The organism is Curtobacterium sp. MWU13-2055 (assembly GCF_023242305.1).
In the GTDB taxonomy this organism is placed as follows: Bacteria; Actinomycetota; Actinomycetes; order Actinomycetales; family Microbacteriaceae; genus Curtobacterium.
This window is the reverse complement of record NZ_JALLIO010000006.1, coordinates 172,653-230,196: the sequence shown is the minus strand read 5'-3', so window position 1 is coordinate 230,196 and position 57,544 is coordinate 172,653. Positions and strand designations below refer to the sequence as shown.

Here is a 57,544-nt window from a genome sequence, read left to right as displayed (position 1 = left end):
ACCTACGAGGTGCAGGTCGGCGGGACGAAGTACTTCACCGGCGGCACCGAGCAGGTGTCGGTCGGCGCGACGTCGTCCGGGTACGTCGACTTCACCCCCACCGCCACGAAGGCGCTGCAGCAGGACGCCGAGCAGTACGTGACCGACCTGATCGACGACTGCGCCACGAAGACCGACCTCAGCGCGTTGAGCGGGTGCCCCTGGTACGGCCCGTACGACGCTGATGGTGCCGTGCGCTACGACGTCACGACGATGCCCGAGGTCGAGGTCGAGGCCTCCGGTTCGGGCACGGTCATGGTGCAGAGCACGAAGGACGGTGTCGTCGAGTACGACTACACCTCGTACTTCGGGGACGAAGAGCACGGCGAGGACAGCTTCGATGTGTACCAGTACCTGAAGGTCGAGGACGGGAAGCTCGTCTCCGCCTACTGACGCACCACCGAACGCGACGACGGCCGGCCTGGGATCCCCGGGCCGGCCGTCTCACTAGGCTGACGCGCATGGTCAGGACACGGGCGTGGCGGAACGGCGACGCGGCGGAACGGGACTTCCCGGTCGACCGGGTCTCGGACCTCGTCGCCGACGCGGACACCTTCGTCTGGGTCGACTACACCGACCCGGTGCACGACGACCTCGTGCAGGTCGAACAGGAGCTCGGCATCCACGCCCTCGCCGTCGAGGACGCCGTCGAGCAGGGCCAGCGCCCGAAGCTCGACCGGTACCGCGACAGCCTGTTCCTCGTGGTCTACGACGTCGGCGGTCTCGGCGAGGACGGCGAGCTCGTCACCCACGAGGTGAAGGCGTTCGTCACCGAGCACGCCCTCGTCACCATCCACGGGGCCGACGTCGACACCGCCGCGATGGAGCACCGGCTCGACGCGAACGCCGACGTGGCCGAGCACGGTGTGCCGTGGCTCGTCTGGGCGTTGCTCGACGCCGTCGTCGACCACGCCACCGAGACCGTGGAGGACATCGAGCGACGGATCGACGACCTCGAGGACGACCTGTTCGAGCGGGGCAACGCCCGCGAACAGCAGATCCAACGCCGGTCGTTCCGCCTCCGCAAGGCCCTCGGCGTGCTGCGGCGGCTCGTCGTCCCGACCCGCGACAGCGTCGCGTCGCTGCTGCACGGCGACGCGGAGACGATCTCGGACGGCATCCGGCCCTACTTCCGCGACGTCGAGGACCACCTGGTGTCGATCTCGGACTCCGTCGAGCAACTGCGCGACGCCGTCTCGAGTGTCCTCGACACGAACCTCAACCTGGCGTCGAACCGGCAGAACACCGTGATGAAGAAGGTGACGAGCTGGGCCGCGATCATCGCGATCCCCACCGCCATCACCGGCTTCTTCGGGCAGAACGTGACGTTCCCGGGCGAGGGTGCGTGGAGCGGGTTGTACGTCTCGCTCGCGCTCATCGTCGCGTCGTCGCTCGTGCTCTACCGCGTCTTCAAGGCCCGCGACTGGCTCTGACCGCGACCGCGCGTCGGAGCGCGAGCACCCCGGCGGCCACGCGCTCAGATCGCGAGCGCGAGCACCCCGGCGACCACGGTGAGCGGCGCCGCGATGCACCCGAGCAGCATGTACTTGCCCCACGACAGGTGCACGCCCTCGGCCGACAGCCGTGCGTGCCACAGCAGGGTGGCGAGCGAGGCCCACGGCGTCACCAGACACCCGGCGTTCACGCCGATGAGGAGCGCCGCGTACCGCACGGCCTCGTGACCGGCAGCGGGCTCGAGCACGAGGTACGCGGGCAGGTTGTCGATCGCGTTCGCCGCCACCGCTCCCCCGGCGCCGAGCAGCAGGAGCGGTCCGGTCCCGGTGCCGTCGCCGAGCGCCCGCACGATCGGGTCGGTGAGCCCGGTGCTGTGCAGGGTCTCGACCACGACGAAGAGCCCGGCGGCGAACAGCAGCGTCGACCACGGCACCCGCGACGGCCGGAGCTCGGCGGGCGACCGGAACGCCGCGACGACGACGAGCACGAGGGCACCGGCCACGGCCGCGATCCAGACCGTCACCCCGGCGGTGAGCGCCACGACGAGCGCTACGAGCACACCGGACGCCGCCCAGAACGACACCGGGTCGGACGGACGCCGCACCGACACCGGCGTGTAGCGCCCGAAGAGCTTGCCGCGGAACACCACGAGCAGGACGGCGCACGGCACGACGACCCCGGCGACGGCCGGCCAGGCCATCAGCCCGGCGAAGGGCAGCGGGCCGCCGAGGCCCATCCGGTCGACGGCGAGCAGGTTCGTCAGGTTCGACACCGGCAGCAGCAGGGACGCGGTGTTCGCGAGCCAGACGGTGGTGAGCGCGAACGGCATCGGCGGCAGCCCGACCCGGCGCGCCAGTGAGATCACGATCGGGGTGAGCAGTACCGCGGTCGTGTCGATCGACAGGAAGACCGTGCAGAGCACGGCGAGGACCACGACGGCGCCCCAGAGCCCGATCGTGCGTCCGCCGCCGACACGTGCCGCGACGTCGGCGAGCCGGTCGAACACCCCGGCGTCCGCAGCGAGCTCGGCGACGATCGTCAGCCCGAGGACGAACCCGAGGACGGGCAGGACCCGCTCGGCCAGGACCCCGAGGTCGCCGAGCGGCAGCAGGCCGAGCGCGACGCACACCGCGCCGATGACGAGCAGCACTGCTCCGATGACGGCCTGACGCACGGGCGCTCCTCCACGAGTGCGCCGGGCAGGGTGTCCGGCGGCGCTCCAATGTACTGACCGGTAGCGTTGGCAGCACGACGACAGGAGGCCTCTGTGCGCAAGTTCATGTTCAACGGTGCGGTGTGGAGTTCGCTCATCAGCGGCTACAGCGTGCTCCAGACCACCCGCCAGGGACCCCGCGACTGGCGGCTCGCCCTGACGTGGGTCGCGTGGATCGCGACCACGATCGTGGCGATCGGCACGGTGGTCGAGGACGACCGCGCCGTCAAGGCGCGCCAGCCGTAGGTCGCGATCGCGACCACACGACGGACGGGAGGCCCGGTGCCAGCTGGCACCGGGCCTCCCGTCCGTCCTGTGTCGGCTCCGGAGCCCGTCAGCGCTCCGCAGGCGGGATGTCGGACGTCTGGATCGGACCGGTGAAGAGCGCCGCGCGGTCCTCCTGCCCCGGCGCGAACAGCGCCGAGTCGGCAGCGGTCGACGCCGTGCGCCGCCGCGGTGCGGTCTCGTCGACCATGAGCACGCGCTGGACCGGCAGGGCGTCGGGGTGGGTGCGCTGGATCCACTCGACGAGTTCCTCGCGGATGTAGCAGCGCAGGTCGAACAGCGACGGTGCGTCGTGCGACGTCGCGAGGACCCGCACCCGCACGTACCCCTGCACGGCGTCGGTGACCTGCAGCACCTTGACGCGGCGGTCCCACAGCTCGGTGCGGTCGAGGATCCGGTCGAGCTCCTCGCGCATCTCCCCCGGACGGACCCGCCAGTCCAGGTCCATCTCGACGGCACCGAGCAGTTCGCTGTTGGTGCGCGTCCAGTTCTCGAACGGGGTGCTCGTGAAGTACGTCGACGGCAGCACGAAGCGCCGGTCGTCCCACAGGTGCACGACCACGTAGGTCAGGGTGATCTCCTCGATCCGCCCCCACTGCTGCTCGACCACGACGACGTCGTCGACGCGGATCGACCCGGAGAACGCGAGCTGCATGCCCGCGAAGACGTTGCCGAGCGTCGACTGCGCCGCCAGACCCGCGACGACCGAGATGAGTCCGGCGCTCGCGAGGACGCTCGCGCCCGCCGCCTCGACCCCGTCGAAGGTGAGCAGGATCGCGCCGACGGCGATGATGACGAGCACGGCGACGGTCAGCCGCCGGATGATGAGGACCTGCGTGCGGATGCGGCGGGCCTGGCGGTTGTCGGGGACGTCGATCCGGAACCGGTGCAGGCCGAGGTCCTCGAGGAAGATCGCGATCTGGCACGCCAGCCAGCAGCCCACCGCGATCGTGACGATGAGGAACCCGTGCACGACCTCGTCGCGCCACGGGTACGCGTCGGCGTCGCGCGGGACGCTCGAGGTGAACGCGATCCAGAGCAGGACCACGAGCAGGGTGGTGCGGAACGGGTGCTTCGCCCGGCGCGAGAGCACGCCGGCCCACCGTTCCCGTCGCGCGACCGTCCGCAGCACCAGGTGCAGGACGACCGCGGCGACGGCGGTGATGAGGAGGGCGAACCCGATCGCGACCAGGAGTCGGAGGAGGATGTCCATCCCTCCATGCAAGCAACGAAACGACAGGCGTCGTTCAGAAAACCGGCCCAGGACGCGACCGAGGCCCGGTGCGCACGACGCGCACCGGGCCTCCTGTCCGACCTGCTGACTACTTGCCGGACGTGAGCGAATCGACGAAGTCCTGGTGCTCGGAAGCCCACTTCTCCGTGATCGCGGGGTACTCGCTGGCCTTCGCGCCGCTGTTCACGAGCGCGTTCTCGAGCGAGTAGAGGGTGTCGGAGTCCATCGAGAAGTCCTCCATCCACTTCGACGCCTGCGGGAAGTCCTGCTCGAAGTCCTTCTTGGCGATCGTGTGGATCTCCTCGTTCTTGCCGAGCGCACCCTTCGGGTCCTTCAGGTCCTTGATCGGGAAGGCGTCGTACGCCCAGTGCGGACGCCACAGCGTCACGACGACGTCCTCCTTCTTCGCGATCGAGGCCTTGAGGTCGGCGAGCATCGCCGGCGTCGAACTCGTGATGAAGTCCATGCCGTCCAGGCCGTACTGCGGGATGACCTGGTCGGACACGACCTTCGTCTCACCGGCGGCCGGCTCGATGCCGATGATCTTGTTGCCGAACTCGGACGCGTGCGCCTTGAGCTCGTCGATCGAGTCGATGTCCGAGTACTTCGGCACCGCCAGTTCCAGCGACGCCTGCTCGTTCCAGGCACCGAGGTCCGTCAGGTCCTTGCCGTAGGTGTCCATGTACTCCTTGTGCGTGTTCGGCAGCCAGGTGTCGAACACGACGTCGTAGTCGCCGGATGCCAGGCCCGTGTACGCGGGTGCGACGTCGGAGTTCGTGAGCTGGACGTCGTAGCCCTTCTGCTCGAGCACGTGCTTCCAGAGGTAGCTGGCGGCGGTGTCCTCGTCCCAGCCGTTGAAGACGACGACGTGCATCGACTTCTGGTCGCCGTTGTCGACGGTGCCGGAGGCCCCGTAGTAGCCGGGCGGCATGCAGGCGGACAGGCCGACGGCGGTGGCGACGGCGAGGACGGCCGCCGCGAGGGTGCGCTTGGTTCGCTTGGTTCGCTTCATGGTCTGGTCCTTCCTCACGCGCTGGTCGTCTGCGGCTCGCGCCGGCGGTCGGCCGGGGCTGCTTCGGTGGTGGCGGCGGTCTGGGCGGTCGCCGCGTTCGGCGTCGCGGTCACGGTGGGCTTGCGCTTGCGCTTCCACGGCCGGGAGGCACCACTCGCGTCGCCGCCGAGCGCTGCGGTCAGGCGGTCCAGCAGGATCGCCAGCACCACGACCGACAGGCCGGCTTCGGCCCCGAGCCCGACGTCGATGCGGTTCAGCGAGGCGACGATCTGCTCGCCGAGGCCGCCGGCGCCGACCATGCCGGCGATGACGACCATCGACAGCGACAGCATGATGACCTGGTTGACGCCGGCCATGATGCTGGCCTTCGCCAACGGCAGCTGGATCTGACGGAGGATGCGCCACGGGCTCGACCCGAAGGCGGCACCGGCCTCGACGACCTCGCTCGGCACCCCGCGGATGCCGAGCTCGGTGAGCCGGACGCCGGGGGCCATCGCGAAGACGATCGTCGCGACGATGCCGGGGACGACGCCGACGCGGAACAGCAGCAGCGCCGGGATCAGGTAGACGAACGCCGGGGTCGTCTGCATGAAGTCCAGGACCGGTCGGATGATCCGGCTCGCGGCGTCGGACCGGGCGGCCCACACCCCGAGCGGGATGCTGAGGACGACGGCCAGGCCGGCGGCGACCACGACGAGCGCGAGGGTGTTCATCGCGTTCGTCCACTGCCCGACGCTGACGATGAACAGCAGACCGATGGCCGCGCCGAGCGCGAGCTTCCAGCCCTTCGCCAGGAACGCCAGCACGACGAGGACCGCGACGACGACCCAGAACGGCGGGGTGGACAGGAAGTACTCCATCCACGCGTCCATCCACGTGAACACGTAGCGGACGACGTCGAAGAAGCCGGACAGGTAGGTCGTGATCCAGTCGACGACCGCGGCGACCCAGGTGCCGAGGGGCAGGTGGAAGTCACCGAAGGAGTTGGTACCGGGGGTGATCATGCGTGGTCTCCTTCGGTGGCGGGCTCGCCGGTGTGGGCAGGCGTCTCGCCGGTCGCGGCGAGGGTCGAGTCCATGTCGGAGTCGGAGATGCGGGTGACCGGTTCGAGCACCGGGATCGGCATGGTCGCAGTCGGCACGTTGCCGAGTGCTGCCAGGAGCGTGACGCGGGGGACGACGCCGAGCAGGCGCTCCTCGTCGTCGACCACGGCGATCGGCAGGGGTGACTCGACGGCGAGCTCGAACAGGTCGGTCAGCGCGGTGTCGGGGGCGACCCGGGCGTACTCGGTGTTCACGATCGCGTCGAGGTTCGTGTCGCCGGCCTTCACCTGGCGCATCACGTGCCGGTCGCGGACCCAGCCCTCGAGCTTCCGGCCACGACCGGTGACGAAGAGCGCGGCGGTCTGCAGGTCGCGCATGGTGCGCAGTGCGCCACGAGGCCCCACGGTCAGCGGGACGGTGGCGCGGGCCGGTTCCATGACGCTCGCGGCGGTGAGCACGCGGGCCCGGTCGACGTCCTGCACGAACTGGGCGACGTAGTCGTTCGCCGGGTCGGTGAGGATGTCCTCCGGCGACCCGATCTGGACGATCCGGCCGTCGCGCATCACGGCGATCCGGTCGCCGAGGAACATCGCCTCGTTGAGGTCGTGCGTGATGAAGACGATGGTCTTGCCGAGCCGCTGCTGCAGGTCGACGAGCTGCTCCTGCATCTCGCGGCGGATGAGCGGGTCGAGCGCGCTGAACGCCTCGTCCATGAGCAGGACGTCGGTCTCGGCGGCGAGGGCGCGGGCGATGCCGACGCGCTGCTGCATGCCCCCCGACAGCTCGTCGGGCTTCGCGTCGGCCCAGACGTCCAGGCCGACCAGGTCGATGACCTCACGGGCCTTCGCGAGGCGCGTCGTCTTGTCGACACCGTTCACCTCGAGGCCGTACGCGACGTTCTCGAGCACGGTGCGGTGCGGCAGCAGGGCGAAGTGCTGGAAGACCATCGACACGCTGGACCGGCGGATGTCGCGGATCCCCTTCGGCGTCGCGCCGGTCACCGTGCGGCCGCCGATCTCGACGCTGCCGGCGGTGGGCTCGAGCAGGCCGTTGAGCATCCGGATGAGGGTCGACTTGCCGGAGCCGGACAGCCCCATGACGACGAAGATCTCGCCGGGCCGGACGTCGAAGGACGCGTCGATGACCGCGGCGGATCCCTGCTCGCGGACCTCGTCGCGGGTGGCACCGGCGGCGAGGCGGCGGACGGCCTCGGCCGGTCGGCGGCCGAACACCTTGTAGACCTCGCGGACGCTGACCGCCGGCGACGTGGTCGGGTCCGGGGACGTGCCGGTGGGGTCCGGCGACGGGGTGTGCCGGCTCTCGGGTGGTGCGATGGACAACTGGGCTCCTCGCGTCGCCACGGCGAACGAGCGCGCGTGCGGCGACGGTGTGGTTGCGGACGGGTCGTCCGGGACGGTGCGCGCGGCCACGTCGAGCCCCGCGCAACGGCGCAGGGCGAGCGATCACGCACGCAGGGACCACGCTCGGGGCGGTCCCGGTCCGGCCGACCGTACGGCCCCGGCACTACTGGCCGTGGACGCGTCCTGGTCGTCGTGTCCCCGACCATCGGGCCTGTGGGGACGTTCAAACCTAACGGTGTCTTGTCCCCCGATCACAATCGACGTCCGCCGGAATCCCGGCACCGCTGTACCCCGTCCTCGGCGTGTCGCCCACGCACATGGGGATCGCGATCGTGACCGTCTCGTTACAGATCAGCTCGTTCGGAGGTTTGTGTGCCGCCCCGGTTCCGTGCGCATGTAGGTTGGCGCGCATGACAGCGCAGAACGACACGGGCGTGAACCGTGCTCCGGCGAACGACTTCTCGCACGAGCAAGAGGGCTACCAGCACGGTCTGAAGCCCCGGCAGCTGCAGATGATCGCGATCGGTGGGGCCATCGGCACCGGACTCTTCCTCGGTGCGGGTGGACGACTCCACACCGCGGGCCCCGCGCTCGCGCTGACCTACCTGATCTGCGGCATCTTCGCGTTCTTCATCCTGCGCGCCCTCGGCGAGCTCGTGCTGCACCGTCCGTCGTCGGGGTCGTTCATCTCCTACGCCCGCGAGTTCTACGGCGAGAAGTTCGCCTACGCCGCCGGCTGGATGTACTTCCTGAACTGGGCGATGACCTCGATCGTCGACACCACCGCCGTCGCGATCTACCTGCAGTACTGGTCCGCGTTCACCGCCGCACCGCAGTGGCTCCTCGCGTTGATCGCCCTGGTCGTCGTGCTCGCCGCCAACATGGTCGCGGTCAAGGTGTTCGGCGAACTCGAGTTCTGGTTCGCGCTCATCAAGGTCGCCGCACTCGTCGCGTTCCTCGTCGTCGCGATCATCTGGCTCGTCTTCGCGTTCCCGGTCGAGGCCGGCGGCGAAGCCGTCCGCACGGGCTTCTCGATCTGGGGCGACAACGGCGGACTGTTCCCGAACGGGCTGCTCCCCGCGGTCATCGTGATCCAGGGCGTCGTCTTCGCGTACGCGGCGATCGAGCTCGTCGGCACCGCGTCCGGTGAGACGCAGAACACCGAGAAGGTCATCCCCCGCGCCATCAACTCCGTCGTGTTCCGCATCGCGGTCTTCTACGTCGGGTCGATCATCCTGCTCTCCCTGCTCCTGCCGTACACGGCGTACAAGGAGGGCGAGAGCCCGTTCGTGACGTTCTTCTCGTCGCTCGGCAACCCGCAGGTCGGGTCGATCGTCGGCGGCATCATGAACTTCGTCGTGCTCACGGCGGCACTGTCGTCGCTCAACGCCGGCCTGTACTCGACCGGTCGCGCCCTGCACTCGATGGGCATGAACGGCTCGGCGCCGAAGTGGACCACCAAGATGTCGAAGGGCGGTGTGCCGTACGCCGGCATCCTGCTCACCGCCGGCTTCACGGTCGCCGGCGTCGTCCTGAACTACTTCGTCCCGAGCCAGGCGTTCGAGATCGCGCTGAACATCGCGAGCCTCGGCATCATCACGGCGTGGGGCACGATCATCCTCTGTCAGATGCGGCTCCGGTCGTGGGCGAAGCAGGGACTGGCGAAGGAGCCGTCGTTCAAGCTGCCCGGCGCCCCGGTGACCGCGTGGCTCACCCTGGCGTTCCTGGCGTCGGTCATCGTGCTGATGGCGATCGACTACCCCGTCGGCACCTACACGATCGCGTCGCTCGTGATCGTGATCCCGCTGCTCGTCGTCGGCTGGTTCCTGCAGCGCGACCGCATCCTGCGCATCGCCTCGCTCCGACAGGGCGTCACCGGTCCGTACCCGATCGGTGTCCGTGACCCGGCGAACCAGGTCCGTCGCGACGGTGAGGACGGCGGCGAGCAGAAGGGCTCCGACGGCACCGTCTGATCTGTCCCCGGAGCGCAGCACGTCGCGCGCCGAGTGCAGTGGGTCCGGCACCCGTCGGTACGATCGGCGGGTGCCGGACCGCTCTGTCTCCCCTGCGTCTGTTCCCCCCACCCTCGATCTCCAGCTGAGCTGGCGAGGCGCGTACGGACGCCTGCGGGTGTTCCCCGACCGCCTGGAGGCCGAGACCGACTACGAGCGCGAGGCGCGGATCTCCGTGCCGATGGACGCGGTGTCGGGGTGGCGGCTCGGACCGTGCGACGAGGACGCCGTCTGCGTCGAGTTCGTCACGGAGCCGGAGACGTTCCGCGTGCTGCTCGACACCTCGGACGAGCAGCTCGCCGCGCTGGCCATCCAGAAGGTGCTCGGACCGCCGCTCACCACCGGCTGACGGTCCGCGGGCGCTGCGCTCAGGCGTCGCCCTCCGGGGCGAACTGCGTGACGCGGAACGTGGCGCCCTGCGGGTCCCGCAGTTCGGCCGCACGCGTCCACGGACCCTGCCAGGTACCGAGCACGGCGCCGCCGAGCTCCTCGGCCCGTGCGGCGGCGGCGTCACGGTCCGCCACGCTGAACGACACGTGCCAGTCGTCCGGCCCGTCGTCGAGTCGGGTGAGGGCGCCGATGACGTCCGCGAAGCCCTCCGGTGCGCCGACCTGCCGTTCGCGGATGTCGGGGTCGGAGGTGGCCGCGAGGTGGTCCCCGTAGCCGGGCAGCCGGACCATGGCGCTCGGGCCCTCCTCGATGCCGGAGACCCGCCAGCCGAACAGCTGCTCGTAGAACGAGACCGCCTGCTCCGGTTCGGTCGAGCGGAGGTCACTGAAGACCCAACCACCGGGGGCGTTGATGTGCTGCGACCCGAGCCGCTCGCGCGCCTGCCAGAGTCCGAACGCCGCACCACGCGGATCGACGCAGTCGACGCTGCGGCCCGCGGCGCCACCCGGCCCAGCGTCCTCCGCCGGAGCGGCGGTGCCACCGAGCTCGACGACCCGTGCGGCCACCGCGTCGGCGTCGTCCACGGCGATGTACGTCGTCCACGACGCCGGCTCGTCACCCGAGGCGATCGCGCCGACCTCTCGTCCGTCGATGCTCACGATCCGGTACGAGCCGGGGACCCCGGGCGGCAGGCGCTCCTCGAAGTCCCAGCCGAACAGACCGCCGTAGAACGCCTGCGCGGCGTCGGGGTCCGGGTGTCGTCCGTCGATCCAGCTCGGCACGCCCTGCGGGTAGGTGCGAGGGGTCTGGTCCGTCATGGTGTCTCCCGAGGTCGCCGACGCGCAGGTCGGATGCCCCAGGTCTACCGCTGACCGCCGACGTCGGCCGGGTCGGTCGCCGGGCCGGTCGCCGGGCCGGTCGTCGGGTCAGTCGTCGGTGTCGACCTGGTCGGTGACGACGTCGCCCGAACCGGCGTCGATCCGGACGCTGTGCTTGGTGCCGGACCCGTCGACGACGTCACCCTCCCAGACCACCGTGCCGAGGTGGTCGTCGAGGCCGAGCTCGGTGATCGAACCGGCGTGCAGGTCCTCGAAGGCGCTGACGGCCTTGCTGACGTCGAGGTCGGCCGCTGCGACGAACCGGTCGTGCTCGGCACGGTCGTCGGTGTCCGCGGTCTCGGTCTGCGGGGTACCGGTCACCCCGGTGCCGGCGGCGTCGGTGTGCACCTCGTGCTCGGCGCCGTCCTTCGTCACGACGAGGACCTCGTACGCGCTGCCACGCTGCTCCTGCTCGACCGAGATGACGGTGCCGGAGCCGACGCTCCCGCGTGCGGTCGCGACAGCGGCGAGCAGGGCGTCGTTCGACGTGGCCGGGGCGGCGGTCACGGACGCGCCACCCGACGTGCCGGTGGTGGCGCCCGTCGCGGCCGATCCGTTCGAGGACGACGCCGCCGAGTCGGACGGCCCGTCGGTGGAGCAGCCGGTGAGGGCGAGCGCGGCCACGACGGGCAGGGCGGCGAGGGCGGCGACGCGGCGGGCGGAGGGCTTCTGGAGCTGGGTGCGGAAGGTCATGGGACGAGCATGTCGTCGGGGTGCTGAAGCAGACCTGAAGCCGCCTGTTCAGCCGCCGAGTGCGATGCGCACGACGAACCGCGCCCCGCCGAGCGGCGAGTCCGCCACCGTCGCCTCGCCGCCGTGCGCCCGGACGGCGTCCCGCACGATCGCCAGACCGAGGCCGGCACCACCGGCGTCGCGGCTGCGGGCCTCGTCGAGCCGGACGAACCGCTCGAACACCCGGTCGCGCTCGGCCGCCGGGGTCCCGGAGCCGTCGTCGTCCACGGTCAGCACCGCGGCGCCGTCCTGCTCGACCAGGGCCACCGCGACGCGCGACGTCGCGTGCCGGACGGCGTTGTCGACGAGGTTCCGGACCACGCCGGTGAGGAGCCGTTCGTCGCCGAGCACGCGTGCGGCGGAGATCCCGGAGCCGTCGACCCGGATCGCACGGTCACCGGTCGCACCAGCCGGCACCCGGGCCCGCGTCCGCGCGACGGCGTCGAGTGCGAGGTCGTCGAGGTCCACGGGACGACGGACACCCGCGCCGCCCTCGTCGAGCCGTGACAGCTCGAGCAGCCCGGTGACGAGGTCCTGCAGGCGCACGGCCTCGGACCGCACGACGTCGGAGAACTCGGCCACGTCCGTCCGGTCCGGGTACGCGACGGCGACCTCGGCGTGCTGGCGGAGGGACGCGATCGGCGACCGCAGCTCGTGCGAGGCGTCGGACACGAACTGCCGCTGCCCCGCCGCGGATCGGTCGAGCCGGTCGAGCATGGCGTTCATGGTGGTCGCGAGCCGGGCGATCTCGTCGCCGGTGTCCGGCACGACCACGCGGGCGTCGGGCTGCGCGGCACGGATCGTCTCGACCTCGGTGCGCATCCGTTCCACCGGCCGCAACGACCGCCCGGTCACGGACCAGGTCACGATCCCGAGCACGAGGACGAGCACCGGCACCCCGACGGCGAGGAGCACCACGGCGGTCCGGATGGCGGTGTCGGTCTGCTCGAGGGAGACGCCGTACACCAGGGTCGCCTCACCCCCACCGGGCAGGTCGACGTCGTCGGCGACGAGCAGCCAGCGTTCGCCGTCGTGCGACCACCGGGACTCGTCGGCGGTCGACAGGGCCGGAGCGTCGGCGTCCTCACCGTGTGCGAGGACCGAGCCGCCGTCACCGACCACCTGCACCAGGACGTCCTCGTAGTCGGTCACCGCACCGGCACCGTCGGACTCGACCCGTGACGACACCTGTTCGAGCCCGGCCTCGGCGGACGTCCGTACCCCGTCGAGCAGCACCAGGCGGAGCACCACGACGAACCCCACGGCACCGACGACCAGGGCGGCGAGCACTACGACGCCGGCGCCGAGCGTGGTCCGCGCGCGCACGGACCGGAAGCGGCGCGTGCGCCCCGTCCCCCGGTCAGCCACCGTCAGGCGCCAGTCGGTAGCCCGCACCGCGGACGGTCTCGAGTGACGTCCGTCCGAACGGCCGGTCGAGCTTGCGCCGGAGGTGCCCGACGTACACCTCGACGATGTTCGGGTCGCCCTCGAAGTCGACGTCCCAGACGTTCTCGATCACCTCGCGCTTCGAGCACACCTGCCCGGAGCGCCGCGCGAGGTACTCGAGCACCGCGAACTCCCGGCTCGTCAGGTCGACCGGGGTCCCGGCACGCGTCACCGTCCGTGCGGCCGGGTCGACGACCAGGTCGCCGAGGGTCAGCACCGCCGGGCGTTCCCGCGCACCACGGCGGACGAGCGCGCGCAGCCGGGCGACGAGGACCGGGTGTGAGAAGGGCTTCGTGACGTAGTCGTCGGCGCCGGCGTCGAGGGCCTCGACCTGGTCCCACTCGCCGTCCTTGGCGGTGAGCATGAGCACCGGCGTCCAGTCCTGGTCGGCCCGGAGCTGGGCGCAGACCGCCCATCCGCTCATCCCCGGCATCATCAGGTCGAGGACGATCGCGTCGTAGCGGAACTCGCGGGCGTGCCACAGGCCGTCGACGCCGTCGTGGGCGACGTCGACCGCCCACCCCTCGGCCTCGAGGCCGCGACGGACGCCGTCGGCGAGCCGCACCTCGTCATCGACCACCAGGACACGCATGGCGACGATCCTGCCGTGCCGCCCTGAAGCAGCGCTGAAGCGACGCCCGACGGCGATCGGCTCAGACCAGCAGCAGGATCCCGGCGACGACCGCGGCCACGGCGATGGCGAGCGCGATGAGCAGCAGCACGAGGTGCACCGTGTAGAACGTCGTCGGCTTGCCCGCGGCGTCCCGCGCGCGGGTGTCCTTCGCGACGCGCTGGAAGAAGCGCGGCCAGGTGACGACGTTGAAGACGGCACCGATGAACAGGACGACTGCGGCGAAGACGAGCACCGTCCGAGTCTAGACAACGAGTGTCGGTGGTGCTCGGCCGCCCCCAACGCGGCCGAGTCCCATCCGACGAGCCACAGGATCTGTAGCACTTGCTACAAACCCTACACGGGCGTCGGGAGACCGTCGAGTCACCCCTTCGGGCTACGCGGAGTCGAGCGCCGACTCGGCCTCGGCGAGGACGGCTCGCTCGGCATCGGTCAACGGCGTACGCGTCCGCCGGAGCCCGTCGTTGACCTCGACGATCGCGCGGCTCAACCGCGTCGCGGGGTCCTCGGTCGACGGGTAGGCGTTGTCGGCACCGATCCGCTCGTGCAGCGGCGCGAGACGCCGCAGCGCCGCGTCGACCCGCCGGGTGCGTCGACGTCGCGAGACCCGGTGTCCGACGACGAGCAGCAGCATGCCCGTCGAGACGCAGATCACGGCGCCGGGCGTCGTGACGTCGTACGGCAGCGCGAGGGAGCGCATCCGGTCGAGGTCCCCCGTGACGTGCGCCAGGTCCATGACCACGACGACGACCATCCGGACGACCCCGAGGACACCGCCGAGCACCAGGACCCACAGCCCGACCAGGTCCGTCGTCGTCCGGGCCTCGCGCAGGCGGAGGACGCAGATGAGGCCCGTCGCGCCGAGCGCCACCCCGAGGTACACCGTCTGCGCGATCGAGTAGACGGTCGCGGCCGGGTGCGACCCGGCGTCGAGCATGAACGTCGTCGTGGTGGCCGGCTTGTCCAGCACCACGAAGGCGACGACCACCACGACCACCACCGCGGCGCACGACACCACGATCGCGTTCCGGAGCCACGGCCGCGCCGCCCCGACCGCCTTCGCCACGCCCCAGAGCAGCGTGCTCGTGCCGGCGACCATCAGGCAGTCGCTGACCACGGTCACCAGGTTCGAGCCGCCGAGCAGTGGGTCGAGCCACCGGTACAGCGGATCGACGTTCGTGACGATGGTGCCGGCGAACAGCAGGAAGGTCACCGCCAGGGTCCGGTCCTGCCCGCGTTGCAGGACGAAGAGCGCGATCGTCCCGGCGATGAGCAGCACCGCCTGGACGACGGCGACGATCACCCGAAGACCCCGCGGAAGGCGCTCGGGCGGCCTCGGTGCCGCCGGATGAGCGTCGCGAGCGCGTCGGCGAAGACCTCGGCCTCGTGCTCGTACGCGTTCGAGAACATCCCCCGCGCCAGTGCCCGCTCGACCTTGTACTCGGGCAGGTCCGGGATGACGTCGCGGATGTAGGCCGACTGGGGCGCGTGCTCCTGGTGCCGGTGCAGGACGTGACCGAGCTCGTGGCCGATGACGAAGGCCCGGAAGGTGGGCGACGCGGTCGGCGAGATCATGATCAGGTGAGCGTGCTCGAGCGTCGCGACGAAGCCGCACACGGGCTCCGTCGCCAGGAACGCCTCTTCGCGGACGACGATGGGCTTGTCCACGACCACGGCTGCAGCTGCGACGGCCTGGTCGACGTCGGACCACCCCTCGACCGCGCCGCGCGCCCAGAAGGACTCGAGCAGCGGGTCGGTCACGCCACGCTCCCGCGCTGTGATTCCTCCTCGAGCACCTCGGCGATGCGCCGCAGCGCCTCGGGTGAGAGCTCGCCGGGGAACGTGCGGGCAGCGAACCCGCTCACGCGGGCGGAGCGCAGGGAGCGGACGAGGGCGAGCTGGGCGCCGATGCGCTCGGGGACGTCGCTGTCCTCGAGCAGGAAGCGCTCGTCGACCTCGAAGTACCCGGCGAGGAGCCGCAGGAGCTCGGTGTCGCGGTTGCGTCGGCCGTCGCCGGAGAGCATGTAGGTCCACTTCGCCCGCGAGAGCGAACCACCGTGGGCGGCGACGTACTCCTCGATCGAGGCGAACGGCACCGGGGCGCCGCGCTGGGACTCCTCGAAGTCGAGCAGCAGGTTGATGCGCCGTGCGAGTTCGGCGGCGTCCAGGACCCCGCCCCTCGGATCACCGGTCTCCATGTCGGACTCCTCCCCAGCCGTGCGTGCACGACATCGTAGCGCGGCGGACACCGTGCACGCCGTTAGCCTCGTGGGCATGGCCCGCAGCTTCCCCGCGACGATCGCCGACCCGGTCGAGCACGAGATCGTCATCACGAAGTCGCGGTTCATCACCACGGTCGCCCCGGTGTCGGACGTGGCAGACGCCGAGCGGGTCATCGCCGAGGTGAAACGCCGCCGCTGGGACGCCCGGCACAACTGCACCGCGATGGTCACCGGCACGCTCGGCGACCAGGCCCGGTCGTCGGACGACGGAGAACCGTCGGGCACGGCGGGCGTGCCGATGCTCGAGGTGCTCCGCCGCCGCGACCTCACCGACGTGGTCGCCGTCGTGACGCGCTACTTCGGCGGCGTGAAGCTCGGCGCCGGCGGACTCGTCCGCGCCTACTCGACCTCGGTCTCGGAGGCCCTCGACACCGCCGCGCTCGTCCGGCGCGAGGCGCTCACGCAGGTGCACTTCGACGCCCCGCACGCCGAGGCCGGCCGGCTCGACAACGTCCTGCGCGACTGGGTCCGGCACCACCACGCGACCCTCGGTGCGACGGCCTACGGACGTGCGGCGACGTTCGAGGTCTGGGTGCCCGCCGACGCGCTCGGGACCCTGACCGCCGACCTCGCAGCGGCCTCCGCCGGCGCCGTCGACCTCGTCGTCGGCCCGGAACGGATCGTCGACGTCGCCGCCGACTGAATCCGACCGCCGGAAGCACCTCGGGCGTGTCCCGCTCGGAACGCGTTCGCACCCCCGGAACGCACGAAGGCCCCGACTCGATGAGTCGGGGCCTTCGCGGTTGTGGTGCACCCCCTCGGACTTGAACCGAGAACCCACTGATTAAGAGTCAGTTGCTCTGCCAATTGAGCTAGAGGTGCATGTTCCGGCTTCCGTGCCGCAACGGGAATCAACAATAGCATGGGTTCTGCGCGCTCACGACCACTCGTGGGCACCAAGCGAACAGGAGCACCATGACCGACCGTCTCGCCGCCGGCGACACCGCCCCCGACTTCACGCTGCCGGACCAGGACGGCGTCGAACACTCGCTCGCCGCGCTGCGGGGCAAGAAGGTCATCGTGTACTTCTACCCGGCCGCGTCCACCCCCGGGTGCACCACCGAGGCCTGCGACTTCCGCGACAACATGTCGTCGCTGCAGGCAGCCGGCTACGAGGTCCTCGGCGTCTCGAAGGACGAGCAGGCGAAGCTCAAGACGTTCCAGCACGAGCAGGCGCTCACCTTCCCGCTGCTGAGCGACCCCGACCTGGCGGTGCACAAGGCCTACGCCGCGTGGGGCGAGAAGAACAACTACGGCAAGATCGTGACCGGCACGATCCGCTCCACGATCGTGGTCGACGAGGACGGCAGCGTCCAGCTGCCGCTCTACAACGTCAAGGCGACCGGACACGTGGCGAGCCTGCGGAAGAAGCTCGGCCTGGTCTGATGACCGGACCACAAGGCGGACGGGAGGCCCGTGGCGGCGTCGCCACGGGCCTCCCGTCCGTCTTTCGGTCGCGTCTACTCGGCCGGACGCGCGAGCGCGGCCGTCACCGACCGCGACAGCACGAACGTGATGCCGAGCAGTGCGGGGATCAGCAGGACCCAGCCGACCGCCGGCTCACGGAAGACACCCTGGAACGCGCCGATCGCGATCGCACCCTGCAGGACCTGCCAGACGATGATCCCCGACCGCACCCAGGCGCGACGCTTCCACAGGCCGTTCAGGAGCGCACCGAGCCACAGCGCCGCGACGGCCGACAGGATCGTCAGGGCGATCCCGGACGCCAGGCTCGACGCCGGCGCGACGATCAGCTCGACGACCAGGACGACCGTGACCACGACGAGCGCCGCGAACTCGAGGCCGACCACCACCAGCAGGCCGATCAGCGCGCGTGAGCGTCGCTCAGGACGGTCGACCGCGGTCGGGTCGTCATCGTGCACAGTGATCCTCCAGCATCGGAACCCTTGATTTGCCCCTACCAGTATGGAACGATATTCGAGGTCGTTTGGACGGCACGATGTGGTGTGCGTCTCCCGTGGTTCGTCGCTCCTCCCCCGAGCGTCACGCGGGCGTCAGACTCGCTTCCAGCGGACTCCTCCCCACAGTTGTCCCCTCATGCCTCATGCATGGTCAGCGTTCCGATCCCCCGAACCCCGGCCCCGGCCTGCCGTTCGAGCATCGACATCAAGGAGCACCACACATGGACTGGCGTGACAAGGCAGCTTGCCTCACCGCGGACCCCGAGCTCTTCTTCCCCGTCGGGAACACCGGGCCCGCCGTCGATCAGATCGAGAAGGCCAAGTCGGTCTGTGCGCGCTGCACGGTCACCGAGATGTGCCTGCAGTACGCCCTCGAGAACAACCAGGACTCCGGTGTCTGGGGTGGCCTCAGCGAGGACGAGCGTCGTGCGCTGAAGCGCCGCGCCGCTCGCGCCCGCCGCGCTTCCTGACCCGGGCCGGTTCCCGCAGGACACACCGACGCCCGTCGTCCCTTCGGGGGCGGCGGGCGTCGTCGTGCGCGTGGCGCGCGGGGCGGGGTGGCGCGGGCGGGGCGGCACGCCGTGCGCTGGTCCTCGGGGTTCCACAACATGCCGCGCGCTGACCGTCGAGGTCCCACAACACGCGCGATCGCACGCCGAGATGCGCAGATCTCGGAACCTCGGCGCGGCCCGAGACGCGACCGAACGACGGACGGGAGGCCCGTGGCAACGCGCCCACGGGCCTCCCGTCCGACAGCCGCCCGGGTTCCACAACACGCCGTGCGCTGATCACGGAGGTTCCGCAACACGCGCGATCGCGCGCCGAGATGCGCAGATCTCGGAACCTCACGAGCGGGCGCGGCGCGGCGCAGCGCGCGGGCTAGGCGGGAGCGGTCAGCCAGCGGAACGGGATGGTGATCGTCACCTCGGTGCCGCTGCCGGTCAGGGTGTGCCAGTCGATCGTTCCGCCGAGCTCACCCTGGATGAGCGTGCGGACGATCTGGGTGCCGAGGCCCGACCCGACCTTCCCCTCGGGCAGACCCACGCCGTTGTCACGGACCTCGATCTCCAGGTGGTCGTCGAACCGGCGGGCGACGATCTCGACCTCACCGTCGCGGCCGTCCAATCCGTGCTCGACGGCGTTCGTGACGAGCTCGGTGAGCCCGAGTGCGAGCGGCGTGGCAGCCTCGGACGGCAGCACCCCGAACTCGCCGGTCTTCTTCGGGTGCACGGTCGTGTTGTGCGACGCGGCGACCTCGGTGACGAGCTTGAGCACCGAGTCGAAGACGTCGTCGAAGTCGACCGTCTGGCTCAGGCCGCTCGACAGCGTGTCGTGCACGACCGCGATGGCTGCCACGCGGCGCATGGCGTTCTGCAGCGAGGTCCGTGCCTCGTCGGAGTGCGTCCGACGAGCCTGGATGCGCAGCAACGACGCCACCGTCTGCAGGTTGTTCTTGACGCGGTGGTGGATCTCGCGGATCGTCGCGTCCTTGGTGATGAGCTCGCGCTCCTGGTGCCGGAGCTCCGACACGTCGCGGCAGAGCACGATCGCACCGATGCGGTCGCCGTGGTCGCGGAGCGGGATCGACCGCAGCGACACCGTCACGCCCTTCGACTCGATGTCAGCCCGCCACGGAGCGCGACCGGTGACGACGAGGGGCAGGGACTCGTCGACGTCGAGCTGCGCGCCGATGAGCTCGGTGGTGACCTCGGCGAGGGACTTCCGCTCGAGCTCCCCCTCGAAGCCCATCCGGTTGAAGGCGCTCAGGCCGTTCGGGCTGGCGAACGTCACGATGCCGGCGGTGTCGAGGCGCAGCAGACCGTCACTGGCGCGCGGGGCGCCGCGGCGCGGACCGGCCGGTGCGCCGAGGTCCGGGAAGTCGCCCGTCGCGATCATGCCGAACAGGTCGTTCGCACTCGCGGTGAAGTTCAGCTCCTGGCGGCTCGGCGTCCGCATCTCGTCCTGGTTGGAGTGCCGCGTGACGACGGCGATCGGCCGCTCGGTGGTCTCTGCGCTCTTGGCACTGAGGCGCCGTAGCACCGGGATCGCACGGACCCGGGTGGGGGTGTCCTCGTACCAGTCGGGCTCGGCGGAGTCGACGACGCGGGCGCCGGCGAAGCTCTCGGTCACCTGACCGCGCCACTCCTCGCGGATCTCCTGCCCGACGATGTCGCGGTAGAACAGCGTGGCCGCGGAGCTCGGTCGGGCGTGTGCCACGGCGACGAACGAGCCGTCCTCGGCAGTCGGCACCCACAGCACCATGTCGGCGAAGGACAGGTCGGCGAGGAGCTGCCAGTCCCCCACGAGCAGGTGGAGCCACTCCACGTCGGCTTCGGAGGAACGGCCTTGCGCGAGGACGAGGTCACTGAGGGTCGACACCCAGCCAGTCTAGGTGCGCCGACTTGTGGAGAACGTCGCCCTCTCCACAGGCCCAGCAGCTTTGTATTTCTCATGTTGCACGCCCCATACGCTCGCTCCAGCAACGGAAGGGGCAGGGGTGGCGGAGCAGGCACGCCGGATCGACCACACGACGACGACGGCACACTCGCCGCCACTGACGATCGTCGAATCGCAACCGGTCGAGGAACCGGCGAGCGGCCCTCCGGACCCGGCGGACACCGCACGCGCCCTGGGACTGTGCGTCGCCGAGGTCCTGACCGGGGCCCGCGAGGTCGACAGCATCGCCCGCTGGATCACCGACGACGTGCACCGACACCTGCAGCAACGTGCAGCCGTGGCCGCGCACGCCCGCTCGGTGCGCCGACGGTCGCGGAGCCGAGCGGTGCTGCGGGTCGGCAGCGTGCTCGTCTGCCGACCGGCGGACGGCGTCGCCGAGGCGACCGTCGTCGTGCACACGCGCAGTCATGCACGCGCCGTGGCGATGCGGTTGGAGACGCGCGACGGCAGGTGGCGGGCGACCGCGATCGGCGTCCTGTAGGTGCCTGACGCGGACGGGAGGCCCGTGGCGGTGTCGCCACGGGCCTCCCGTCCGTCGTCGGTGCGCGTGGTGCGCTTGGTGAGCAGCAATGGTCGGGTCCCGACGCGGGACCCGACCATTGCTGCTCACGATGCGCTCGCGCGCACGTGGACTACTTCTTCGACGCCTGACGACGCTCGGCGCGGTTGCCGGCCGCGGCAGCCTGGCCGGAGGCCGTGGCTGCGTTGCCGAACGCGGAGCCCTGCTCGGGCTCGGCAGCTGCCTCGGCCTCGGCCTGGGCCTGCTGCGCACGCGCCGTGGCGGCCTGCTCGAGGCGGCCCTTCTCGTCGCGCACCTCGACCTCGCCGTCGATCGACGGTGCCGAGTACTCGAGGCCGGAGACCTCGTCCTCGCCGAGACCCTTGGCCTCGATGACGGCGTTCTCGCCGTCGGACTGCACCTGGACCTCGAGGTTGAACAGGTAGCCGACCGACTCTTCGCGGATCTGGCCCATCATCGTCTGGAACAGCGCGTAGCCCTCGCGCTGGTACTCGACGAGCGGGTCACGCTGCGCCATCGCGCGGAGGCCGATGCCGTCCTTGAGGTAGTCCATCTCGTACAGGTGGTCGCGCCAGCGGCGGTCGATCACCGACAGGACGACACGACGCTCGAGCTCGCGCATCGCCTCGTCGCCGAGGAGCTCCTCACGCGTGGAGTACGCCAGCTTGGCGTCGGAGAGGATCTCGCGGCCGAGGAAGTCGCGCGACGCCTTGCCCTTCGAGCCGGCCTCGGTGATGACCTCGTCGATGGAGATCGAGATCGGGTAGAGCGTGCCGAGCTCGGTCCACATGGCGTCGAGGTCCCAGTCGTCCGGCGAGCCCTCACCGGTGTGGGTGTCGATCACGTCGTCGATGACGGCCTTGAGGAACGACTGCGCGCGGTCGTGCAGGTCGTCGCCCTCGAGGATGTGGCGGCGGTCGCTGTAGATCGCTTCGCGCTGCCGGTTCAGGACGTCGTCGTACTTCAGGACGTTCTTGCGGATCTCGGCGTTCCGGCCCTCGACCTGTGCCTGGGCGGAACGGATCGCGCGGCCGACGAGCTTGTTCTCGATCGCCAGGTCGTCCGGCACGTTCGAGCGGCCCATGAGGCTCTCGGCGGCACCGGAGTTGAACAGGCGCATCAGGTCGTCGGTGAGCGACAGGTAGAAGCGGCTCTCGCCCGGGTCGCCCTGACGGCCGGAACGACCGCGCAGCTGGTTGTCGATGCGGCGCGACTCGTGGCGCTCGGTGCCGAGGACGTAGAGCCCACCGGCCGCGCGGACCTTGTCGCCCTCGACCTCGACCTCGGCCTTGACGCGGGCGAAGACCTCGTCCCACTCGGCTTCGTACTCGTCGGGGGTCTCGGTCGGCGACAGGCCCTTGGCGTGCATCTCCTGCACCGCGAGGAACTCGGAGTTGCCGCCGAGCATGATGTCGGTGCCTCGGCCGGCCATGTTCGTCGCGACGGTGACGGCGCCGAGGCGGCCGGCCTGGGCGACGATCGCGGCTTCACGCGCGTGGTTCTTCGCGTTGAGGACCTCGTGCTTCACGCCCTTCTTGGCGAGGAGCTTCGACAGGTACTCGGACTTCTCGACGCTCGTGGTGCCGACGAGGACGGGCTGCCCCTGCTCGTGGCGCTCGGCGATGTCCTCGGCGACCTGCTCGAACTTGGACTTCTCGTTCTTGTAGACCAGGTCGGTCTGGTCGATGCGCTGCATCGGCTTGTTCGTCGGGATCGGGACCACGCCGAGCTTGTAGGTCGACATGAACTCGGCCGCTTCGGTCTCGGCGGTACCGGTCATGCCGGAGAGCTTCTGGTACAGCCGGAAGTAGTTCTGCAGCGTGACCGTGGCGAGGGTCTGGTTCTCCGCCTTGACCTCGACGTTCTCCTTCGCCTCGATCGCCTGGTGGATGCCCTCGTTGTAGCGACGGCCCATCAGGATGCGGCCGGTGTGCTCGTCGACGATGAGCACCTCGCCGTTCATCACGACGTAGTCCTTGTCGCGCTTGAACAGGGCGACGGCCTTGATGGAGTTGTTGAGGAACGAGATGAGCGGGGTGTTCGCCGACTCGTACAGGTTGTCGATGCCGAGGTAGTCCTCGACCTTCTCGATGCCGGGCTCGAGCACGCCGACGGTGCGCTTCTTCTCGTCGACCTCGTAGTCCTCGCCAGGGGTCAGGCGCTTGGCGATCGAGGCGAACTCCGTGAACCACCGGTTGGCCTCGCCCGAGGACGGACCGGAGATGATCAGCGGCGTGCGGGCCTCGTCGATGAGGATCGAGTCGACCTCGTCGACGACGGCGAAGAAGTGGCCGCGCTGCACCATGTCGGAGGCCTGCCACGCCATGTTGTCGCGCAGGTAGTCGAAGCCGAACTCGTTGTTCGTGCCGTAGGTGATGTCCGCGGCGTACTGCTCGCGGCGCTCGGCCGGCGTCTGGTTGGCGATGATGCAACCGGTCGTCATGCCGAGGGCGCGGAAGACGCGACCCATGATCTCGGACTGGTACGACGCCAGGTAGTCGTTGACCGTGATGACGTGCACGCCGCGCGACGGGATCGCGTTGAGGTACGCCGCCGTCGTCGCGACGAGGGTCTTGCCCTCACCGGTCTTCATCTCGGCGATGTTGCCGAGGTGCAGGGCCGCCCCGCCCATGAGCTGCACGTCGAAGTGCCGCATGCCGAGGGTGCGCTTCGCTGCTTCCCGCACGGCGGCGAACGCCTCGGGGAGCAGGTCGTCGAGGGTCTCGCCGTTGGCGTACCGCTCGCGCAGCTCCTTCGTCTCGTCCTGGAGTTCCTCGTCGGTGAGGCTCGAGAAGTCGTCCTCGAGGTCGTTGATCGCCGAGGCGTACGCCTTCAGCCGGCGGACGGTGCGTCCTTCGCCGATGCGGAGGACCTTCTCCAGCACGTTTGCCACGTGAGCTCCTTACGGGGTCGTCGTGCGCGACCTGCGCGCCCGATCGACCAGTCATGCTAGCAACCCCCCGGTGCCGTGCGCTGTGAGGGGCGTCGGTGTGGGGGCAGCGGTGTGCGCGGCCCGCGAACGGACCGCGCACACACGGGTCGGACGGTGTCCGCAGCGATCGCGTCAGGCGAGCGCGGCGGCCGGCTCGGCGTCCACCGATGCCGCGGCACCGGTCTGGTCGTCGATGCCGATCACGCCGTAGTCCCAGCCCTTGCGTCGGTAGACGACGCTCGGGCGGTGGGTCTCGGCGTCCACGAACAGGTAGAAGTCGTGTCCGACGAGCTCCATGAAGTACAGGGCGTCGTCGACGGTCATCGGGGCGGCCTCGAAGACCTTGTGCCGGATGACCACGGGGCTGTAGACCTCGTCGTCCTCGTCCTCCGGTGCGTCGGCGTCGACGACCGTGACCGCGCCGGTGGCGACGTCCTCGATGAGGCGGCCGTCAGCGGGGACCACCCCCATGCCGTCGAAGCCACTGCCTGCGGCCTCGGCCACCGAGGTCGGGCGGTGACGACCGCGGTGCACCTTGCGCCGGTCACGAGCACGACGCAGCCGTTCCATGATGCGGGCGAAGGCGAGGTCGAAGGCGGCGTACTTGTCGGACGCCGCGGACTCCGCCCGCACGAGGGGCCCGGGACCGATGAGCGTCAGCTCGATGCGGTCCTCGCCCTGGCTGCCGCCCGACTTCTCGTGGTGGCGGCTGATGCGCACCTCGAAGGCGAGCGCACGGTCAGCGAGCACGTCGATCTTCTCGGACTTCTGTTCGACGTAGGTGCGGAATCGGTCGGTGACCCCGACGTTCCGGCCTGTGATCGTCACGTCCATGTCGCGGCTCCCATCGAGCTTCGGCGCGTCGCCTCCATCCGGCGAACCCGAACGCCTTGCCGCGAGGCTAGACCCGCCGCAGGTCCCGCGTCACGGTGCGTCGGCGAGTCTGCCGGACACCCACCGGACGCACAGCGGTCACCCGGTGTTCACCGAGCCGTCAGTCCTCGACGCTCGCGACGGCCACGCACCGGACGACCCGGCCGCCCGCGGCGCGGACCGCCCGCACCCCCTCGGCCATCGTGACGCCGGTCGTCACGACGTCGTCCACGAGCACCACGTCCCGCCCGTCGACCCCGCACGCCCGCAGCGTCCCGACGGTCGCGGCGACCCGCTCGATCGCCGTCCGTTCCTTCTGGCGCGGCCCCCCGCTCGCCGGTCCACCCCGGACCCGCACCCGTCGGAGCCGCCCGGTGCCACGGACGCCGCCGCGGGCGAGCAGCAGCACCACGGGGTCGAACCCCCGACGCCGTGCCCCCGCCCGCGACGGCGGGACCCGCAGCACGACGGTGTCCACGGGTGCCTCGGCGAGCGCGGCACGCACGAGCGAGCCGAAGCGAGCGCCGAGCGGTCGTGCGACGTCCACCCGACCGCGGAGCTTCAGCTCGAGCAGCAGGGTCCGGACGAGTCCCTCGTACTCGAAGGCGGCGTCGAGCCGCACGCCCGCGACGAGTCGGACCCGGCGCGGGCGCGCGGCCAGGGCGGTGCGGCAGGCCCGGCAGAGCGCACGGTCCGGCCGTCCGCAGCCCAGGCACTCCACCGGCAGGAACAGGCCGAGCACCGCGAGCGCCGCGTCGCGCCACGGCGTGAGCGGGTCCACCGTGGACCGGTCCCCGGTGAGCGGGCCCGCCGTGGACCGGTCCTCGGTGGGCGGGTCCTCGGTGCGCATGCGACGAGTGTGGTGGCGACCGGACGGCGGGCGTGGGCCGATGGTGCGGACGGTGGACGGGCCTCCCGGCCGGGGTGGGTGTGGAGGGGTGACCGCGACGTCAGCGCTGGACGCCGAGCACGTCCGCGGTCACGCCGGTGGTGTCCCAACCGCCGCCGGTGGACTGCAGCACCGACCCGCTCGACATCCGGAGCAGCAGCGCACCACCGCTCCCGCCGCTGATCGAGGTCGCGCGACCGTCCGGCTTCGGCAGGGTGCTCGACTGCCCGCCGATGGTGGTCCGGACGACGTTCGGCCCGGCCGTGGTCTGCCCGACCGAGGCCACGTCCGTGTCGTTCACCCACGTCGCCCCGACCGCGTCGCCGGTGGCCGCCTGCACCCGGACGGCCGCGCCGAACGACGTCGGGGACCGGTCGGACCCGCGGATGATCGCCATCACGTACAGGCCGGGGCCGTCGGCGGTCTGGATCAGGGCGAGTGCCCGGGTCGAGTCGCGGGACACCTGGAACGACACGAGGTCACCGCGCGGCAACGACGTCGCGACCTGGTGCGGGTCGCCGCCGAGGCCGTAAGCGGTGATCCGGCGGGTGTCCGACGACTGGCCGACCCAGACGAACCCGAGGTCGTCGATCGCGGGGGCGACGAGGTCCTCCCGGGCGTCGACACGCAGGTGGTCGTCGCCGCGGACGACGACGGCACCGTCGCGGTTGCCGACGGCGGCCGTGGTGCCGGAGGCGGACAGCGAGATCGAGGTCGGGTCGAGGCCGGCCACGGTGTCGCCGACGCCGCCGCCGAGCTTCGAGACCTTGCCGGTGCCCGAGGCCGCGTAGCCGACCACACCGTCCTCGTCGACGAGGGGGCGGGGGTCGACGTCCGGGTTCTGCTGCGCGTTCGCCCCGCTCGAGTCCGGGACGGACAGGCTCGCGCCCTCGATGGTCATCGACACCGACGAGATCGTGGCGACCGAGGCGAGCGACTTGCTCAGTTGCTCACGCATCCGGACGCGGTCGACGGTGCTGGCGCGCAGGGCGTCGCTGGACAGGTCGACGAGTGCCGTGCCGCTGTCGATGGTGACCGCGTTCAGGGAGAGCTGGGTGCCCTCGGGGAACGACGAGACCACGGCGCCCTTCAGCCAGTCGGCGGGACCGGCCATCAGGGCGCTGGCGATGCGGGTGCTGGTGGACGAGCGGGCGAGGAACCAGCGCTCGTCGGGCACGAGGAACCGGAACGTCGGGTCGTAGAAGTACAGGGCGTGCTGCTGGAAGACGGAGTCGAAGCTCACCGGGGACAGGATGATGCCGTCCGGGGCGTAGGCGATGCGCCACTCGCCGTCCTCGCGGGTGAACTGGAACGTCAGCGTGGACGAGGTCGGGCGGACCGCCTGGGTGTACTCCCCCTCGGAGTCCACCGTCGCGCTCGCGGTGAGCGTGTACGTCAGTTCGCGGTCGTCGGCGCGCTCGACGGTGCCGCTGCCGTCGCGGATCGTGACGCCCTGCCGCGGGTTCCACTGCTGCGAGAAGTCCGAGGCGAGGAACTGCCGGGCGATGGCGTAGTTGTCCTGTGCACCGGTGGCCGCCGCGATGAACCCGCGCAGGATCGCCGTCTGGTCGGAGCCGGTGATCGGCTTGTCCGGCCGGAAGTCGACGCCGGACAGCGACTCGTCCTTGATCGTCTGCCCGGTGCGGACGGCGCCGTCGACGGGGATGGCGGCGCAGGCGGTGAGCGCCAGCACGCTGACCGCCGCCAGCGCCGCGGCGACGACGTGCCGGAAGCGGGGACGGAGACGGGGACGCATCAGGACTCCTCTCGCACGGCGCGGGGGCCGTCGTACGACTCGTCGAGCTCGGGCAGCGGGATCGCCGACGTCGCGGCGGTGACCTGTTCGTTGCGGGGCAGGGTCAGCACGAAGGTCGACCCCTGACCGGGGCGGGACCACACGTCGATCCGACCACCGTGCAGCTTCGCGTCGCCCAGGCTGATCGCGAGACCCAGGCCGGTGCCGCCGATGGTGCGCTTGCGGCTCGGGTCGGCACGCCAGAACCGGTCGAACACCCGTGCTGCGTCCTCCGGCGGCATCCCGACGCCCTGGTCGCGCACCGCGATGGCGACCGTGCGGGCGTCGCTGTCGACGACGACCTGGACGGGCTTGGCGTCGCCGTGCTCGATCGCGTTGCCGACCAGGTTGCGCAGGATGCGGCGGACGCGCTTGGCGTCGAGTCGCATCGTGGTGTGGCCGCCGGGCGTGGCGAGCTGCAGGTCGATGCCGGCGCGTTCGGCCAGGGGGCGGAACTCCTCGACGATGTCCGCGGCGAGCGCCGCCGGCACCGACGGCTCGGTGTCGAGCTGCACGGCCTGGGCGTCGTAGCGGGAGATCTCGAGCAGGTCGGCGAGCAGCAGCTCGAACCGCTCCACCTGGGCGTGCAGGAGCTCGGCCGATCGCCCGACCGAGGGCTCGAACGCGTGCCGCGAGTCGAAGAGCATGTCGCCGGCGAGGCGGATCGTGGTGAGCGGGGTGCGCAGCTCGTGGGACACGTCCGACACGAAGCGCTGCTGCACGCGGGAGAGCTCGGCGAGCTGGGTGATCTGCCGGCTGACGGCCTCGGCCATGCCGTTGAAGCTCCGCGCGAGGGTCGCCAGGTCGTCCTGGCCGCGCACCGGGATGCGTTCGTCGAGGCGTCCGGCGGCGATCTTGCGGCTCGTCTCCGCTGCCTCGCGGATCGGGACCACGACCAACCGGACGACGAGCGAGGTCACCAGGGCGATGAGCACCATGAGCGCGACGCCGCCGATCGAGAGCGTCTGCGACACGAAGTCCAGGGTCTGCTGGGCATCGGACAGGTCGTAGACCAGGTACAGCTCGTACTGGCCGGCACTCGGGATCTGCAGCGTGGAGCCGACGGCCAACCCGGGCACGCGGCGGCCGTCGTCGTCGAGCTGCACCGGCTGCAGGCTGAGCTTGCCGGTGTTCGCGCCGACCTCCTTGCGCAGGGCGTCCGTGATGACGGCGTCCGGGAAGTCCTGGCTCGCGATGGTCTGCAGCGTCTGCGGGGTGGACTGGTCGGGGCTCCGCTCGATCGCGATGCTCGTGCCGCCGGGGCTCGTCGTGTTCGACAGGATCGCCTGCTGCGCCTCGTTCTGCAGCGTCTCGAGCTCGGACTGGTTGTTGTCCTCGGCCGCGGTGGCGGCGTCGAAGATCCCCTGCGCGACGATGGTCGCGCGGGCCGACTCGGACTCGATCTGGTCGCGGCGCTGCGAGTAGACGTTCGTCGAGATGCTCACCATGACGGCGGTGCCGATGATCCCGACCGCCAGTCCGGTCGTCATCACGGTGATGGCGACCGAGCGGAACATCAGGGACCGACGCCACACGTAGGCGACGGGCCGCCAGCCACGGCGGACCCAGCGGCGCATCCGTCGTCGGCCGCGGCCGACCACGCCGATCGACACGGTGGCCGTGCCGGGGGTGGCACCGGCTGCCGTGCCGGGAGCGGTGCCGGCGGGCGGGGCGGGCGGCACGGTGGTCAGGCTCCTCCGGCCCGGTACCCGACGCCGCGGACCGTGGTGACGGTCTTCGGGTTGTCCGGGTCGTGCTCGATCTTCGCGCGCAGGCGCTGGACGTGCACGTTCACCAGGCGGGTGTCGGCCTTGTAGTGGTAGCCCCAGACCTGCTCGAGCAGCATCTCGCGGGTGAAGACCTGGTTCGGCTTCTCGGCGAGCGCGCGGAGCAGGTCGAACTCGAGCGGGGTGAGCGCGATGACGGTGTCGCCGCGGCGGACCTCGTGCCCGGCGACGTCGACCGTCACGTCACCGACGTGCAGCACCGTGGCGTCGGTGGCGCTCGGCCGCAGCCGCGTGCGGATGCGGGCGACGAGCTCCTTCGGGTTGAACGGCTTGACGACGTAGTCGTCGGCACCGTTCTCGAGGCCGAGGACGACGTCGGCGGTGTCGCTCTTGGCGGTGAGCATGATGATCGGCGTGCCGCTCTCGGCACGGATGCGCTTGCAGACCTCGATGCCGTCGATGCCCGGGAGCATCACGTCGAGCAGGACGAGGTCCGGCTTCGTGCTGTGGAACGCGTCGACGGCGTCGTTGCCGTCGGCGCTGAACTCGGGTTCGTAGCCCTCCGAGCGGAGGACGATGCCGATCATCTCGGCGAGGGCCTGGTCGTCGTCGACGACGAGGATGCGCGGTGTCATGTGATGTGGACTCCGTGTGGCGTGCGGGTGGTGCCGGGTCGGCACGTGTCCCCACACGATAGCCGAGGCCCCGTCACGCGGCGTTTTCCGCCAGGATGGAGGTGGACCGCGCGTCGCAGCGCGGACCGACACGACGAAGGGGGCCGAGGTCATGTCCGATTGGCAGACGCCTGGCGGTGGTCAGCAGGGGGCCGGGCAGCAGGGCGCCGGGCAGCAGGGCGCGTGGCAGGGACAGCCGGGAGGCCCGCCCCGCTTCTCCGCGCCGCCGCCGCCCGCCCCGGGGCCGGGTCGACCCCCCGGCGGTCGTCCGCCGTCCGGCTCGCGTCCGGTGATCCCCCTGCGCCCGCTCGGCTTCGGTGACGTGCTCGGCGGCGCCTTCACGGTCTTCCGCCGCAACGCCCGCGTCCTGCTGCTCTGGAGCGTGCTGCTGAGCGGCGTGCTCGGGCTGCTCTCCACGCTGGTCAGCACGTTCGGCCAGCAGGCGCTGCAGTCGCGGATGATGACGGCGTTCGACGGCAGCGGTGGTGGCGACACGATCGTCGCGGGCTCGGTGACGCTGTGGATCCTGCTGACGATCGGCCTGCCGTTCCTGGCGTACCTCGGGCGCGGCTTCCTGGTCGCACCGGTCGCCGCGGACACCGGCCAGCGGGTGCTCGGCCGTCGCGCGACCTTCCGGGGCCTGTGGGCGTTGCTCGCCGGGCGGCGGTGGCCGGTCGTCGCGTGGATGTTCGTGCAGATCGGCGCGGGACTCGTCGTCGGGATCATCGTCGCGGTGGTGTTCTTGGGGTTCTTCGCGGCGCTCGGTGCCGGGGACGCCGGCGCCGGGTGGTTCGTCCTGGCGGTCTTCGTGATGGTGCTCGGCTTCGGTGTCGTGCTGACGTGGCTCGGCATCCGCTTCGCCTTCACCGTGCCGACCATCGCGCTCGAGGGCCGACCGGTCTTCGCCGCCGCCGCGCAGTCGTGGCGGCTCACCCGAGGTGCGTTCTGGCGGACCTTCGGCATCCTGCTGCTCGTGCAGGTGATGTTCGGGGTCGCGGCGTCGATCGCCACGGCGCCGCTCACCATCGGGGCCGTGCTCGTCGGCGGGGTGTTCGACCCGCTCGGGCAGACCGACGCGTCCTCGGGCATCGGTGCGGGCGCCCTCGTCCTTATCGTCATCGGCAGCCTGCTCGCGATCGCGGTGCAGTGCGTCACCGACGTGCTGAGTGCGGCGGTCGTCACCTTCCTGACCATCGACCGACGGATCCGGACCGAGGCCCTCGACCAGCGGATCGCGTCGCACCTCGACACCGGGCAGCCGGCCGACCCGTTCGCACCGTCCGCGCCGGTCGCCCGACCGCCGTGGCCGCCGCAGCCGTGGGCCGGGCAGCAGCAGCCGTGGGCGCAGCAGCAGCCGCCGCAGTGGCCCGGGCAGCCCCCGCAGGCGTGGCCCGGACAGCAGCAGGCGCAGCAGCCCTGGCCCGGACAGCAGCAACCGTGGCCGCAACACCCGCCGCAGCAGGGGCAGCACCGGCCGCCGGACGGGACCGCATGACCGCGGTCGACCCCGACGAGGCCCGCCGTCTGCTCGAACGCGAACTCGACCGGCCCGCGTACGACGGCGCGCACGTGACCTGGTGGGACCGGGCGTCACGGACGTTCCTGGACTGGCTCGGGTCGCTCCGCGCCGACGGACTCGACTCCCCCGTCGCGGCCCGCACGGCCCTCGTGATCGCCATCGTGGTGCTCGTCGCCGTCGTGGTGCTCGTCGTCGTGGCCCGCGGGCTCCCCCGACGTCGTGCACGCAGCGGCGCGGACGACACCGGCGGGGTGTTCGACGACGACGACCTCCGGTCCGCCCGGGAACTGCTCGAGGCCGCACAGTCCGCGATCCGCCGGGGCGACTGGTCGGCCGCGGTCCTCGACGGCTTCCGTGCGACCGCCCGCGGCCTCGGCGAGCGCGACCTGGTCCCGGACGTCCCCGGGGCCACCGCACGCACCATCGCGGTGCGGGGCGCCGCGCCGTTCCCCGCCGAGGCCGTGGCGCTCGACGACGCGGCGACGGCCTTCGACGCCGTCCGCTACCTCGGGCTCGACGCCGACGAGGCCACCGCTCGCCGGGTCCTCGACACCGAGCGCGCCGTGCGCCAGGCTCGTCCGGCCAGGTCCTCGGGGCCGGTGGTGCCGGCATGACCGCCAGCACCGCCACCGCCGCCGCGCCGCGCACGGGTGCGCCGTCGGAGGACCAGCCAGAGGGCCGCCGGTTCCGGTTCGGCTTCTGGATCGCGATCGTGCTCGTCGGGCTCGTGCTCGCCGTGCTCACCGCCGTGGTGCAGGGCGCCGAGGGACCGGACCGCCGGCCGCTCGACCCCACCTCGACCACCGCGAGCGGATCGGCGGCGCTGGTCCGGGTCCTGGAGCAGCGTGGCACCTCCGTCCGGGTGACCGACCGTGCCGACGGGATCGACGGTGGCACGGTGTTCGTCGACGACTCCGACGGCGTCCTCGACCCAGGCGTCGCCGAGCGCCTCGCCCGGACCGCCGACCACGTGGTCCTGGTGGGCGTCGACTCCACGCCGTTCGCGTCGTTCGGCCTCGACGTCACCACGGCCACCGCGCCCGAGGGCGACGACACCGTGTCCACCGCGTCCTGCGCGATCCCGGCCGCGGCGTCGGCTGCGCGGGTGTCCACCGCCGGGTACGGCTACACGGTGGACGACCCCGACGCGGATCGCTGCGCGCCGTCCGGCAGCGGCGACGACCGAGCCTGGGGACTCGTCCGCACGGCGACGCCCGGCGGCGACGTCACCCTCGTCGGCACCACGTCGGCGTTCCGCAACGACACGATCACGACCGCCGGGAACGCCGCGCTCGCCCTCGGCCTGCTCGGCGCGGACGACCGGCTCACCTGGTACACGCCGACCGTCGGCGCGCCCGACGCCGCCCCGACCCTCGGCGAGCTCGCGCCGCCGTGGGTGCCGAGCGGCCTCGCGCTGCTCGCCCTGGTGGCCGTCGCCGCCGCGGTGTGGCGGGGCCGACGTCTCGGGCCGCTCGTCGTCGAGCGGATGCCCGTCGTGGTCCGCGCCGCCGAGACCACCGAGGGCCGTGCCCGGATGTACGCCCGCACCCACGACCGCACCCACGCCCTGGACACCCTCCGTGTCGCCGCGGTGCGCCGGATCGGCCGGCTGCTCGGACTCCCCCGGTCCGCGCACGTCGACGACGTCGTCCGCGCAGCGGCCCGCGCCACCGGCATCCCGCACGACCGCGTCGGCGCCGTCCTCGTCGGCGGTCCGACCCTCGACGACCGCGCCCTCGTCGACGGCACGAGGGCACTCGACGACCTCGAACGGGCCGTCCGACGATCCACCTCGGGCGACCGTCCCAGCACCGACCACGACCGACCAGGAGCACGACCGTGACCGACCTGCCAGCTGCCCCCGACCAGCACGTCCCCGCACCGGGCGACCGCGCCCCGCACGACCGGAGCCAGCACGACCGGAACCAGCACGATCCCGGGCTCCGCGACGCCTTCGGGCGGGTCCGGGCCGAGGTCGCCAAGGCCGTCGTCGGACAGGAGGGCGCGGTGTCCGGCATGATCGTCGGACTCCTGGCGCAGGGGCACGTGCTGCTCGAGGGCGTGCCCGGCGTCGCCAAGACCCTGCTCGTCCGCAGCCTGGCCGCCGCGATGTCCCTCGACACGAAGCGGATCCAGTTCACGCCGGACCTGATGCCCGGCGACGTGACCGGTTCGCTCGTGTACGACGCCTCCACCGGCACGTTCCCGTTCCGCGAGGGCCCCGTGTTCACCAACGTGCTGCTCGCCGACGAGGTGAACCGCACGCCCCCGAAGACCCAGTCCGCCCTGCTCGAGGCGATGGAGGAACGCCAGGTCAGCGTGGACGGCGACGCCCGGCTGCTGCCGGACCCGTTCTTCGTCGCCGCGACCATGAACCCGATCGAGTTCGAGGGCACGTACACGCTCCCCGAGGCGCAGCTCGACCGCTTCCTGGTGAAGCTGACGCTCGACATCCCGCCGCGCGACGTCGAGTGGCAGGTCCTCCGCCGGCACGCCGACGGCTTCGTGCCGCGGGACGTCCGGTCGGCGGGCATCACCCCCGTGGTCGGCGTCGACGAGGTCCTCGCCGCGCAGCGCGCCGTCCGGGCCGTCGGTGCTCGTGACGACGTGCTGGCGTACATCGTCGACCTCGCCCGTGCCACCCGTCAGGCACCGTCCGTCCGCGTCGGGGTCAGCCCGCGCGGTGCGACGGCCCTGCTCGCCGCCGCGAAGGCCTGGGCGTGGCTCACCGGCTACGACGCCATCACGCCCGACCATGTGCAGGCGATGGCCCTGCCGGTCTGGCGGCACCGGCTCCGGGTGGCCGCCGACGCCGAGCTCGAGGGCGTCGGCGCAGACGGGGTGCTCCAGCAGGTGCTCGAGCAGGTGCGGGTGCCGATCTAGTGGCGGTCTCCGGCCGGTTCGTCGCGCTGCTCGCCGTCGCCGTCGTGCCCACCGTGCTGCTCGCCAGCGGGTGGGCCGGCCTGGCGTGGGTCGTCGTCGTGCTGCTCGCCGCGGCCCTCGACGTCCTGCTCGCCGCCGACCTGGCACGCGTGCGGGTCGAACGGCGGATGCCGCGACTGGCCCGCCGGGACAGCACCGCCGACGGCACGCTCGTGCTCGCGAACGACGGCGGGCGGGTGCTCCGGGGCATCGTCCGCGACATGTGGGAGCCCTCGGCCGGACACCGGCCGCGCCGGGTCCGGATGACGGTGCCCGCGGGCGAACGACGGACCGCCCGCATGCGGTTCACCCCGTTCCGCCGCGGTCGACGCCGCACGGCCGGCGTCGCGGTCCGGGCGTTCGGTCCGCTCGGTCTCGCCGCCCGGCAGCGGGTTGTCACGGCGCCGGGCGAACTCGTCGTCACCCCGCCGTTCCGCTCGCGACGGCACCTGCCGTCACGGCTGGCCCGGTTGCGCGAACTCGACGGCGAGACCACCCTGCAGCTCCGCGGCCACGGCACCGAGTTCGACTCGCTGCGCGACTACGTCCGGGGCGACGACGTCCGCTCGATCGACTGGCGAGCGACCGCCCGACGGCAGGACCTCGTGGTCCGCACCTGGCGCCCGGAGCGCGACCGTCGGGTCGTGGTCGTCGTCGACGCCGGACGCGCCGGCGCCGGCAGGGTCGCGGACGAACCGCGCCTCGACACCTTCATCGAGTCCGCACTGCTCCTCGGTGCCCTGGCCGCGGCCGCCGGCGACCGGGTCGACCTGGCGGTCCTCGACGACACCGTCCACGACCGTGTGCACGGGGCGACCCGCACCGACGTGGTCCAGCGCTTCGGGGAGGCCCTCGCGATGGCGGAACCCGCGCTCGCCGCCACCGACTGGTCTGCCGTGCCGGCGCTCGTCGACTCGATCACGACCTCGCGGGCGCTCGTCGTGCTGGCGTCGAGCCTCGACTCGGTCGGTGCCTCCGGCGACCTGCTGGCGGTGCTGCCCCGGCTCACCCGGCGGCACGCCGTCGTGGTGACGAGCATCGAGGACCCGGCGGTGCAGCGGACCGCACGCGGCGGGGTGGACCCGGCCACGACGATCCGCACGGCGCGGGGCGGACGCGTGCCGGGCCTCCCGACCGGCGCGGAGCGCGACGTGTACCGGCGGGCCGCCGCCGAACGCACCCTGCTCGATGCCGACGGCGTCGCAGACGTCGCACGCCGGAGCGGCGCCGAGGTCGTCCGTGGCGCACCGGAGGACGTCCCACCGCTCGTGGCCGATGCCTACCTGCGCGCGAAGGCGACCGGCCGGCTCTGAAGCCGGACGGACCCTACCCGGCGACCAGGGCGGACGTGCCGCGCTCGAACTCGTCGAGGTCGCCGCGCTCCCCGGCCCGGTACGCGCGACCGCCGAGCACCCACTGGTACGCCAGGACCGCGGCGAGGGCGATCGTCCCGATGCCGATCTTGACCGGCCACGGCCAGTCCTGACGGGTGACGATGCCCTCGACCAGCCCGGACAGCAACAGCGTCAGCGTCAGACCGACCGCGATCGTGATGAGGCCACGGCCGTCCTCGGCGAGGGCCTGCGCGCGGTTCCGGTGCGGCCCCGGAGCGACCCACGACCAGAAGATCATCAGGCCCGCCCCGCCGGCGAGGAAGACCGAGTACAGCTCGAGCTGGCCGTGCGGGGCGATGTAGAGGAAGAAGTCGCCCAGGCGGCCCTGCGAGTGCATGATCGCCGCGGAGACCCCGAGCCCGACGGCGTTCTGCATGATCGAGAACGGCACGAAGACGCCCGTGATGCCGAACGCGACCATGGTGGCCGCGATGTAGGCGTTGTTCGTCCACACCTGCGCCGTGAACGCGCCGAGACCGTGGTCGGAGTAGTAGTCGACGAAGTCCTGCGTGGCGTACTGGCGGAGTGCCTCCGGCGTGCCGAAGGTCGCCGTCGCCCCCGGTGTCGTCGTGATCCAGACGGCCACGATCGCGCCGATCGCGACGGTGGCCAGCGCCACCCAGATCGTCACCCAGCGGATCCGGTACAGCGCCGCGGGCAGCTGCCGGGTGAAGAACAGGGCAACCGCGGTGAGCGGGTCGACCGGGGTGCCGGTGAAGCGCAGGCGGGCGCGGTACAGGGTGAGGGACAGCCGGTCGCCGGTCGCGGTGCGGGGTGCGGCGCCGCGGATGCGGGCGAGGTCCGTCGCGGCGGCCTGGTAGCCGGAGACGAGCTGGTCGACGTCGGCACCGGTGGTGTGCCGAGCGCGCGCGAGGCGGTCGAGCTCCTGCCACCGATCGCGGTGCACCTCGGCGTATGCGTCCAGGTCCACGTGTTCCCCCTCGTGTCGGCCGACTTCCGACAGAATGATCCCATGTCGAAGCCCCGCACGCCGCGCGACCTCGCCGACGCCCGGTTCTCGCTCGCCCTGGACGAGACCGCCGACGAGCTCGTGGTCGGCGAGGCGGTCGCGCTCGACGTGCAGCCGGCCGGACTCGTCCTGCGGTTGGCGTCGGCGCTCCTCGACGGGGTGTGCCTGCTCGTCCTGTACCTGCTGCTCATGTTCGGGGTGTCCCGGCTGTGGCCGAGCGGCCTCGACGAGGCGTGGGGCGCCGCGCTGAGCCTCGCCCTGTTCGTCGCCGTGCTCGTGCTCGTGCCGGCCGCCGTCGAGACGGTGACCCGGGGCCGCAGCGTCGGCCGGTACGCCGTCGGCACGCGGGTCGTCCGGGTCGACGGCGGTGCGATCGGGTTCCGGCACGCGTTCACCCGCGCGCTCGTCGGGCTGTTCGAGCTGTGGATGACGTTCGGGTCGGTGGCGCTGCTCGTGGCGTTGTTCGGCAGTCGTCCGCGGCGCCTCGGGGACCTGCTCGCCGGCACCGTCGTGCAGCACGAGCGGCTGCCGAAGCAGCGGGACCCCCAGGTGGTGCTGCCACCCGAGCTGACGGCCTGGGCCACGGTCGCGGATGTCTCGGCGCTGCCGCAGCGGCTCGAGAACCGGCTCGGCGCGTTCTTCCGCGGGGCCGCCGTGATGCGCCCCGAACTCCGGGAGTCCGCCGCCCGCGCGCTGGCCGCGGACGTCGCACCCTTCGCCCACCCGGTGCCGCCGGTGCCCGCCGAGGTGTTCCTCGCCGGGGCCGTCGTGCTGCGTCGTGGGCGGGACGTGCAGGCGCTGCGCTCCCGCGTCGGGTTGCTCACCGAGGCGGGCGCGTCGGCGTCGGCGCGGCCCCCGGGCTTCCCGCGCTAGCGCGCTGCGCCCCGCCTCAGTACCGGTAGTGCTCGGGCTTGAAGGGACCCTCGACCGGCACGCCGATGTACGCCGCCTGCTCCGGGCGCAGCGTCGTCAACTCGACCCCGAGGGCGCCGAGGTGCAGTCGCGCGACCTTCTCGTCCAGGTGCTTCGGCAGCACGTAGACCCCGGTCGGGTACTCGTCACGACGGGTGTGCAGCTCGATCTGCGCCAGGACCTGGTTCGTGAACGAGTTGCTCATCACGAACGACGGGTGCCCGGTGGCGTTGCCGAGGTTCATCAGCCGCCCCTCGGACAGCACCAGGATCGAGCGGCCGGTCGGCAGGCGCCACTCGTGCACCTGCGGCTTGATCTCGACCTTCTCCACACCCGGCAGGGACTCGAGCCCGGCCATGTCGATCTCGTTGTCGAAGTGGCCGACGTTGGCGACGATCGCCAGGTGCTTCAGCCCGAGCATCTCGTCGACGCCCACGACGCCGAGGTTGCCCGTGCACGTGATGACCATGTCGACGGTCTCGATGACATCGGCCAGACGGGCCACCTGGTAGCCGTCCATCGCGGCCTGCAGCGCGCAGATCGGGTCGACCTCGCTGACGATGACCCGGGCGCCCTGGCCACGCAGTGCCTCTGCCGCACCCTTGCCGACGTCGCCGTAGCCGACCACGAACGCGACCTTGCCGCCCATCAGGACGTCGGTCGCACGGTTCAGACCGTCGGGCAGGGAGTGGCGGATGCCGTACTTGTTGTCGAACTTCGACTTCGTCACGGAGTCGTTCACGTTGATCGCGGGGAACCGCAGCTGTCCGTTGCGCGACAGCTCGTACAGGCGGTGCACGCCCGTGGTGGTCTCCTCGGTGACGCCCTCGATGTCCGCGGCGATGCGGGTCCAGCGGTCGGACGACGTCTCGAGCGACGCCGCGACGGTGTCGAGGACGATCTTCCACTCGGCACTCGCGTCGGCACCGGCGACCGGCGCAGCACCAGCGGCTTCGGCGTCGGCTCCGGTGTGCACGAGCATGGTGGCGTCGCCGCCGTCGTCCAGGATCAGGTTCGGACCGGCCCAGTCGGCTCCGACGGCAGCGGCCTCGGCGGTCCAGTCGAAGATGCGGCTGGTGCACCACCAGTACTCCTCGAGCGTCTCGCCCTTCCACGCGAACACGGGGACGCCGGCTGGTGCGTCCGGCGTGCCGGTCGGGCCGACCGCGATCGCCGCGGCGGCTTCGTCCTGCGTGGAGAAGATGTTGCAGCTCGCCCACCGCACCTGCGCACCGAGGGCGACGAGCGTCTCGATCAGGACGGCCGTCTGCACCGTCATGTGCAGCGACCCGGCGATGCGCGCGCCGGCCAGCGGCTGCGACGCACCGAACTCCTCGCGCAGGGCCATCAGGCCCGGCATCTCGTTCTCGGCGAGGCGGATCTGGTGGCGGCCCGCCTCGGCGAGCGAGAGGTCGGCGACGCGGTACGGTGCTGCGGTCTGGGCTTCGGTGGGCATGCCCATCAGTCTTCCATGCCGGGAGGCGCGGGTCCCCAGCCGACGTCGGTCACGTTCCACGGGCCTCCCGTCCACCACCGCTGGTGCGTCGCGGACGCGAGCCGTCAGTCGGTCTCGCGCTGCAGCGGCTCGCGCCGCACCACCTGCCAGCCGCGCGGGACGCGCAGGCCGGCCGCGTGCCGGGCGCAGAGGTCGTAGCCGTGCGGTTCGACCCGCGTGGAGAGCGGCCCGACGACGACCATGGAGTCCCCGTAGTCGTAGGTCAGGGTCGCCGAAGCGCTCGCGGCGCACGCGACCTTGCTGCAGATCCTCACGTCCATGTCGTCAGGGAGCCTAGCGGAGCGAGCACGAGCGACCGGAGCGACCGGGAGTGACGACGGCACGCGTACGATGTGGGGATGCGTCGCAAGCCCCGCCTCGTCACTCCGGTCGACCGCGGTCGAGGCCGGTCCCGGCACGGACGCGGCGGGCGGTCGAGCGTGACCGGTCCCGAGCTCGCACCGATCACCACCCGCGCCGAGGCCTTCGACCGCATCGTCGGCGACAGTGCCCACTACCTGATCGGGCTCTGGCCCGACGAGCTGTCGGGCGTGGTGTTCCAGGTGGCCGACATGCCGACCGACGCCACCCTGCCCGACGCGATGCCCCGCTGGCGCATCGACCGCGACACCCTCAGGGTCACCGTGTTCCGGATCCCCGTCGAGCGGGTGAACCGCAGCCCCGAGAAGGACGACGCGGACCGGCGGATCATCATCGAGACGGCCGTGTTCCGCGCCGTCGGCGAGCTGATCGGCAAGGACCCGTGGGACCTGGCGCCGGACCGCTACCGCCACTGGTGACGGTGCGGCGCCCGGAGGCGCCGCACCGTCGTCACCGTCAGGGGTAGACGCGCACCGGCGTGGACACCTGGGTGGACGGTCGGACCGGGAACCCGGCGATGCCGTCGTCCCCGCGGTAGGTCACGCCCACCACGACCCCTTCGGCGCCGGAGATCGAGAGCTGCTTCGCGGTCTGCACGGGCATGGTGGCCGTGGCACCCGACAGCACCGTGATGGTGCGCTTCTCGTCGCCGGAGCGGATCGTGATCGCACGGTCCTCACGCGTCGGGTTCACGAAGTTCATGCGGACGCCCTCCCCCGGTGCCACCGCGGTGATGACCTGGTCACCCAGCGGCTCGGCCGAGGCGAACCAGCCGAGGTCGCTGTTGCCGTCGGCCGTCGGTGAGGTCGTGCGGGCACCGGCGACGACGGGCTGCGTCGACGTGACGGTGAACGAGTAGCGGCCGTCCGGGAAGTCGTCGAGCGCGACGTCGGTCACGACCCCGGGCTCGGCGGTGGCGTTCACGGTCGTGCCGCCGCCGTCCGCCGTGCTGATGCCGAGCGTGACGCGTGCCGACTCGGTACCGGGGACGAACAGCCGGACGACGGGGGCTGCGTCCGCCGTGTCGTCACCGCGCTGTGCCTCCTGCGCGCCGGCGAGCACGACGCCGGGGATGACCTGCGACCGCGAGGGAGCGGCGCCGCCGGAGACGATGTCGTAGCCACCGGGGGTCAGCGTGCGGACGACGGTCTCCTGCATGTGGGCGACGATCTGCCCGCCCGAGGACGACACGTGCACGACGGTGGATCCCTGGTCGGACACGAAGCCGGACAGCGGGACGACCTTCTGGGTGTTCGGGGCGACGACGATGCCGGTCGTGCCGGGGGCGCTGACCGTGCCGGTGCCGTCGTAGATCGCCAGGTCGACGGTGGCGTTCACGTCGGTCGGGTTCGACAGGGTGACGAGGCTGGTCCGCCCGGTCTCGGTCGAGCCGCCGACGAGCCAGGTCGACTGCGACGGGTCGTCGCACGACGCCGCGCCGGCACCGACCAGGTCGCCGCTGGAGACGCTCTGGTAGCTGCTGCCCGCGACCTGCGGTGTCGTGTCGCCCGCGGGGGCGGTGAGCAGGCGCGGGTCGCTGCCGCCGGTGGACGACGGGTCGAGCGAGGTCCGCTCGACGGTCGAACCGGTCGTCGCCGTGGCCACGGTCGCCGACCCGACGGTGCTCGCCTGGGTGGCGTCGTTGCCGGAGTCGTCGGACAGCCGCAGGGCACTTCCGGCGCAGACGCGCTCGGCGTCGGCGGGCACCGGGGTGACGGTCCGGCCGGCCGGGCGACCCGGTTCGGCCGCGGTGCCGTAGGCGTGCGCGGCCGTGACGGCGCCGGCAGCGACGACGACGGCGACCGCGGTCGCGGTGCCGCGGACGACCCAGCGTCGGACGGAGCGGGTGGTGGTGCTCATTCGTCGCGCTCCTCGTCGAAGGTGGTCGCGGGTTCCTCGGCCTCGATGACGTTCGAGGTGGCGCGGCGACGGCGCGGGGCCGTCGGCACGGCGAGCAGGGCGGCCGCCCCGAACACCACGCCGAGCACGACCAGGTACAGGACGTGCGTGGCACGGGCGGCGGCGGACCCGGTGGTGGTCCGGTCGACGTCGCCCTCGTAGTGGAACAGCTGGCCGTTCGTGGTCTCACCGATGCTCGTGAAGAGCGCGTTCTGCCCGATCGCGCCCGCGGCACGGTCGTGCACGGTCTGCGCCTCGGGGTCGTCACCGGCGTCGTCGAGCAGGACGAAGCTGATGCCGAGTTCTTGCAGTGCCGGCCGGGGGTCGTAGCCGCTGCGGCTCGCCAGGTTGCCGGCGAGTGTCGTGAGCCGGGCGCCGGACTCGCTCAACCGCAGGGCGGTGGCGTCGAGGGTCGACTGGTCGTCGAGGGTGGCACCCTGGCCGCGTTCGAGCGCGACCGCGAGCGACCCGTCGTCCTGCGGCACCACGACGAGCGTGCCGACGTCGGGGTTCGCCTGCGCCTCGGCGTTCACGTACGCGCTGAGCACCCGGCCGGTGGTCGGCTGGATGGCGGCGTTGCCGAGGTAGAACGCGGCGAAGGCGGGGGCCACCGCGACACCGGCGAGCACCGTCGCGACGAGTCCCGTGACCGGGGCGGCCTTGGGCAGCACGTCGATCCCGATGCAGGCAGCGACCACGATCGCGAGCCAGTACACCGACAGCCCGCTGCCCGGCCACACGATGGTGGTGGTCGACCCGACGCCGGTGACGGTCACGTGGGTGGCGGCGAACGCGGTGCCGAACCCGAGCAGTGCGACGACGAGCGCCGAGCCGGCGACGGCCCAGCGGTGTCCGAGCATCGCGCCGATCGCCGCGGCGGCGATCGGGACGGCCAGGACGGCCATCACGATCGGCAGCCACGTGCCGACGGCTGCGAGTCCGGACGTGGCGGGCAGCCACCCGCTCCAGTCCGGCAGCGGCTGACCGATGGCCAGCTGCAGCGCGGACGGTGCGCGCGTGGCGGACGGGACGCCGGGGTCCGCGAAGACGGCGAGGACGTTGCCGCGCGCGACCTGGGCGAGGACGAGCGGCAGGAAGAGCACGGCGGTCGGCACCGGGATGAAGGCCCGACGGTGTGCACGGCGCCACCCGACGACGAGCGCGACGAGCCACCCGATCAGCAGGACCGGCAGCAACGACGGCGCCGAGGCCGCCACGACCGCGAACAGCAGCGAGGCACCAGAGGCCCAGGCCCACGAGCGGTGCGCCTCGAGCACGGCGACGAACAGCCACGGCAGCACCAGGTGCGCGATGACGGCGCCGAGGTGGCCGGTCGTGACCGCGCCGACGAGCGAGGGCGCGATGGCGTACAGCGCGGCACCGATCACCGGCACCCACTTGCGCGTGGTGACCTTGCGGACCGCGAACCAGGCGCCGAGGGCGGAGACCGGGAACGCGACGAGCATCACGAGCACGACGGACGTCGAGGGCGACCAGAACACGATCGACCCGAGGACCGCCAGCACGGCGGCGAACGGGTCGGACGGACCGGTGAACCCGGTGCCGAGCGAGTGCCAGCCGTACCCGACGTTCTGCCAGAGCTGCCCGACGCTCGTGCTGAGGGGCAGCAGGCCACCGCCGCTCAGCGCCGGTGAGCCGAGCAGGGGGTAGAGCGTGACGACGCTCAGGACGGCCGCGGCCAGCACGACCCAGATCCCGCCGTCGCCGAGGAACGACGCCCGCGCGATCGGGGCGTCCTCGACCCGGGCGAGTTCGACGTCGCGCGAGGTGGTGCGGTGCTCGTGCACCCGACGCCAGCTGACCCGGAGCGGTTCGACGGCGGCCCAACCGAGCTTCTTCGTGCGGGCGAGGTTCCTGCGCGCCCGACCGGTGCCTCCGGCGAAGGCCACCGCGAACGCCGCGGCGAGCTCGGGGACGACGGCCGCGGGGTGCTTGGCGACGAGGTGGCCGATCGCCCGGCCGAGTGCGAAGGGGACGAGGGTGAGCCAGTGCAGCCAGAGCAGTCCGCCCGGCGCGTAGGTCATCCGGCGGTGCAGCTGCGCCTGCCGGTGCATGCGGACACGGCGGGCCTCGGAGACGCGCTTGCGGCCGAACTCCTCGACCGGACCGGCGGTGGTGACCTTCGCCTCGGGGACCAGGGCGACGCGGTGCCCGGCCAGGCGCACCCGGACGCAGAAGTCGAGGGCGGCGTCGACGTCGGGCAGCGCCGGGTCGAAGCCGGCGAGCTCGGTCCACACCGAGCGGCGCACGAGCATGCCGCCGGCGGCGACGCCGAGCACGTCGGTGTGCCGGTCGTGCTGGCCCTGGTCGAGCTCGTCCTGCACGAGACCGATCGATCGGCCGAAGCGCGTCATGCTCTCGCCGAACGCGCGGATGAGCGAGGGGTCGTCGTCGGCGACGAGCTTCGGGCCGGCCACGACCACGGACGGAGCGATCTCGACGGCGGAGAGCAGGTCGGCGAGTGCGGTCGGCGACGGCGCGTTGTCGTGCCCGAGCAGCCACAGCCACTCGTCGACGGGCTCGTCCACGACGGCGGGCGGGGCCTCGCGCTCCCCGCGGGCGACGGCCTCGCCGAAGGGGCGTCCGGCCGGCAGGCGCAGGAGCTCGGCGGACCCGCCGAAGGACAGGCCGGCGGTGGAGCCGTCGGTCGATCCGACGTCGACGACCACCAGGTTCTCGGGGTGGCGGGTCTGGGCCGCGAGTGCGTCCAGGGTCCGGTCGAGGTGGGCCGCTCCGTTGGCGGCGACGAGGATCGCGGTGACTCTGGGCTGCATGACGGGCGTCACTCTACGGTCTGGAGGCACGGCGTCCGCTGCGGACGGCGGCGCGCCGTGAACCTGCGCGGCCGAGCGGTCACGGCGCGCCAGCGCCGTGCGAGGTCGCGCCGAGGAGCCTGCGACGAGGATTCGGGACCGCACGGTGTGCGCCGGGCGCGCGCCGTGACCGCGATCACGCCCGTTTGCGCAACTTGCGACGCTCGCGCTCGGACAGGCCGCCCCAGATGCCGAAGCGTTCGTCGTTCTCGAGCGCGTACTCGAGGCACTGCGCCCGGACCTCGCACGACGTGCAGATCTTCTTCGCTTCGCGCGTGGAGCCGCCCTTCTCGGGGAAGAACGCCTCCGGGTCGGTCTGTGCGCACAACGAGTCGACCTGCCACGCGAGCGGGTTCTCCTCGTCGTCCGTCTCCGGCCGTCGAACACCCGGGACGCCGAGCGCCACGGGGTCGACGTGCCAGTCCTCCGGAACTCCGGCGTGGAAGTCGGAACCGTTCACCCTGATCACCCCTGACGTCTCGATAACGGGACCACAACGATTGAAGTCGTTGCCTGTAATTACAGCGGTGTCATTCGCCTGAGTCAAGTCGCGGATCATAGAAGGCACTGACCGCTTCGGCGTGTCATGTCCCCCGTCTGGGCGTGTCGCGCCCGGTCTGTCGGGGTTTCGGGGGACAACTGACACGTCCTCAGCCGCTACGAGGCGCTGCGGCGGGCCTCCCACGCACTCGTGACCATCTCGTCCAGGGTGTGGCGCATCGCCCAGTCGAGGTCGCGCGTGGCGGCCTCGCCGGTGGCCACGATGCGCGCCGGGTCGCCGGGGCGGCGGGGCGCGATCTCCGGGTCGAAGGCGATCCCGGTGCCCTTCGCCATGGCGTCCATGATCTGCCGGACGCTCACACCGTCGCCGCTGCCGAGGTTGTACGCCTGTTCGAGCGACTCCCCCGCCTCGAGCTTCTGCGCCGCGACGGCGTGCGAGTGCGCGAGGTCGGCGACGTGGATGTAGTCACGGACGCAGGTGCCGTCCTCGGTGGCGTAGTCGTCGCCGTTGATGCGCGGCGTGCGGCCGGCCAGCAGGGCGTCGAACACGAGCGGGAACAGGTTGTGCGGGCTGGCGTCGTACAGGTCGGGTTCGCCGGAGCCGACGACGTTGAAGTAGCGGAGCGAGGTCGTCGTGAAGCCCGCGGCGACCTCCATGTCCCGCAGCAGCCACTCGCCGATGAGCTTCGACTCGCCGTACGGAGACTCTGGTGCCTTCGGGGTCGACTCCACGACGACGTCGACGTCCGGGGTGCCGTAGACCGCGGCGCTCGACGAGAAGACGGCCTTCGTGACGCCGTTCTCGGCCATCGCACGGAGCAGCGTCGCCATGCCGGTGACGTTCTGCTCGTAGGTGTGCAGTGGACGCTCGACCGAGACGCCGGCGTACTTGAAGCCCGCGACGTGCACCACGCCGGTGACGTCGTGCTCGCGCAGGGTGCGGGCGACCAGCTCGCCGTCCAGGATCGTGCCCTCGACGAACGGCACGTCGTCCGGCACGAACGCGCGGAAACCGCTCGAGAGGTCGTCGAACGCGACCGTGTCGATGCCGGCCGAGCGCAGTGCTCGGACGACGTGGGACCCGATGTACCCGGCACCGCCGGTGACCAGCCAACTCATGGTCGCCACGCTAGCGGACGGACGGTGCACCCCGGTCGCGGTGTGCGGGACCGCGCCAGCGGGTGCGGCTCCGCGCTACCGGCCGGTCGCGATGAAGACCGTGGACGTCACGCCGTTCGACGAGTCGGCCTCGACCGTGACGTCGCCCTCGTCCGGTGTGATGAAGCAGGACTCGCCCTTGCGGAGCAACGTGGCGGACCTCGCGCCGACGAGCGTCACGACACCCTCGGTGCAGATCGCGATCGACGGGCCGGCCAGCGGAGCCACCCCGCCGGTGCTCAGGCCGACCGGTCGTCCGTCGCCGTCGACCCGCAGCAGCGCGAACCCGACGCCCTCTGGTGCGAAGCGGTCCACGCCGGGGGCCAGGCGCTCGGGCTCGAGGACCGGTGCCGGGTAGGCCGTGAAGTCGAGCACGTGCAGGAGTTCGGGGACGTCGACGTGCTTCGGCGTCAGTCCCCCGCGCAGCACGTTGTCGGACGGCGCCATCAGCTCGATGCCGAGGCCGTCCAGGTAGGCGTGGATGTTGCCGGCGGGCAGGTACATCGCCTGTCCCGCGGTGAGCGTCACCCGGTGCATGAGCAGGGAGACGACGATGCCGGGGTCGCCCGGCCAGCTCGTCGCCAGGTCGCGGACCGTCGCCGTGTTCGGGGTGACCAGGTCGTCGTCGAGGGCGACGGCGAGGTCGCTCGCGGCCTGCACGACGGCGAGCGCGGAGTCGTCGGCCGTCTCGAGCCACCGCACGGTGTCCTCGAGGCCGTGCTGCAGGTGCACCTCGAGCGGGCCGAGCCGACCGCTGCCGGCGTCGAGCACGCGGACCTCGGCCAGGGTCTCCTCGACCGGCCGGAAGCCGCTCAGGGCCTCGAACCGCTCGCTCAGCGCGACGACGAGCTCGGGCTTCGGGAACGGGTCCTTGTAGTTGCGCGCCGGGTCGTCGATCGCGATGCCCTCGCGCTCCTCGCGCGCGAAGCCAGCCTCGGCCTGCTCCGGCGTCGGGTGCGCCTGCAGCGACAGGGGCGCCGCCGCTGCGAGCACCTTCAGCAGGAACGGCAGGCCGGTGCGGTCGCCGCCCAGGGCGTCCTGCGGCTCGGCGGCGATCCAGTCGAGCAGTGTGTCGGCACCGCCGACCATCGCCGGGTTGACGACCACGCTCGGGCTGCCCGGGTGGGCGCCGAGCCAGAGCTCTGCCTGCGGGGCGCCGGTGACGGTGCGACCGAGGAGCTCCGGGATCGCGGTGACCGAGCCCCAGGCGTAGTCGCGGGGGGTGTTCGTGATGCCGAGGAACATGGGCGAGAGCCTACCGGCGGGATCCGGGGACTCCGGTGGCCCGCTGCCGCCGGTAGCCTGACGTCGTGACGAACACCTGGCCGCTGGCACGCGGGACCGTACCCGAGCGCGAGGCGTTCGCCTTCGGTGCGACCACGATCTTCGTGCTGTTCGCCGGGGACGCCGTCCCGAACACCCTCACCTGGGTCGGAGCAGGCGTCCTGTGGGCGCTCGTCGCCGCCTGGGGCATCACGATCCTGGTCCGGGCGAGGCCGCCGCTCGTGCGCTCCCCCTGGCCGCTCTGGGCCTTCCTGGGGTGGTGCCTGCTGTCCGCCGTCTGGTCGCACTGGCGGTTCGCCACGATCTCGAGCCTGACCGTACAGGTGATCTGCGCTGCCGTGGCCTTCACGATCGCGTCCACCCTGACCTGGCGCCGGATCCTCGACGCGCTCAGCCTCGCGCTCCGCTGGGTGCTGCTGCTCTCGATCCTGTTCGAGGCCGTCGTCGCGGTGTTCGTGCGGCACCCCATCGCGCCGATCTGGACCGACTACGGCGACGCCGACATCCCGGACGCCTTCTACTTCTCACGCGCCGAGCTCTTCACCGGTGGCCGCATCCAGGGCCTGCCGGGCAACGCGAACCTGCTCGCGATGGTCGCGCTGCTCGTCGCGATCGTCGTCGTGCTGCAGCTCGCCGAGGGCCGGATGCGCCGGCAGCGGGCCACCGGCTGGCTCGTGGTCGCCGCCCTCGGGTTCGTCCTCACCCGGTCCTCCACGGTCATCGCGGCCGCGCTGGTCGTCGCCGTCGTCGCCCTGGTCGCCGTGTGGATGCGCCGCGTCCCGACCGAGCGACGCACCCCGCGCTACCTGCTGCTCGCGGTCGGCGCGGTCGTCGTCGCCGGCGCGGCGTTCGTGCTGCGCGGCCCGGTCTCGGAGCTGCTCGGCAAGGGATCGGACGCGACCGGCCGCGGCGAGATCTGGGCGAAGGTGCTCGGTCTGATCGACCAGCACGCCGTCGTCGGCTGGGGCTGGATCGGGTACTGGTGGCCCGGCATCCCCACCCTGGCCGACCTGGCGCACCGCAAGGGCGTCACGTACCTGCAGGCGCACGACGCCTACCTCGACGTCTGGATGCAGACCGGCATCATCGGCCTCGTCCTGTTCCTGCTGTACGTCGTCACGACGCTGTCGCGCTCGTGGGCGTGCGCGACCCGGATCGGCTACGACGCCGCACTCCGTCCGCGCACGTTCGACCCGGTGTCGCTCCTGCCGCTGCTCGTCGTCGTCGCGCTGCTCGTGCAGTCCGTCGCGGAGTCCCGGCTGCTCTACCAGGGGAACTGGGTGCTCTTCGCGCTCATCGCCATCAAGACCCGGATCGTCCTGACCGGCGAGGAACCGACGTCGACCGGCGACGGCCCGCGCACCCCGCCCGCGAAGCGCGAGTTCCGCTGGGCCACCACGCGCTGATCGTCAGCGGCCCGCAGTCAGCGGTCCCGCGTCAGCGTCCCGCGTCAGCGTCCCGCGTCAGCGGAACAGCCACGCGCACGCGACCGGTGACGACCACGGGTTCGACCGCACCCGCACGACCTCGAGCGTCGGGTCGGCGCGACACGCCTCGGCGGCCGCGGGCAGCTGCTCCGCCCACACCGGCCCGTCGCTGCGCCGGGTGTCCGCCGGCGCGACGTGCAGGACGGCCGACGCGACGACGGCGGCGACCACGCACCAGGCGGCCAGCGCCCCGACGAGGCGACCCGTGCCTCCCGTCCGCTGCGCGACACGCGACCACCGGTCGGTGTCCACCAGCGCGGCGGCGGCGACCACCGCGGCGCTGACGAGCAGCAGGCCGGACGCGGCTGCGTAGCGCTGCGGCGGGATCGCCGCCATGGCGGCCGTGGGGTTCGCCCACGGCTGCCCGGCGCCGTCGTTCGCGAGCAGCGCCGCCCACCACACGGCACCGGACGCGACCGTCAGCGCGACGACCATCCACCGGGAGCGGGCCGGACCGACGACGACACCGGCGACCAGGACCAGCACCAGTGCGCTGACGGGCGCCAGGACCGGCGCCCAGCCGTGCTCGACGACCGTGGTGACCACGACGCCGAGGTGCGGGTCCCACGCGCCGGCGACGGGCCGGAGCAGGAACCCGGCGAGCACGTCGTGGAACGCGGGAGCGCCGGGGGTCAGGTCCCGCGGGTGGGTGAGCGTCGTGACGACCTGCACGACGGCCCCGGCGAGCGCCACGACCGTGACGGGCAGCGGGAGCAGGCGCGCGCGGCGAGACCCGCCGTGTCCAGGACGACGCAGCGGCCAGGCGAGCAGGAGCAGCGGCGTGAACAGGATCGCCTGCGGTTCGGTGAGGACCGCGAGTCCGGCGACGACGGCGAGCCCGACGGCTCCCCACCAGGTCCGGCTGCGGTGTGCGAAGACCCACGGCACCAGCACGAGCAGGTACCAGTGCAGGTTGGCGGCGTTCCCGCTGATCTCGTACGGCGCGAGCGGCAGCACGACGGGCACCGCGGCGAGCACGAGGCGGAACGGCCACGGTCGGACCACGTCGCGGGACAGGACGAAGACCAGCGCGCACACGGCTCCGACCACCAGGCAGGACGACAGCGAGACGACCTGGGCGTACCGCGCGGTCGGCAGTGCGTACCCGAGGTCGACCACCATCCGGGGCAGCAGGTGCACGTACCCGGCGTACGGGTGCAGCAGGGTGTCCACGGGGCCGAGGGCGATGCGCTCCCGCAGGAAGACCCCGCCGTCCTCGGCCCAGACGGTGTTCCGGGGCACGGGGCCGAGCCGGTACCAGGCGAGCGCGGCGGCGGCGAAGCCGATGACGACCGCGACCAGCGGCAGGCCGGCGGCCCTCCGCAGGGGGTCCATTGCAGTGAAGCTAGGTCAGCATCGCGCATCGTCGATGACGCCACACCGCGGATCGTCGATACAGCCGTTCCGCGATGCGGGCGACTCGTCACAAGGTCGTACGCCAAGATGGACGCGTGACGGACGGCCGGGTGAGCAGACACGTGCTCGGGCGCCGGTACCTCTCCGCCTGGATCGGCTTCTCGGCCGGTGGACGGTTCAGCCAGGCGCTCGCGACGGTCATCGTGCTGTTCGGGTTCGGGCAGCCGACCGTCCAGGCCCTCGTCGGCAGGTCGGGCACGTGGGCCGTGCTCGTGACGCTGTTCGTCCTCGCCGGGCTGAGCCTGCTCGGGCAGCGGTACCGGATCGAGTGGCACGGCGTGCTGCCCCTGTCGCTGCTGGCGTTCGTCGGGTACTGCGCGTTGAGCGTGCTCTGGAGCGAGTACTCGTGGGTCGCCCTGCGCGGCCTGGTGCAGACGGTGTGCTTCATCGGCCTCGGCCTCTACCTGGCGCTCGGGCGGGACCTGGTGCAGGTGATCCGGGCGTCGGGTGACGCGTTCCGGATCCTGCTCGTCGTCGCCCTCGGCCTCGAGGTCCTGTCCGGACTGGTGCTCGACGTCCCGCTGCCGGCCTTCGGGATCCGCGGCGACATCGCCTACGGCGGCCCGATCCAGGGCATCGGCGGCACCCGCAACTTCATGGGGTTCATCGCCGCGATGGCCCTGGTCACCTTCGTCGTCGAGTTCCTCACCCGCTCGGTCACCATGTGGCGGGCGATCGGCTCCACCGCCCTCGCCGTCACCGCGCTGATGCTCGTGCAGTCCCCCATCACCGGCCTCGCGATGATCGCCCTCGCCGTCACCGCGCTGGCCCTCTGGTCGCTCCGGCACGCACGACCCGCCACCAGACCGGTGGTCAACGGCGTCCTCGGCGGCGCGGTCCTGCTCACCCTGGTCGTGGCCGTGTTCGCGCGGCACCGGCTGCTCGCCGAGATCGGTGCGGCCGGGGGAACGGCGACGCGCATCGACCTGTGGTCGCAGATCCGCGTCCTGACCGAGCGCTACCCGATCCAGGGCTGGGGGTGGGTCGGGACGTGGCCGACCGAGCCCGTCGTGCCGTACGTCACGCTCATCGACCCGTCCGGCGCGCGGTTCACGTCCGGCCTCAACGCGTTCGTCGACGCGTGGCTGCAGCTCGGGGTGGCCGGCACGATCATCCTGGGGATCGCCGCGCTGCTGGCCTTCGCTCGGGCATGGGTCACTGCGACGACGTTCCCCGGGGTGGCCTACGTGTGGCCGGCCGCGGTGCTGGTGCTGCTCGCGGTGACGAGCACGGCGGAGAGCTACCTGCTGCACGGTGCGGGCCTGATGTTCTTCGTGACGGTGCTCGTGATCGCGGCGCGGCGGCGCTCGTGGCGCCGGCACCTGCCGCGGGCGTAGGTGCCGCGGGGGCGCGCAGGCACGGCGTGTGACGCACTTCGTGAGCAGGAATGGTCGAGTCCGCCGCGGCGACCCGACCATTTCTGCTCACGAAGCGCCGGCCACCGCGGTCGCCATGCCTGCTCGTGCGCAGGCCGCCGAGGTTCCACGACACGCCGCCCGTGTGCCGCCGAGGTTCCACGGAGCGGCGTTCGGAGGGCCGAGGTTCCGAGATCTCGGAACCTCGGGGGCGCACGCGCACGCAGGCGCGAGCGCGCGCGCTACGGGCGCGTCGGACGACCCAGGCGGCGCTGCAGGCCCCACTGCGTGACGCGGAGCATCGCCTCGACGACGATGGACCGGCTCATCTTCGAGACCCCGTGCACGCGGTCGCGGAACCGGATCGGCACCTCGACGATGCGGCCGCCCAGCGCGTCCACGCGCAGCGTCATGTCGACCTGGAAGCAGTACCCCTTCGAGTCGATCGAGCCGAGGTCCATCCGCGCGATCGCGTCGGAACGGTAGACGCGGTACCCGGCGGTGATGTCCCGCACGTGGATCCCGAGCACCAACCGCGCGTACGTGTTCGCGCCGCGGCTCAGGGCCTGACGACGGAGCGGCCAGTCGACGACCGACCCACCGGGCACCCAGCGCGACCCGATCGCGAGCAGCACGTCGTCCGACGAGGTGACCGCGTCGATGAGCGCCGGCAGTCGGTCGGCCGGGTGCGAGCCGTCGGCGTCCATCTCGACCAGCAGCGGGTAGCCGCGCTCCAGGCCCCACCGGAACCCGGCGACGTAGGCCGTGCCGAGCCCGAGCTTGCCCGACCGCTGCAGCAGGTGCACCCGGTCGTCGTCGGCCGCGATGGACCGCACGATGTCGCCGGTGCCGTCCGGGCTGCCGTCGTCGACGACGAGCAGGTGGGCACCGGGCGACGCCGTCAGGATCGCGTCGGCGATGGCTCGGATGTTCTCGGCCTCGTCGTACGTCGGGACGATGACGAGGGCCGTCGTCTCGGCTGGGTTCACCGGTTGCCGAGGCGTCGCTTGATCTTCCCCGCGACGCTGCGCGGGCCCTCGGTGCGGAAGTAGTGCACCGCGCGCCCGACGTCGTAGCGGACGCCCGAGAGCTTCTTGCGGTTCGGCACGCGCACGCGCATCGTGTGGGGCGCGAGCTTCGTGCTGGTGTCGCGCACCGACTTGTCCGCCGCGCGGATCGGGTTCCGGCAGAACTCGACGAGCGGCGCCAGGACGTTCTCCCACGTGAACTGCTCGCGCACGCGGTCGACGTTGGCGATGAACTGGGCCCGGGCCTTCTTGTCGAAGAGCGCGGTCTCGAGCGCCGTGGCCAGGCCGTCGACGTCCTGTTCGTGCACCGCGACGCCGAGCTGTTGCTCGGCGACCAGGTCACCGAAGGAGTCGCCGGCCGTCGTGACGATCGGTAGGCGCGCCCAGAGGTAGTCGAGGATGCGGGTGCGGAACGAGAACGTGGTCTCGAGGTGCTCGTAGTGCGTCGAGACGCCGGCGTCGGCCTCGAGCAGGTAGGCACCGCGTTCTTCGTACGGGATCCACGAGTCGTTGAAGAACACGTGCTTGCCGGTCAGACCGAGGGCGTCGGCCTCGGCGCGGACCTTCGCGACGATGTCCATCTCGGGCACGTCGGGGTTCGGGTGCTGCACGCCCATGAAGAAGAGCTTCACCGACGGGCGACGGGCGGCGAGCTGGGCGATCGAGCGGACCAGGGTGATCGGGTCGAACCAGTCGTAGATGCCACCGCCCCAGACGACGAGCTTGTCGTTCTTGCCGATGCCCGGCACCACGCCCTTGACCCGCGGCTGGTCGTGCACCGGCGGGGTCGAGGACAGCCCGAACGGCACGACGCCGATGAGCGAGCGGAGGTCGGCGTCGCGCGAGTACGTGCGGGCGTTCACCCGGCCGGAACCGGCGAGCTGGCCGAGCCAGAACATGCGCTGGCGCTCCGAGGCGCAGATGAAGTAGTCGCCGAGCTCGAGCTGGTGGTTGAGCGTGTCCGAGGCGTCGAGGATCTGACGGTTCCACTGGTCGACGTCGTCGCTGCGGCCCTGCTCGAGCTGCTCGAGGTGCAGCGGGTCGTACACGTCGACGACCAGGATCTTGCTCGTCGACTCGAGCACCGGGAACAGCCGGAGCGCGTGGCCCTGCACGATGATGACGTCGGCCCAGCCCTCGTGCTCGACCATCTGGCGGGGGTGGCGGTGCGGCACGGTGACGACGTCGTACGACGGGTCGATCTGCGACGAGCGGGTCAGGCTGACCACGCGCACGTCGTGCTCGGACGCGAGCTGCTTGGCCATCTGGGTGGCGCGGATCGCGGGACCGGCCATCTTCGCGCCGATCGAGTCGCCCGTGATGATGAGGATGCGGCGACGGGTGCCGACCTCGAGCACGCCGAGGGAGTGCACGATCTTGTCGTAGCCGGCCAGGTAGTTCTCGATCGGGTACGCGGGCTCGTCGCGGTTGCCGAACAGGCGCAGGAGCTCGCGGTCGCTGCGGACACGCGTGGCCTGGATCGCGCGGCGCGACTCGGTCATCGACGGCAGCTGCTCGACGAACTGGTCGACGCCGTAGATGCCGGCCATGCTCGTCTTCGGCACCGGGATGGTGGGGACGCTGTCGTCGCCGGGGTTCCGCAGGTCGAGCTCGGTGGAGTCGAGCTCCCCGCGGCCCACGGCACGGCGGACGGCGAGCGCCAGCGAGCCGGGCAGGGCTGCGGCGAGCTGCTCGTCGCCGAGGTTCTTGTACAGCGTGAAGAGGGCGTTCCGCTCGAGCAGGTAGGTCTCGCGGAAGTCGCCGAACTTGTTCATCGACGCGTGGTGCTTGTGGAACGCGACCGACTTCGGCTGGTACCGGAAGCGCCAGCCGAGCAGGTTGAGCCGCCAGCCGAGGTCGACGTCCTCGTAGAACATGAAGTAGCGGTCGTCGAAGCCGTCGAGCTGCTCGAAGAGCTCGGCGCGGATGAACATCGCGGCGCCGGTGCCGAACAGGACGTCGGTCTCGCTCTCCCAGCGGCCGGTGTCCGGTGACCCGGCGAAGGGCTTGTAGCCCATGCCGTACCAGGTCATCGCGGCCTCGGTGAAGTCGATGTTGACGCCCTCCCAGTCGAGGACCTTCGACGCCACGGCACCGATGTCGGCGCCGGACGCGAACGTGGCCATCGCCTCGCGCACCCACCCGGTGTCGGGACGGGCGTCGTTGTTGAGGAACGCGACGACCTCGCCGGAGGACTTCTCGACGCCGAGGTTGCACCCGCCGGTGAAGCCGAGGTTGGCGGCCGCGTCGATCAGGGTGAAGTCGAGGTCGGAGGCCTGCAGCCGACCGAGGTGCTCCGGACCGGAGCCGTTCTCGACGACGATCACCTCGAGCTTGTCCTGCGGCCAGTCCTGCTTGCGGAGTTCCGCGATGCTCGTCAGGGTGTCGTCCGTGCCCTTGTAGTTCACGAGGATGACGGACACGACTCCCGGCTTGCGCTCTGTCACGCGAGTTCCTCCAGCAGCTGCCGCGCACGGCGCGGATCGGTGGCTCGGCCCACGGGGTGCCGCGAGCCGATGACACCCTACAAGGCGCGCCCCGCCACTCCCCTGTGGCCGTCGCCGATTCGTGCAGAATGGGCCGCGTGACTGCCGCAGTGATCCCGAACACTCCCCTGTCCTCGCCCCTCGCACCGGAGTACGCGGCCATCGCGGCCGGTGCGCACGCCGAGGGGCCGCGCGGCACCGTCCGGTTCGCCGTGTCGACCGCCGACCCGACCGAGGGCAAGGGCGACCTGTTCGTCGCACTCGGGCTCGCACGGGCGCTCCGTGCCGAGGGCTGGGGCGTCGCGATGTGGCCGCTCGAGCGCTGGGGAGAAGCGGTCCCCGCCGACACCGCCGTCGTGGTCAGCATGATCGAGTCGTTCGTCCCCGGGTACGTCCCCGCGGGCACCGCCCTGGTCGCGTGGGTGCGGAACTGGACCGCGAAGTGGGCGGCCCTGCCCTACCTCGGTGAGTTCGACGCGGTGTGGACGTCGTCCGGCATCGCTCGCGACGCCGTCGCCGCGCAGTACGACGGTCCGGTCGAGGTCGTCCCGATCGGTGTCGACCTGGACCTGTTCACCGACGAGCGACCGCACGAGGCCGGCACGATCGCGCCCGCCACGGCGTCCGAGCGCACGGACCGTGCCGTCACGACCGTCAACTTCTGGGGCGTGCGCCGCCGCGTGCAGGACGTGCTCGCCGAGGTCGCCCCGGCCGAGCCGGTCGTGTGGTTCGCCGCGAACGTCGACCACGTCGAGGCCACGGCCGGCGTCGAGCTCCGCCCCGCGGTGTCCTACTTCGCACTGCCCGAGGTGTACCGCGCCGCCGGCTTCGTCGTCGACGACGTGATCGCCCCGGCCGCCGAGTACGGCACCCTGAACTCCCGCCTGTACGAGGCACTCGCGTCCGGGGCGCTGCCGGTGACGGACTGCGCGCTCGGCCTGGACGAGCTCGGCCTGTCCGACGTGCCGGTCTTCGACGACGCCGCGTCGCTCGAGCGGGTGCTCGCGATGCCCCGCGCCGAGCGCACGGCCCTGACGGCCCGACTCCGTGCCGTGGTGGTCGAGCGGCACTCGTTCCGTGCGCGCGCCGAGCAGGTCGGCCCGGTCCTGGACGCGGCCGTCGCGGTCGCCTCGGGTCGGTCCGGCGAGCGGAACGCGTTCCTGCGCTGGGCGACCGCGCAGCGCGAGGTCCTGCGGCAGGCCGAGCACGACCGTGACGTCCACCTGTCCGGGGTGCAGGACATCAACCGGCGGCTCGTCGCGTCGGAGCAGCAGGTCGGCGCGTACGACACCGCCCGTCGCCAGGCCGAGGCGGAGCGCGACCAGATCGCGGCGCGGTTCGCGGGCCTCACCCGCTCCCCCGAGTACCGGCTGCTGCACGGCGTGGGCCTGATGGCCCGGCGCGTGCGCCGCTGACGTGGGACCAGCACCGACGTTCAGCGCGCTCACTTCGTGAGCAGGAATGGTCGGGTCCGTCCACCGGACCCGACCATTGCTGCTCACGATCCGCCGCCGTGGGCGCGACCACAGGACGGACGGGAGGCCCGTGGCGGATCCGCCACGGGAGGCCCGTGGCGGATCCGCCACGGGCCTCCCGCCCGTCTCGGCGACCGTCTACTGCACGGTCACCGTCTTCGTCCCGAAGCTCTTGTACGTCCCGCTCGGCAGGTCCTGGTAGTAGACCCGCACGGTGTGCGTGCCGGGCCGCAGGCCGGTGAGCACCCGCGACAGCCCGACGTCCGAACCCCAGTTCGGGTAGTTCTTCTGCACGTCGGTGCGGGTCGCGTTCACCGTGCCGGGGGTGATCGCGACGCCGTCCAGGTGCATCTTGTACTTGACTGGGTCCCACACGTCGGGGTCGATCGCCCACCCCTTGACGGTGATGGTCCCCTTGCCGCCGGTGACGGAGTCGAACGACCCCTTCACCGCGCCGGTGTTGCCGGTCTTGCCCGTCGCGGGCGGGTCGATGACCGTGAAGGACTTCGTGCCGAAGCTCTTGTACGTGCCGCTCGGCAGGTCCTGGAAGTACACGCGGACGGTGTGCGTGCCCGCGCTCAGACCGGTGAGCTGCACGGACAGGCCGACGTCGGAACCCCAGCCCGGGTGGACCGCCTCGACGTCGGTGCGCTTGGCGTTCACCACGCCCGGGTCGATCGCGACGCCGTCCAGGTGCATCTTGTACTTGACCGGGTCCCACACGTCGGGGTCGATCGCCCAGCCCTTGACCGTCGCGCTGTAGACGCCGCCGGTCACCGACTCGTACGAGCCCGTCACCGCGCCGGTCTTGCCGGTCTTGCCGGTGGTGCCGGACGACGGGGCGGTGGCCGACGTCACCTTCACGGTCTTCGTGCCGAAGCTCTTGTAGGTGCCGCTCGGCAGGTCCTGGAAGTAGACCCGCACGGTGTGGTTGCCGGCGCTCAGCCCGGTCAGGCGGAGTGCCAGGCCGACGTCGGAACCCCAGGACGGGTGCTTCGCCTCGACGTCGGTGCGGGTGGCGTTCGCGGTGCCGCTGTTCGTGCTGACGCCGTCGACGTGGACCTTGTACTTGACGGGGTCCCAGACGTCCGGGTCGATCGCCCACGCGCGCACCGTGGCCGTGCCGGCGCCGCCGGTGACGGAGTCGTACGTCCCGCGGAGTGCTCCGGTCTTGCCGGTCTTGCCGGTGGTGGGGGCGCTGACTGTGACGGACTTCGACGCGACCT

General features: G+C 71.9%; 52 protein-coding genes and 1 tRNA gene (2 of these 53 only partly in view). 19 read left to right on the top strand and 34 right to left on the bottom strand.

Annotated features, from left to right (window positions below):
• A protein-coding gene (locus M4960_RS13900; protein ID WP_248704542.1) for a hypothetical protein crosses the window boundary here: on the top strand, window positions 1–432 show its 3' end. It extends 2,082 nt beyond the left edge of the window; only the last 432 of its 2,514 coding nucleotides appear in the window; its start codon lies off the left edge, out of view; its stop codon occupies window positions 430–432.
• Between the two features lie 68 nt (window positions 433–500).
• Entirely contained in the window at window positions 501–1,472 is a 972-nt protein-coding gene (locus tag M4960_RS13895) for a magnesium transporter CorA family protein (RefSeq protein ID WP_123292263.1), read from the top strand.
• A gap of 44 nt (window positions 1,473–1,516) precedes the next feature.
• Here M4960_RS13895 and M4960_RS13890 read toward each other — a convergent pair whose 3' ends face one another.
• Window positions 1,517–2,668, bottom strand: a complete 1,152-nt coding sequence (locus M4960_RS13890) for an SLC13 family permease (protein WP_248704541.1) — start codon at window positions 2,666–2,668, stop codon at window positions 1,517–1,519.
• A gap of 93 nt (window positions 2,669–2,761) precedes the next feature.
• Here M4960_RS13890 and M4960_RS13885 point away from each other — a divergent pair, with 93 nt between their 5' ends.
• Complete coding sequence (locus M4960_RS13885) at window positions 2,762–2,953, top strand: hypothetical protein (RefSeq protein ID WP_111085947.1); 192 nt, start codon at window positions 2,762–2,764, stop codon at window positions 2,951–2,953.
• Between the two features lie 88 nt (window positions 2,954–3,041).
• Here M4960_RS13885 and M4960_RS13880 read toward each other — a convergent pair whose 3' ends face one another.
• The 4 genes from M4960_RS13880 to M4960_RS13865 form a co-directional block, all read right to left on the bottom strand.
• Entirely contained in the window at window positions 3,042–4,205 is a 1,164-nt protein-coding gene (locus M4960_RS13880) for a mechanosensitive ion channel family protein (RefSeq protein WP_123338999.1), read from the bottom strand.
• A 109-nt stretch (window positions 4,206–4,314) separates the two neighbouring features.
• The gene (locus M4960_RS13875) at window positions 4,315–5,238 is read right to left on the bottom strand and encodes a glycine betaine ABC transporter substrate-binding protein (protein WP_248704540.1); all 924 of its coding nucleotides are present in this window, start codon (window positions 5,236–5,238) and stop codon (window positions 4,315–4,317) included.
• A 14-nt stretch (window positions 5,239–5,252) separates the two neighbouring features.
• Window positions 5,253–6,242 (bottom strand): proline/glycine betaine ABC transporter permease, encoded by a 990-nt coding sequence (locus M4960_RS13870; RefSeq protein ID WP_131881483.1) that lies wholly within the window; start codon window positions 6,240–6,242, stop codon window positions 5,253–5,255.
• Window positions 6,239–7,513, bottom strand: a complete 1,275-nt coding sequence (locus M4960_RS13865) for a glycine betaine/L-proline ABC transporter ATP-binding protein (RefSeq protein WP_207895534.1) — start codon at window positions 7,511–7,513, stop codon at window positions 6,239–6,241. The genes M4960_RS13870 and M4960_RS13865 overlap by 4 nt, the downstream gene beginning before the upstream one ends.
• Window positions 7,514–8,052: 539 nt before the next feature.
• Here M4960_RS13865 and M4960_RS13860 point away from each other — a divergent pair.
• Both M4960_RS13860 and M4960_RS13855 read left to right on the top strand, forming a co-directional pair.
• Window positions 8,053–9,615: an amino acid permease gene (locus M4960_RS13860; RefSeq protein ID WP_248704539.1), complete on the top strand. Its 1,563-nt coding sequence runs from the start codon at window positions 8,053–8,055 to the stop codon at window positions 9,613–9,615.
• 70 nt (window positions 9,616–9,685) lie between these two features.
• Entirely contained in the window at window positions 9,686–10,003 is a 318-nt protein-coding gene (locus M4960_RS13855; RefSeq protein ID WP_248704538.1) for a hypothetical protein, read from the top strand.
• Window positions 10,004–10,022: 19 nt separating this feature from the next.
• On the opposite strand, the gene M4960_RS13850 is transcribed toward M4960_RS13855, so the two are convergent.
• The 8 genes from M4960_RS13850 to M4960_RS13815 form a co-directional block, all read right to left on the bottom strand.
• Entirely contained in the window at window positions 10,023–10,862 is an 840-nt protein-coding gene (locus tag M4960_RS13850; RefSeq protein WP_248704537.1) for a VOC family protein, read from the bottom strand.
• Window positions 10,863–10,970: 108 nt separating this feature from the next.
• Window positions 10,971–11,615, bottom strand: coding sequence for a PepSY domain-containing protein (locus tag M4960_RS13845; RefSeq protein WP_248704536.1), 645 nt, complete (start codon window positions 11,613–11,615; stop codon window positions 10,971–10,973).
• A gap of 48 nt (window positions 11,616–11,663) precedes the next feature.
• Window positions 11,664–12,980, bottom strand: coding sequence for a cell wall metabolism sensor histidine kinase WalK (locus M4960_RS13840; protein WP_248704535.1), 1,317 nt, complete (start codon window positions 12,978–12,980; stop codon window positions 11,664–11,666).
• Window positions 12,981–13,014: 34 nt separating this feature from the next.
• Entirely contained in the window at window positions 13,015–13,692 is a 678-nt protein-coding gene (locus M4960_RS13835) for a response regulator transcription factor (RefSeq protein WP_248704534.1), read from the bottom strand.
• A gap of 61 nt (window positions 13,693–13,753) precedes the next feature.
• Window positions 13,754–13,966, bottom strand: a complete 213-nt coding sequence (locus M4960_RS13830) for an SCO4848 family membrane protein (protein ID WP_111085956.1) — start codon at window positions 13,964–13,966, stop codon at window positions 13,754–13,756.
• Window positions 13,967–14,107: 141 nt separating this feature from the next.
• Window positions 14,108–15,034 (bottom strand): hypothetical protein, encoded by a 927-nt coding sequence (locus M4960_RS13825; protein WP_248704533.1) that lies wholly within the window; start codon window positions 15,032–15,034, stop codon window positions 14,108–14,110.
• The gene (locus tag M4960_RS13820) at window positions 15,031–15,492 is read right to left on the bottom strand and encodes an ImmA/IrrE family metallo-endopeptidase (RefSeq protein WP_111085958.1); all 462 of its coding nucleotides are present in this window, start codon (window positions 15,490–15,492) and stop codon (window positions 15,031–15,033) included. The genes M4960_RS13825 and M4960_RS13820 overlap by 4 nt, the downstream gene beginning before the upstream one ends.
• Entirely contained in the window at window positions 15,489–15,929 is a 441-nt protein-coding gene (locus tag M4960_RS13815; protein ID WP_123292254.1) for a hypothetical protein, read from the bottom strand. Before M4960_RS13815 ends, M4960_RS13820 begins: the two co-directional genes overlap by 4 nt.
• A 76-nt stretch (window positions 15,930–16,005) precedes the next feature.
• On the opposite strand from M4960_RS13815, the gene M4960_RS13810 reads away from it, so the two are divergent.
• Window positions 16,006–16,656, top strand: a complete 651-nt coding sequence (locus M4960_RS13810) for a YigZ family protein (RefSeq protein ID WP_260097402.1) — start codon at window positions 16,006–16,008, stop codon at window positions 16,654–16,656.
• A 103-nt stretch (window positions 16,657–16,759) separates the two neighbouring features.
• Here the strand turns inward: M4960_RS13810 and M4960_RS13805 are convergent.
• Window positions 16,760–16,835, bottom strand: a tRNA-Lys gene (locus M4960_RS13805).
• Between the two features lie 93 nt (window positions 16,836–16,928).
• Between M4960_RS13805 and bcp the strand changes: the two genes are divergently transcribed.
• The gene (gene bcp, locus M4960_RS13800) at window positions 16,929–17,399 is read left to right on the top strand and encodes a thioredoxin-dependent thiol peroxidase (protein ID WP_123672221.1); all 471 of its coding nucleotides are present in this window, start codon (window positions 16,929–16,931) and stop codon (window positions 17,397–17,399) included.
• A gap of 74 nt (window positions 17,400–17,473) precedes the next feature.
• On the opposite strand, the gene M4960_RS13795 is transcribed toward bcp, so the two are convergent.
• A complete protein-coding gene (locus tag M4960_RS13795; protein ID WP_131881465.1) occupies window positions 17,474–17,896 on the bottom strand; it encodes a hypothetical protein in 423 nt (140 codons plus the stop codon).
• A 260-nt stretch (window positions 17,897–18,156) separates the two neighbouring features.
• Between M4960_RS13795 and M4960_RS13790 the strand changes: the two genes are divergently transcribed.
• A complete protein-coding gene (locus M4960_RS13790) occupies window positions 18,157–18,405 on the top strand; it encodes a WhiB family transcriptional regulator (RefSeq protein ID WP_017888820.1) in 249 nt (82 codons plus the stop codon).
• A gap of 409 nt (window positions 18,406–18,814) precedes the next feature.
• Here the strand turns inward: M4960_RS13790 and M4960_RS13785 are convergent, their stop codons facing one another.
• Window positions 18,815–20,314, bottom strand: a complete 1,500-nt coding sequence (locus M4960_RS13785; RefSeq protein ID WP_111085963.1) for a sensor histidine kinase — start codon at window positions 20,312–20,314, stop codon at window positions 18,815–18,817.
• 118 nt (window positions 20,315–20,432) lie between these two features.
• On the opposite strand from M4960_RS13785, the gene M4960_RS13780 reads away from it, so the two are divergent.
• Window positions 20,433–20,873 carry an Rv3235 family protein gene (locus M4960_RS13780; RefSeq protein ID WP_123292251.1) on the top strand — a complete coding sequence of 147 codons (441 nt, stop codon included), beginning with the start codon at window positions 20,433–20,435 and terminating at the stop codon, window positions 20,871–20,873.
• Between the two features lie 151 nt (window positions 20,874–21,024).
• Here M4960_RS13780 and secA read toward each other — a convergent pair whose 3' ends face one another.
• The 6 genes from secA to mtrA all read right to left on the bottom strand — a co-directional run bounded on the left by secA (window position 21,025) and on the right by mtrA (window position 29,763).
• Window positions 21,025–23,805 (bottom strand): preprotein translocase subunit SecA, encoded by a 2,781-nt coding sequence (gene secA, locus M4960_RS13775; RefSeq protein WP_123292250.1) that lies wholly within the window; start codon window positions 23,803–23,805, stop codon window positions 21,025–21,027.
• Window positions 23,806–23,976: 171 nt separating this feature from the next.
• A complete protein-coding gene (gene hpf, locus M4960_RS13770) occupies window positions 23,977–24,678 on the bottom strand; it encodes a ribosome hibernation-promoting factor, HPF/YfiA family (protein WP_123292249.1) in 702 nt (233 codons plus the stop codon).
• A gap of 160 nt (window positions 24,679–24,838) precedes the next feature.
• Window positions 24,839–25,567 carry a ComF family protein gene (locus M4960_RS13765; RefSeq protein WP_248704532.1) on the bottom strand — a complete coding sequence of 243 codons (729 nt, stop codon included), beginning with the start codon at window positions 25,565–25,567 and terminating at the stop codon, window positions 24,839–24,841.
• A 100-nt stretch (window positions 25,568–25,667) separates the two neighbouring features.
• Window positions 25,668–27,362, bottom strand: a complete 1,695-nt coding sequence (locus tag M4960_RS13760) for a GerMN domain-containing protein (protein WP_131845588.1) — start codon at window positions 27,360–27,362, stop codon at window positions 25,668–25,670.
• The gene (mtrB, locus tag M4960_RS13755) at window positions 27,362–29,083 is read right to left on the bottom strand and encodes an MtrAB system histidine kinase MtrB (RefSeq protein WP_243648968.1); all 1,722 of its coding nucleotides are present in this window, start codon (window positions 29,081–29,083) and stop codon (window positions 27,362–27,364) included. Before mtrB ends, M4960_RS13760 begins: the two co-directional genes overlap by 1 nt.
• Window positions 29,084–29,088: 5 nt before the next feature.
• Entirely contained in the window at window positions 29,089–29,763 is a 675-nt protein-coding gene (mtrA, locus tag M4960_RS13750) for an MtrAB system response regulator MtrA (RefSeq protein WP_123292246.1), read from the bottom strand.
• A gap of 328 nt (window positions 29,764–30,091) precedes the next feature.
• Here mtrA and M4960_RS13745 point away from each other — a divergent pair, with 328 nt between their 5' ends.
• Genes M4960_RS13745 through M4960_RS13725 form a run of 5 tightly spaced genes read left to right on the top strand, consistent with a single transcriptional unit; the run spans window position 30,092 to window position 35,556 of the window.
• Window positions 30,092–31,297 carry a glycerophosphoryl diester phosphodiesterase membrane domain-containing protein gene (locus tag M4960_RS13745; protein WP_248704531.1) on the top strand — a complete coding sequence of 402 codons (1,206 nt, stop codon included), beginning with the start codon at window positions 30,092–30,094 and terminating at the stop codon, window positions 31,295–31,297.
• Window positions 31,294–31,935 carry a DUF4129 domain-containing protein gene (locus tag M4960_RS13740; protein WP_248704530.1) on the top strand — a complete coding sequence of 214 codons (642 nt, stop codon included), beginning with the start codon at window positions 31,294–31,296 and terminating at the stop codon, window positions 31,933–31,935. The genes M4960_RS13745 and M4960_RS13740 overlap by 4 nt, the downstream gene beginning before the upstream one ends.
• Window positions 31,932–33,164 carry a DUF4350 domain-containing protein gene (locus tag M4960_RS13735; protein WP_248704529.1) on the top strand — a complete coding sequence of 411 codons (1,233 nt, stop codon included), beginning with the start codon at window positions 31,932–31,934 and terminating at the stop codon, window positions 33,162–33,164. The genes M4960_RS13740 and M4960_RS13735 overlap by 4 nt, the downstream gene beginning before the upstream one ends.
• Window positions 33,161–34,204 (top strand): MoxR family ATPase, encoded by a 1,044-nt coding sequence (locus M4960_RS13730; RefSeq protein WP_248704528.1) that lies wholly within the window; start codon window positions 33,161–33,163, stop codon window positions 34,202–34,204. The genes M4960_RS13735 and M4960_RS13730 overlap by 4 nt, the downstream gene beginning before the upstream one ends.
• The gene (locus M4960_RS13725) at window positions 34,204–35,556 is read left to right on the top strand and encodes a DUF58 domain-containing protein (RefSeq protein ID WP_248704527.1); all 1,353 of its coding nucleotides are present in this window, start codon (window positions 34,204–34,206) and stop codon (window positions 35,554–35,556) included. Before M4960_RS13730 ends, M4960_RS13725 begins: the two co-directional genes overlap by 1 nt.
• A 13-nt stretch (window positions 35,557–35,569) precedes the next feature.
• Here the strand turns inward: M4960_RS13725 and M4960_RS13720 are convergent, their stop codons facing one another.
• A complete protein-coding gene (locus M4960_RS13720; protein WP_248704526.1) occupies window positions 35,570–36,568 on the bottom strand; it encodes a stage II sporulation protein M in 999 nt (332 codons plus the stop codon).
• 42 nt (window positions 36,569–36,610) lie between these two features.
• On the opposite strand from M4960_RS13720, the gene M4960_RS13715 reads away from it, so the two are divergent.
• Window positions 36,611–37,480 carry an RDD family protein gene (locus tag M4960_RS13715; protein ID WP_248704525.1) on the top strand — a complete coding sequence of 290 codons (870 nt, stop codon included), beginning with the start codon at window positions 36,611–36,613 and terminating at the stop codon, window positions 37,478–37,480.
• 16 nt (window positions 37,481–37,496) lie between these two features.
• Here M4960_RS13715 and ahcY read toward each other — a convergent pair whose 3' ends face one another.
• Together ahcY and M4960_RS13705 are read right to left on the bottom strand one after the other, a co-directional pair.
• Window positions 37,497–38,975: an adenosylhomocysteinase gene (gene ahcY / locus M4960_RS13710; RefSeq protein ID WP_111086022.1), complete on the bottom strand. Its 1,479-nt coding sequence runs from the start codon at window positions 38,973–38,975 to the stop codon at window positions 37,497–37,499.
• Between the two features lie 104 nt (window positions 38,976–39,079).
• Window positions 39,080–39,295, bottom strand: coding sequence for a DUF3499 family protein (locus M4960_RS13705; RefSeq protein ID WP_111085977.1), 216 nt, complete (start codon window positions 39,293–39,295; stop codon window positions 39,080–39,082).
• A gap of 78 nt (window positions 39,296–39,373) precedes the next feature.
• Between M4960_RS13705 and M4960_RS13700 the strand changes: the two genes are divergently transcribed.
• Window positions 39,374–39,814, top strand: a complete 441-nt coding sequence (locus M4960_RS13700; protein WP_123292238.1) for a metallopeptidase family protein — start codon at window positions 39,374–39,376, stop codon at window positions 39,812–39,814.
• Between the two features lie 37 nt (window positions 39,815–39,851).
• Here M4960_RS13700 and M4960_RS13695 read toward each other — a convergent pair whose 3' ends face one another.
• The 5 genes from M4960_RS13695 to manA all read right to left on the bottom strand — a co-directional run bounded on the left by M4960_RS13695 (window position 39,852) and on the right by manA (window position 47,032).
• Window positions 39,852–41,255 carry a DUF5719 family protein gene (locus M4960_RS13695; protein WP_123292237.1) on the bottom strand — a complete coding sequence of 468 codons (1,404 nt, stop codon included), beginning with the start codon at window positions 41,253–41,255 and terminating at the stop codon, window positions 39,852–39,854.
• Window positions 41,252–44,089, bottom strand: coding sequence for a glycosyltransferase family 2 protein (locus M4960_RS13690; protein WP_123292236.1), 2,838 nt, complete (start codon window positions 44,087–44,089; stop codon window positions 41,252–41,254). The genes M4960_RS13695 and M4960_RS13690 overlap by 4 nt, the downstream gene beginning before the upstream one ends.
• A 175-nt stretch (window positions 44,090–44,264) precedes the next feature.
• Window positions 44,265–44,597, bottom strand: coding sequence for a WhiB family transcriptional regulator (locus M4960_RS19800; RefSeq protein WP_374114433.1), 333 nt, complete (start codon window positions 44,595–44,597; stop codon window positions 44,265–44,267).
• 188 nt (window positions 44,598–44,785) lie between these two features.
• Window positions 44,786–45,748: a UDP-glucose 4-epimerase GalE gene (galE, locus tag M4960_RS13680; protein ID WP_123292353.1), complete on the bottom strand. Its 963-nt coding sequence runs from the start codon at window positions 45,746–45,748 to the stop codon at window positions 44,786–44,788.
• Window positions 45,749–45,823: 75 nt separating this feature from the next.
• Entirely contained in the window at window positions 45,824–47,032 is a 1,209-nt protein-coding gene (gene manA / locus M4960_RS13675; protein WP_123292235.1) for a mannose-6-phosphate isomerase, class I, read from the bottom strand.
• A 65-nt stretch (window positions 47,033–47,097) separates the two neighbouring features.
• On the opposite strand from manA, the gene M4960_RS19795 reads away from it, so the two are divergent.
• On the top strand, window positions 47,098–48,477 hold the full coding sequence (locus tag M4960_RS19795; RefSeq protein WP_248704524.1) for an O-antigen ligase: 1,380 nt from the start codon (window positions 47,098–47,100) through the stop codon (window positions 48,475–48,477).
• Window positions 48,478–48,534: 57 nt separating this feature from the next.
• Here the strand turns inward: M4960_RS19795 and M4960_RS13665 are convergent, their stop codons facing one another.
• Window positions 48,535–49,893 (bottom strand): hypothetical protein, encoded by a 1,359-nt coding sequence (locus M4960_RS13665; protein WP_248704523.1) that lies wholly within the window; start codon window positions 49,891–49,893, stop codon window positions 48,535–48,537.
• A gap of 131 nt (window positions 49,894–50,024) precedes the next feature.
• Between M4960_RS13665 and M4960_RS13660 the strand changes: the two genes are divergently transcribed.
• A complete protein-coding gene (locus M4960_RS13660) occupies window positions 50,025–51,311 on the top strand; it encodes an O-antigen ligase (RefSeq protein ID WP_248704522.1) in 1,287 nt (428 codons plus the stop codon).
• 260 nt (window positions 51,312–51,571) lie between these two features.
• Here M4960_RS13660 and M4960_RS13655 read toward each other — a convergent pair whose 3' ends face one another.
• A complete protein-coding gene (locus M4960_RS13655) occupies window positions 51,572–52,318 on the bottom strand; it encodes a polyprenol monophosphomannose synthase (protein WP_123938721.1) in 747 nt (248 codons plus the stop codon).
• The gene (locus M4960_RS13650) at window positions 52,315–54,804 is read right to left on the bottom strand and encodes a glycosyltransferase (protein WP_248704521.1); all 2,490 of its coding nucleotides are present in this window, start codon (window positions 54,802–54,804) and stop codon (window positions 52,315–52,317) included. Before M4960_RS13650 ends, M4960_RS13655 begins: the two co-directional genes overlap by 4 nt.
• A 137-nt stretch (window positions 54,805–54,941) precedes the next feature.
• On the opposite strand from M4960_RS13650, the gene M4960_RS13645 reads away from it, so the two are divergent.
• Window positions 54,942–56,258, top strand: coding sequence for a glycosyltransferase (locus M4960_RS13645; RefSeq protein WP_248704520.1), 1,317 nt, complete (start codon window positions 54,942–54,944; stop codon window positions 56,256–56,258).
• Between the two features lie 198 nt (window positions 56,259–56,456).
• Here the strand turns inward: M4960_RS13645 and M4960_RS13640 are convergent, their stop codons facing one another.
• Window positions 56,457–57,544, bottom strand: partial view of a hypothetical protein gene (locus M4960_RS13640; RefSeq protein WP_248704519.1) — the 3' end only. It continues 1,462 nt past the right edge of the window; 1,088 of the gene's 2,550 nt are visible here — the last part of the coding sequence; its start codon lies off the right edge, out of view; the stop codon is at window positions 56,457–56,459.

Coding starts and splice junctions, on each gene's coding strand:
- M4960_RS13690 (WP_123292236.1), bottom strand. CDS start 44,089: ATGCAGCCCAGAGTCACCGCGATCCTCGTCGCCGCCAACGGAGCGGCC.
- M4960_RS13895 (WP_123292263.1), top strand. CDS start 501: ATGGTCAGGACACGGGCGTGGCGGAACGGCGACGCGGCGGAACGGGAC.
- M4960_RS13835 (WP_248704534.1), bottom strand. CDS start 13,692: ATGCGTGTCCTGGTGGTCGATGACGAGGTGCGGCTCGCCGACGGCGTC.
- M4960_RS13850 (WP_248704537.1), bottom strand. CDS start 10,862: ATGACGGACCAGACCCCTCGCACCTACCCGCAGGGCGTGCCGAGCTGG.
- M4960_RS13810 (WP_260097402.1), top strand. CDS start 16,006: ATGGCCCGCAGCTTCCCCGCGACGATCGCCGACCCGGTCGAGCACGAG.
- M4960_RS13860 (WP_248704539.1), top strand. CDS start 8,053: ATGACAGCGCAGAACGACACGGGCGTGAACCGTGCTCCGGCGAACGAC.
- M4960_RS13875 (WP_248704540.1), bottom strand. CDS start 5,238: ATGAAGCGAACCAAGCGAACCAAGCGCACCCTCGCGGCGGCCGTCCTC.
- bcp (WP_123672221.1), top strand. CDS start 16,929: ATGACCGACCGTCTCGCCGCCGGCGACACCGCCCCCGACTTCACGCTG.
- manA (WP_123292235.1), bottom strand. CDS start 47,032: ATGTTCCTCGGCATCACGAACACCCCCCGCGACTACGCCTGGGGCTCG.
- M4960_RS13815 (WP_123292254.1), bottom strand. CDS start 15,929: ATGGAGACCGGTGATCCGAGGGGCGGGGTCCTGGACGCCGCCGAACTC.
- M4960_RS13845 (WP_248704536.1), bottom strand. CDS start 11,615: ATGACCTTCCGCACCCAGCTCCAGAAGCCCTCCGCCCGCCGCGTCGCC.
- M4960_RS13765 (WP_248704532.1), bottom strand. CDS start 25,567: ATGCGCACCGAGGACCCGCCCACCGAGGACCGGTCCACGGCGGGCCCG.
- M4960_RS13665 (WP_248704523.1), bottom strand. CDS start 49,893: ATGGACCCCCTGCGGAGGGCCGCCGGCCTGCCGCTGGTCGCGGTCGTC.
- M4960_RS13760 (WP_131845588.1), bottom strand. CDS start 27,362: ATGCGTCCCCGTCTCCGTCCCCGCTTCCGGCACGTCGTCGCCGCGGCG.
- M4960_RS13740 (WP_248704530.1), top strand. CDS start 31,294: ATGACCGCGGTCGACCCCGACGAGGCCCGCCGTCTGCTCGAACGCGAA.
- M4960_RS13790 (WP_017888820.1), top strand. CDS start 18,157: ATGGACTGGCGTGACAAGGCAGCTTGCCTCACCGCGGACCCCGAGCTC.
- M4960_RS13705 (WP_111085977.1), bottom strand. CDS start 39,295: ATGGACGTGAGGATCTGCAGCAAGGTCGCGTGCGCCGCGAGCGCTTCG.
- hpf (WP_123292249.1), bottom strand. CDS start 24,678: ATGGACGTGACGATCACAGGCCGGAACGTCGGGGTCACCGACCGATTC.
- M4960_RS13880 (WP_123338999.1), bottom strand. CDS start 4,205: ATGGACATCCTCCTCCGACTCCTGGTCGCGATCGGGTTCGCCCTCCTC.
- galE (WP_123292353.1), bottom strand. CDS start 45,748: ATGAGTTGGCTGGTCACCGGCGGTGCCGGGTACATCGGGTCCCACGTC.
- mtrA (WP_123292246.1), bottom strand. CDS start 29,763: ATGACACCGCGCATCCTCGTCGTCGACGACGACCAGGCCCTCGCCGAG.
- ahcY (WP_111086022.1), bottom strand. CDS start 38,975: ATGCCCACCGAAGCCCAGACCGCAGCACCGTACCGCGTCGCCGACCTC.
- M4960_RS13695 (WP_123292237.1), bottom strand. CDS start 41,255: ATGAGCACCACCACCCGCTCCGTCCGACGCTGGGTCGTCCGCGGCACC.
- M4960_RS13715 (WP_248704525.1), top strand. CDS start 36,611: ATGTCGAAGCCCCGCACGCCGCGCGACCTCGCCGACGCCCGGTTCTCG.
- M4960_RS13735 (WP_248704529.1), top strand. CDS start 31,932: ATGACCGCCAGCACCGCCACCGCCGCCGCGCCGCGCACGGGTGCGCCG.
- M4960_RS13870 (WP_131881483.1), bottom strand. CDS start 6,242: ATGATCACCCCCGGTACCAACTCCTTCGGTGACTTCCACCTGCCCCTC.
- M4960_RS13700 (WP_123292238.1), top strand. CDS start 39,374: ATGCGTCGCAAGCCCCGCCTCGTCACTCCGGTCGACCGCGGTCGAGGC.